This is a genomic window from Acinetobacter sp. M5A5_2a, assembly GCF_053345265.1.
In genome coordinates this window covers 230,686-288,356 of the sequence record NZ_JBKEZV010000003.1, presented here as the reverse complement: position 1 = coordinate 288,356, position 57,671 = coordinate 230,686, and the positions used below count along the sequence as shown (strand labels likewise).

The 57,671-nt window shown below is 38.6% G+C and carries 49 protein-coding genes and 1 tRNA gene (1 of these 50 running past the window's edge); 18 read left to right on the top strand and 32 right to left on the bottom strand.

Translation table 11 applies throughout. The annotated features are described in order from the left end of the window. The 5 genes from ACLBWE_RS05895 to efp all read right to left on the bottom strand — a co-directional run. Positions 1-243, bottom strand: the 5' portion of a protein-coding gene (locus ACLBWE_RS05895) for a tyrosine-type recombinase/integrase (RefSeq protein ID WP_447601692.1). 957 nt of this gene lie to the left of the window's left edge; the window shows 243 of its 1,200 coding nt (coding positions 1-243); its start codon is at positions 241-243; the stop codon falls past the left edge of the window. Between the two features lie 192 nt (positions 244-435). Then, positions 436-512: transfer RNA gene (locus ACLBWE_RS05890), tRNA-Val, on the bottom strand. 167 nt (positions 513-679) lie between these two features. Continuing rightward, a complete protein-coding gene (locus ACLBWE_RS05885; protein WP_004643555.1) occupies positions 680-985 on the bottom strand; it encodes a YbdD/YjiX family protein in 306 nt (101 codons plus the stop codon). After that, positions 985-3,081, bottom strand: coding sequence for a carbon starvation CstA family protein (locus tag ACLBWE_RS05880; RefSeq protein WP_447601689.1), 2,097 nt, complete (start codon positions 3,079-3,081; stop codon positions 985-987). The genes ACLBWE_RS05885 and ACLBWE_RS05880 overlap by 1 nt, the downstream gene beginning before the upstream one ends. Positions 3,082-3,245: 164 nt before the next feature. Next, positions 3,246-3,815: an elongation factor P gene (efp, locus tag ACLBWE_RS05875; RefSeq protein WP_004643557.1), complete on the bottom strand. Its 570-nt coding sequence runs from the start codon at positions 3,813-3,815 to the stop codon at positions 3,246-3,248. A gap of 73 nt (positions 3,816-3,888) precedes the next feature. Between efp and epmB the strand changes: the two genes are divergently transcribed. Genes epmB through ACLBWE_RS05860 form a run of 3 tightly spaced genes read left to right on the top strand, consistent with a single transcriptional unit; the run spans position 3,889 to position 8,774 of the window. Then, positions 3,889-4,905, top strand: a complete 1,017-nt coding sequence (gene epmB / locus ACLBWE_RS05870) for an EF-P beta-lysylation protein EpmB (RefSeq protein WP_080027549.1) — start codon at positions 3,889-3,891, stop codon at positions 4,903-4,905. Positions 4,906-4,920: 15 nt separating this feature from the next. Then, positions 4,921-6,666 carry a hypothetical protein gene (locus ACLBWE_RS05865; protein WP_004643559.1) on the top strand — a complete coding sequence of 582 codons (1,746 nt, stop codon included), beginning with the start codon at positions 4,921-4,923 and terminating at the stop codon, positions 6,664-6,666. Further along, positions 6,663-8,774: an EAL domain-containing protein gene (locus ACLBWE_RS05860; RefSeq protein ID WP_447601686.1), complete on the top strand. Its 2,112-nt coding sequence runs from the start codon at positions 6,663-6,665 to the stop codon at positions 8,772-8,774. Before ACLBWE_RS05865 ends, ACLBWE_RS05860 begins: the two co-directional genes overlap by 4 nt. Positions 8,775-8,837: 63 nt before the next feature. Here ACLBWE_RS05860 and rpmE read toward each other — a convergent pair whose 3' ends face one another. The 4 genes from rpmE to ACLBWE_RS05840 form a co-directional block, all read right to left on the bottom strand. After that, positions 8,838-9,062 (bottom strand): 50S ribosomal protein L31, encoded by a 225-nt coding sequence (gene rpmE / locus ACLBWE_RS05855; RefSeq protein WP_003650476.1) that lies wholly within the window; start codon positions 9,060-9,062, stop codon positions 8,838-8,840. A gap of 193 nt (positions 9,063-9,255) precedes the next feature. Further along, complete coding sequence (locus ACLBWE_RS05850) at positions 9,256-10,227, bottom strand: bile acid:sodium symporter family protein (protein WP_170834038.1); 972 nt, start codon at positions 10,225-10,227, stop codon at positions 9,256-9,258. 134 nt (positions 10,228-10,361) lie between these two features. Continuing rightward, positions 10,362-10,763 (bottom strand): lactoylglutathione lyase, encoded by a 402-nt coding sequence (gloA, locus tag ACLBWE_RS05845; RefSeq protein ID WP_003650472.1) that lies wholly within the window; start codon positions 10,761-10,763, stop codon positions 10,362-10,364. A 2-nt stretch (positions 10,764-10,765) separates the two neighbouring features. After that, positions 10,766-12,952: an AmpG family muropeptide MFS transporter gene (locus ACLBWE_RS05840; RefSeq protein ID WP_447601683.1), complete on the bottom strand. Its 2,187-nt coding sequence runs from the start codon at positions 12,950-12,952 to the stop codon at positions 10,766-10,768. Positions 12,953-13,117: 165 nt separating this feature from the next. On the opposite strand from ACLBWE_RS05840, the gene ACLBWE_RS05835 reads away from it, so the two are divergent. Next, positions 13,118-15,736: a Lon protease family protein gene (locus tag ACLBWE_RS05835; RefSeq protein WP_045429846.1), complete on the top strand. Its 2,619-nt coding sequence runs from the start codon at positions 13,118-13,120 to the stop codon at positions 15,734-15,736. A gap of 69 nt (positions 15,737-15,805) precedes the next feature. Here the strand turns inward: ACLBWE_RS05835 and ACLBWE_RS05830 are convergent, their stop codons facing one another. The 3 genes from ACLBWE_RS05830 to surE form a co-directional block, all read right to left on the bottom strand. Then, positions 15,806-16,735 (bottom strand): LysR family transcriptional regulator, encoded by a 930-nt coding sequence (locus ACLBWE_RS05830; protein ID WP_017387924.1) that lies wholly within the window; start codon positions 16,733-16,735, stop codon positions 15,806-15,808. Between the two features lie 101 nt (positions 16,736-16,836). Continuing rightward, positions 16,837-17,664, bottom strand: coding sequence for a peptidoglycan DD-metalloendopeptidase family protein (locus ACLBWE_RS05825; protein ID WP_447601680.1), 828 nt, complete (start codon positions 17,662-17,664; stop codon positions 16,837-16,839). A gap of 111 nt (positions 17,665-17,775) precedes the next feature. Continuing rightward, the gene (gene surE, locus ACLBWE_RS05820; protein ID WP_004643567.1) at positions 17,776-18,546 is read right to left on the bottom strand and encodes a 5'/3'-nucleotidase SurE; all 771 of its coding nucleotides are present in this window, start codon (positions 18,544-18,546) and stop codon (positions 17,776-17,778) included. A gap of 101 nt (positions 18,547-18,647) precedes the next feature. Between surE and ACLBWE_RS05815 the strand changes: the two genes are divergently transcribed. The 9 genes from ACLBWE_RS05815 (at position 18,648) to ACLBWE_RS05775 (ending at position 26,192) form a co-directional block, all read left to right on the top strand. Continuing rightward, positions 18,648-19,019: an MCR_0457 family protein gene (locus tag ACLBWE_RS05815; protein WP_447601677.1), complete on the top strand. Its 372-nt coding sequence runs from the start codon at positions 18,648-18,650 to the stop codon at positions 19,017-19,019. Between the two features lie 153 nt (positions 19,020-19,172). Next, positions 19,173-19,595, top strand: a complete 423-nt coding sequence (locus ACLBWE_RS05810; RefSeq protein WP_004643570.1) for an MCR_0457 family protein — start codon at positions 19,173-19,175, stop codon at positions 19,593-19,595. A 126-nt stretch (positions 19,596-19,721) separates the two neighbouring features. After that, positions 19,722-20,870 carry a D-alanyl-D-alanine carboxypeptidase PBP5/6 gene (gene dacC, locus ACLBWE_RS05805; RefSeq protein WP_080027553.1) on the top strand — a complete coding sequence of 383 codons (1,149 nt, stop codon included), beginning with the start codon at positions 19,722-19,724 and terminating at the stop codon, positions 20,868-20,870. Between the two features lie 90 nt (positions 20,871-20,960). Beyond that, positions 20,961-21,512: a gamma carbonic anhydrase family protein gene (locus ACLBWE_RS05800; protein ID WP_198495359.1), complete on the top strand. Its 552-nt coding sequence runs from the start codon at positions 20,961-20,963 to the stop codon at positions 21,510-21,512. 144 nt (positions 21,513-21,656) lie between these two features. Next, positions 21,657-22,145, top strand: a complete 489-nt coding sequence (locus ACLBWE_RS05795) for an NUDIX hydrolase (RefSeq protein WP_003650461.1) — start codon at positions 21,657-21,659, stop codon at positions 22,143-22,145. A 4-nt stretch (positions 22,146-22,149) separates the two neighbouring features. Further along, the gene (mnmA, locus tag ACLBWE_RS05790) at positions 22,150-23,283 is read left to right on the top strand and encodes a tRNA 2-thiouridine(34) synthase MnmA (protein WP_447601674.1); all 1,134 of its coding nucleotides are present in this window, start codon (positions 22,150-22,152) and stop codon (positions 23,281-23,283) included. A 13-nt stretch (positions 23,284-23,296) separates the two neighbouring features. Continuing rightward, complete coding sequence (hflD, locus tag ACLBWE_RS05785) at positions 23,297-24,028, top strand: high frequency lysogenization protein HflD (RefSeq protein WP_004643577.1); 732 nt, start codon at positions 23,297-23,299, stop codon at positions 24,026-24,028. Positions 24,029-24,083: 55 nt separating this feature from the next. Beyond that, positions 24,084-25,472: an adenylosuccinate lyase gene (gene purB / locus ACLBWE_RS05780; RefSeq protein ID WP_416658590.1), complete on the top strand. Its 1,389-nt coding sequence runs from the start codon at positions 24,084-24,086 to the stop codon at positions 25,470-25,472. An 81-nt stretch (positions 25,473-25,553) separates the two neighbouring features. Beyond that, positions 25,554-26,192: a DUF2238 domain-containing protein gene (locus ACLBWE_RS05775; RefSeq protein WP_447601671.1), complete on the top strand. Its 639-nt coding sequence runs from the start codon at positions 25,554-25,556 to the stop codon at positions 26,190-26,192. A gap of 40 nt (positions 26,193-26,232) precedes the next feature. Here the strand turns inward: ACLBWE_RS05775 and blp2 are convergent, their stop codons facing one another. The 9 genes from blp2 to ACLBWE_RS05730 all read right to left on the bottom strand — a co-directional run bounded on the left by blp2 (position 26,233) and on the right by ACLBWE_RS05730 (position 39,077). Beyond that, positions 26,233-28,422, bottom strand: coding sequence for an Ig-like repeat protein Blp2 (gene blp2, locus ACLBWE_RS05770; protein WP_447601669.1), 2,190 nt, complete (start codon positions 28,420-28,422; stop codon positions 26,233-26,235). A 246-nt stretch (positions 28,423-28,668) separates the two neighbouring features. Then, positions 28,669-29,286: a cytochrome b/b6 domain-containing protein gene (locus tag ACLBWE_RS05765; RefSeq protein ID WP_447601667.1), complete on the bottom strand. Its 618-nt coding sequence runs from the start codon at positions 29,284-29,286 to the stop codon at positions 28,669-28,671. A gap of 140 nt (positions 29,287-29,426) precedes the next feature. Further along, positions 29,427-30,389 carry a protease SohB gene (gene sohB / locus ACLBWE_RS05760; RefSeq protein WP_348949064.1) on the bottom strand — a complete coding sequence of 321 codons (963 nt, stop codon included), beginning with the start codon at positions 30,387-30,389 and terminating at the stop codon, positions 29,427-29,429. Positions 30,390-30,537: 148 nt separating this feature from the next. Beyond that, entirely contained in the window at positions 30,538-31,440 is a 903-nt protein-coding gene (gene pstB / locus ACLBWE_RS05755) for a phosphate ABC transporter ATP-binding protein PstB (protein WP_003650451.1), read from the bottom strand. Positions 31,441-31,453: 13 nt separating this feature from the next. Continuing rightward, entirely contained in the window at positions 31,454-32,851 is a 1,398-nt protein-coding gene (gene pstA, locus ACLBWE_RS05750; RefSeq protein WP_045429775.1) for a phosphate ABC transporter permease PstA, read from the bottom strand. Continuing rightward, a complete protein-coding gene (pstC, locus tag ACLBWE_RS05745; protein WP_003650448.1) occupies positions 32,848-34,227 on the bottom strand; it encodes a phosphate ABC transporter permease subunit PstC in 1,380 nt (459 codons plus the stop codon). The genes pstA and pstC overlap by 4 nt, the downstream gene beginning before the upstream one ends. 100 nt (positions 34,228-34,327) lie before the next feature. Next, positions 34,328-35,359 carry a substrate-binding domain-containing protein gene (locus ACLBWE_RS05740; protein WP_045125810.1) on the bottom strand — a complete coding sequence of 344 codons (1,032 nt, stop codon included), beginning with the start codon at positions 35,357-35,359 and terminating at the stop codon, positions 34,328-34,330. Between the two features lie 475 nt (positions 35,360-35,834). Then, entirely contained in the window at positions 35,835-37,214 is a 1,380-nt protein-coding gene (locus tag ACLBWE_RS05735) for an amino acid permease (protein WP_004643586.1), read from the bottom strand. A 141-nt stretch (positions 37,215-37,355) separates the two neighbouring features. Next, positions 37,356-39,077 (bottom strand): alpha-keto acid decarboxylase family protein, encoded by a 1,722-nt coding sequence (locus ACLBWE_RS05730; RefSeq protein ID WP_005045955.1) that lies wholly within the window; start codon positions 39,075-39,077, stop codon positions 37,356-37,358. 134 nt (positions 39,078-39,211) lie between these two features. Here ACLBWE_RS05730 and ACLBWE_RS05725 point away from each other — a divergent pair, with 134 nt between their 5' ends. Then, the gene (locus tag ACLBWE_RS05725; RefSeq protein ID WP_017387914.1) at positions 39,212-39,697 is read left to right on the top strand and encodes an Lrp/AsnC family transcriptional regulator; all 486 of its coding nucleotides are present in this window, start codon (positions 39,212-39,214) and stop codon (positions 39,695-39,697) included. A 70-nt stretch (positions 39,698-39,767) separates the two neighbouring features. On the opposite strand, the gene ACLBWE_RS05720 is transcribed toward ACLBWE_RS05725, so the two are convergent. The 3 genes from ACLBWE_RS05720 to ACLBWE_RS05710 form a co-directional block, all read right to left on the bottom strand. Next, positions 39,768-41,198, bottom strand: a complete 1,431-nt coding sequence (locus ACLBWE_RS05720; RefSeq protein ID WP_447601662.1) for an aldehyde dehydrogenase family protein — start codon at positions 41,196-41,198, stop codon at positions 39,768-39,770. A gap of 287 nt (positions 41,199-41,485) precedes the next feature. Continuing rightward, positions 41,486-43,018 carry a pyridoxal phosphate-dependent decarboxylase family protein gene (locus ACLBWE_RS05715; protein ID WP_447601660.1) on the bottom strand — a complete coding sequence of 511 codons (1,533 nt, stop codon included), beginning with the start codon at positions 43,016-43,018 and terminating at the stop codon, positions 41,486-41,488. Positions 43,019-43,020: 2 nt separating this feature from the next. Then, positions 43,021-44,394 (bottom strand): diaminobutyrate--2-oxoglutarate transaminase, encoded by a 1,374-nt coding sequence (locus ACLBWE_RS05710; RefSeq protein WP_017391890.1) that lies wholly within the window; start codon positions 44,392-44,394, stop codon positions 43,021-43,023. Between the two features lie 466 nt (positions 44,395-44,860). Here ACLBWE_RS05710 and ACLBWE_RS05705 point away from each other — a divergent pair, with 466 nt between their 5' ends. Next, positions 44,861-45,562, top strand: a complete 702-nt coding sequence (locus ACLBWE_RS05705) for an SIMPL domain-containing protein (RefSeq protein ID WP_017391889.1) — start codon at positions 44,861-44,863, stop codon at positions 45,560-45,562. A 60-nt stretch (positions 45,563-45,622) separates the two neighbouring features. On the opposite strand, the gene ACLBWE_RS05700 is transcribed toward ACLBWE_RS05705, so the two are convergent. After that, entirely contained in the window at positions 45,623-46,246 is a 624-nt protein-coding gene (locus ACLBWE_RS05700; protein ID WP_017391888.1) for a TetR/AcrR family transcriptional regulator, read from the bottom strand. 119 nt (positions 46,247-46,365) lie between these two features. On the opposite strand from ACLBWE_RS05700, the gene ACLBWE_RS05695 reads away from it, so the two are divergent. Continuing rightward, the gene (locus ACLBWE_RS05695; protein ID WP_017391887.1) at positions 46,366-46,830 is read left to right on the top strand and encodes a hotdog fold domain-containing protein; all 465 of its coding nucleotides are present in this window, start codon (positions 46,366-46,368) and stop codon (positions 46,828-46,830) included. Positions 46,831-46,865: 35 nt separating this feature from the next. Here ACLBWE_RS05695 and ACLBWE_RS05690 read toward each other — a convergent pair whose 3' ends face one another. Further along, positions 46,866-47,960 carry a fatty acid desaturase family protein gene (locus ACLBWE_RS05690; RefSeq protein ID WP_447601656.1) on the bottom strand — a complete coding sequence of 365 codons (1,095 nt, stop codon included), beginning with the start codon at positions 47,958-47,960 and terminating at the stop codon, positions 46,866-46,868. 12 nt (positions 47,961-47,972) lie between these two features. Next, on the bottom strand, positions 47,973-49,040 hold the full coding sequence (locus ACLBWE_RS05685; RefSeq protein WP_209734127.1) for a ferredoxin reductase: 1,068 nt from the start codon (positions 49,038-49,040) through the stop codon (positions 47,973-47,975). Positions 49,041-49,180: 140 nt separating this feature from the next. On the opposite strand from ACLBWE_RS05685, the gene fabR reads away from it, so the two are divergent. Further along, complete coding sequence (fabR, locus tag ACLBWE_RS05680; RefSeq protein WP_003650423.1) at positions 49,181-49,876, top strand: HTH-type transcriptional repressor FabR; 696 nt, start codon at positions 49,181-49,183, stop codon at positions 49,874-49,876. A 166-nt stretch (positions 49,877-50,042) separates the two neighbouring features. After that, the gene (locus ACLBWE_RS05675; RefSeq protein ID WP_447601653.1) at positions 50,043-51,059 is read left to right on the top strand and encodes an AI-2E family transporter; all 1,017 of its coding nucleotides are present in this window, start codon (positions 50,043-50,045) and stop codon (positions 51,057-51,059) included. 56 nt (positions 51,060-51,115) lie between these two features. Here the strand turns inward: ACLBWE_RS05675 and rapA are convergent, their stop codons facing one another. The 5 genes from rapA to thiE form a co-directional block, all read right to left on the bottom strand. Further along, on the bottom strand, positions 51,116-53,953 hold the full coding sequence (rapA, locus tag ACLBWE_RS05670) for an RNA polymerase-associated protein RapA (protein ID WP_005038988.1): 2,838 nt from the start codon (positions 53,951-53,953) through the stop codon (positions 51,116-51,118). A 144-nt stretch (positions 53,954-54,097) separates the two neighbouring features. Beyond that, positions 54,098-54,736: an RluA family pseudouridine synthase gene (locus ACLBWE_RS05665; RefSeq protein ID WP_003650418.1), complete on the bottom strand. Its 639-nt coding sequence runs from the start codon at positions 54,734-54,736 to the stop codon at positions 54,098-54,100. 132 nt (positions 54,737-54,868) lie between these two features. Next, positions 54,869-55,573 carry an acyl carrier protein gene (locus ACLBWE_RS05660; protein WP_447601650.1) on the bottom strand — a complete coding sequence of 235 codons (705 nt, stop codon included), beginning with the start codon at positions 55,571-55,573 and terminating at the stop codon, positions 54,869-54,871. Between the two features lie 61 nt (positions 55,574-55,634). After that, positions 55,635-56,933, bottom strand: coding sequence for a glutamate-1-semialdehyde 2,1-aminomutase (gene hemL, locus ACLBWE_RS05655; RefSeq protein ID WP_004643606.1), 1,299 nt, complete (start codon positions 56,931-56,933; stop codon positions 55,635-55,637). Positions 56,934-56,975: 42 nt separating this feature from the next. Next, on the bottom strand, positions 56,976-57,587 hold the full coding sequence (gene thiE / locus ACLBWE_RS05650; RefSeq protein WP_447601648.1) for a thiamine phosphate synthase: 612 nt from the start codon (positions 57,585-57,587) through the stop codon (positions 56,976-56,978). Positions 57,588-57,671: the final 84 nt, after the last annotated feature.

The window sequence follows — 57,671 nt, the reverse complement described above, 5'->3', positions numbered from 1 at the left end:
TAAGATTTCATTAGCCTTCTTTCTAGCTAATGAACCACTAATAGCTGGATAAGCTCCTAGCCCCATCCATGACCACTTACCATCAGGTTTTTTATATCTTAATTGCCATGATTTATTTCCTTTCTTTTGTACAAGGAAATACAGACCATTACTATCCAGTTCTCTATAGTCTTTATCTTCTGGCTCAAGACTGGCCAAAGTCGTATCAGATAAGGGTCTTTTCTTAATTGCGGTTCTTTTCATACAAATTATGGCAAACAAGCTTGTATCATGAGTTCAGTAATTGAATCATGATACACACGATGATACAAGGATCGATCTGCTATATGAGTTTATGTTAGTTTATATAAAGCAATAAAAAAGCCCTAAATCATTATAATTTAGGGCTTTTTCAAGTCATATAAAGCTATTCGAGTTTATATGATTTTAATATCTTGGTAGGTATATCCAGACTCGAACTGGAGACCTCTACGATGTCAACGTAGCGCTCTAACCAACTGAGCTATACACCTAGAATGGAAAGCATCATATTCATTTTTCAAAAGCAAAACAAGTGATTTTCAATTGAAAAAAATACAAATGAGCAGACTTTAAGCAAACTTTTTTCATTTCCCAAAAAAGAAAAACGGTACATGGTTTAACCACATACCGTTTTGTTTAGCTGAATTTAACTCTCAACTTAACAAGGACATTTCTTTAAAGTACCGCCAGCCGATGGATAACGCGCATCGACACAATAGCGATAGAAAGTTTTAGCATCCATTGGTGTTAAATCAGAATGATGAAGCTTCATGTGTTCCAGATAAGTTTGATAATCTGGCACTCCAACCATCAAGCGAAAGCTTTGCTGCAAACGCTGCCACAGTGTTGCAATGCGTGACCAGTTCTTTGGAGAGAGCAATAGCTCTTTTTGTGAGAGCACCGTCATTTTGATGATTTTCGCAATAATGACAGTTCCATTTTTTGCAAATTTAAAATTCATCATTACTCTCCTCGTGGAGTTACCACTTCCGAATCGGCATATACAGCTGGGGATTCATTTACAGTCGGTGTTGGGCTTGCTAAAGCACGACGCACAATACCAATTGAAGCAATAATCATGACAATCGATACAATCATAAAGAAGCCACAAAGCGCAGCATTAATCTGATTCGACATCACAATGTTTTGCATCTCAGCAATAGTTTTGGCTGGTTTAAGAATTTCACCACGAGCGATTGCATCTGAAAATCTATTTGCTTGCGCTAAGAAACCAATCTTTGGATTTTCGTGGAAAATCTTTTGCCAACCCGCAGTCATACAGGTCACGAATAAGAAAATTGTTGGGATGATCGTCACCCATACATATTTTTCTTTTTTCATTTTAAACAGAATAACTGTACCCAAAATGAGTGCCATTGAAGCCAGCATCTGGTTACCAACACCAAACAGAGGCCATAAGGAGTTAACACCACCCAGTGGATCAATCACACCTTGATAGACGAAGAATCCCCATCCACCTACTGCAACTGCTGTACCCACTAAGTTACCCACGAATGAACCAGAAGATTTAACCGCAGGAATTACAATACCCACTGTGTCTTGCACCATAAAACGACAAGCACGAGTTCCGGCATCTACAGCAGTTAAAATGAATAACGCTTCAAATAAAATCGCAAAGTGATACCAAAATGCCATCATTGAACGGCTATTGAAAATTTCCGAAATGATATGTGCCATACCAATTGCAAAGGTAGGCGCACCACCTGTACGTGAAAGAATCGAAGTTTCTCCGACTTCCTGTGCCAACAGCGTTAACATTTCAGGGGTAACAACAAATCCTAAATTACGAACCGCTTCTGCCGCAGTTTCTACAGTTGTACCCAGTACAGCCGCAGGTGCATTAATTGCAAAGTACACGCCTGGGTCTAAGACAGTTGCACAGATCATCGCCATAATACCGACGAAAGACTCCATGAGCATACCGCCATAACCAATCACGCGAATATCTGCTTCGTTATCAATGAGCTTTGGTGTTGTACCACTTGATACAAGTGCATGGAAACCAGAAATAGCACCACAAGCAATGGTAATAAATAGGAATGGGAATAAGCTACCTGAGAAAACAGGGCCAGTACCGTCAATAAAATGAGTCACTGCTGGCATTTTCAGTTCAGGTAATGCAATGATAATACCGACTGCTAAACCGAGAATGACACCAATTTTAAGGAATGTTGATAGATAATCACGTGGTGCTAACAATAACCAGACAGGTAAAACTGATGCGATAAATCCATAAATGATTAAGCACCATGTAAGCTGTGTTCCTGTTAAGGTGAAAAATTCACCCCAGTAAGGATCTGCTGCAACATGTCCACCGTAAACAATGGCAAGCATCATTAAGACGAAGCCAATAATAGAAACTTCAGCAATACGTCCTGGGCGAATAAATCGCATGTAAACGCCCATAAATAATGCAATGGGAATAGTTGCTGCAATAGTAAAAACACCCCATGGACTATGGGCAAGTGCTTTAACCACAACTAAGGCCAATACCGCAAGGATAATAATCATTACCCCTAGCGCGCCAAGCATTACAACGATACCAGCAAAAGAACCCAGTTCCTGTTTTGCCATTTCACCAAGCGAACGACCGTCTCGACGCGTTGAAATAAATAAAACTAAGAAGTCTTGTACTGCACCCGCGACAACCACACCGACCAGTAGCCAGATTGTCCCTGGTAAAAAACCCATTTGTGCAGCCAAAATTGGCCCGACTAATGGTCCCGCTCCGGCAATTGCCGCAAAGTGATGACCAAAAAGTACGTATTTATTGGTGGGAACATAATCCAGACCATCGGCTAAACGATGTGCTGGGGTTAAACGTCTTGGGTTTAATTCAAATACTTTAGTTGCAATAAATAGACTATAAAATCGATATGCGATGCTATATACACATGCTGCAGCAAGTACAAGCCAAACCGCATTGACATGTTCACCACGACTGAGTGCCAGCATCCCAAAAGAAATTGCACCTATAATTGCCACTAGGCTCCAGACCAGCTTGGAGGGAAGCGTAGATTTCGCTTGCATTGTGTCCATTCTTAACCTCTCAATAAATAACTACAGCATTTTTATATTGTTATGTACTGTTCTATCAAATCCTTGTGACTGTACTCCTCCTTTAATTTTTTTCCTCTTATACTTTCGCATAAAAAAAGGGATGATTTACATCATCCCTTCGATAATAGTTTATTTTTTAACTATTATGCACGCTCTAAATAATCGCCAGTACGAGTATCTACACGAACGCTATCTTCTTGCTGAACAAATAACGGAACACGAACAACCGCACCTGTTTCAAGCTTAGCTGGTTTACCGCCACCGCCAGATGTATCACCGCGTACACCTGGATCAGTTTCAACAATTTTTAATACTACGAAGTTCGGTGCACTTACAGTTAAAGGCACGCCGTTGAACAACATAATAGTACATTTTTCATTTGAATCGTCTTTTAACCATTTAGCTGCATCGCCCATTGCAGTTTTGTCTGCAGCGATTTGCTCAAAAGTTACAGGATCCATGAAGTTCCAAAGTTCGCCATCATTGTATAAGTAGTCCATTTCTACTTCTACGATGTCAGCCGCTTCTACAGTATCGCCAGACTTAAAAGTTTTTTCTAAAACTTTACCAGTTCTAAGGTTACGTAATTTTACGCGGTTGAACGCTTGACCTTTACCTGGTTTTACGTATTCATTTTCCATGATTGAACATGGGTTACTGTCAAGCATGACCTTAAGGCCCGGCTTGAAATCATTTGTAGAATAATTGGCCATGACTGGCACACTCCAAACTTAACAAGTCAACTATGCGATATAATGCGTTGTTGCATTATCTTAATCGTGTCAAATGATAAACTATTTATACCAAGAGCAAAACTGGCAATCGCAACTGAGTGACCTTATTACAGATCCTTTGGAGTTGCTAAACCTACTCGAGTTATCCACCGATCAGCTATTATCAGGTGCGATTCTGGCTTCTGAACAGTTTAAATTACGGGTTCCTCGTGCGTTCGTCGGAAAAATGAACGCTAAAAACCCTTTTGACCCGCTTTTGCTACAGGTTTTACCTCATCATTTAGAACTTGAGGAACATCCTGAATTTGTAACTGACCCTTTAGGCGAAGAAGCAGCAAATCAATTACCGGGTGTATTACATAAATATCAATCACGTTTTTTACTGACTTTGACGGGTGCATGTGCCGTACATTGCCGTTATTGTTTCCGTCGTCATTTTCCCTATCAAGAAAATTTACCGAAAAATGATGATTGGCCAAATATAAAAAACTATATTGAAGCGAATCCGCACATTAATGAAATCATTTTGAGTGGTGGAGACCCCCTTACGCTTTCTAATCGTAAAATAGCACTTTGGCTAGAACGTTTATCATCTCTCAAACAAATTAAGATTCTGAGAATTCATTCACGAGTTCCAATTGTTATTCCAAACCGTATCGACGAAGAGCTTATTTCTTTATTAAAAAACAGTAGGCTGCGTATTATTCTGGTGGTACACTCAAACCACGCTTCTGAACTCGATGACTTTACCTGTTCAAAATTGTTGCAGTTATCTGCCGAGCACATTACTGTACTTAATCAGGCAGTTTTGCTTAAAGGTGTTAATGATTCTGCGCAAACATTAATTGATTTAAGTTATCGTTTATTTGAAGCTCGCGTTATGCCTTATTACTTACATGTTTTAGATAAAGTAAAAGGTGCACAACATTTTGATTTAATACCATCTGAGATAGATGATATATATCGTGATGTGTTAGCGAACCTACCGGGGTATTTGGTTCCTAAACTCGTCAGGGAAATTGCGGGCGAAAAGAATAAAACACCGCTTTTTGGGGCTACAACATTTTGAGTTATATAATAAGTGATGATGAATAATGCACTATCGGACATTTTTCACAATCAAACCGCACTCACTCGTGAACGGTTAAGCTTTTGTGAAGCCAATATTAAAGATCTTAATGAATGGGTCACTACCCTTTCTATTATGCAACTCGGCGATACGTCAAAAGCATTATTCACAGCTATTTTAGAGCTAAATGAATTAAAATGTAGTGAAACCTTACGTTTTGATCTCATACAAACCCTTCATCCCACCATTAATAACGTTCTTGCGAGTCTAGAAAAAAACTTTTTTAACCAAGGCGTTATTAGCACAGACCGTAATGAACACATTATTGAGTTAGCGATGTTGCTCCGTTGCTATTTCGCCAGTATTTATTTAAATATTGCCAAAAATAGCCATGAGCAATTACAGCATCAAAAATTTTCACTGTTTGCCTATAAACAAAAAAAGAATTTGCAAACGGCACGTACTTTATCTACTTTCCATGCGTTGCAACAATTAACCAGTCTCTTATATCAGCAGCATATGCTCTATAGTGAGCCCGTCAAAGGACAATGGTTAATTGCACATCAACTCTATGAAACTGCTGTTCAGCATAAATATCATCTGGTAAATATTAACCATATTCAGGGTGTACATCACCCTCTAGCAAATATTACTCAAGCTTATGCTCAGCTTATTTTGCTCGATATTTTAAATACAAATCAGATTCGCCAATCAGAAATTCAGGCATTATTTCAATGTAGCTTTGACTGGGCAAGAATGATTCATATTTTGCCGAAAGACACAGCATTAACGAAATATGTGGTCGACCCAAATAAAGATCATCCGCCAGTTTATAACACCAAACGCAGCTCTAACTTTAGCCCAAACATTTTTATAGGCACACAAGCTTTACTTGAGCATGTCACTGCAACCATGCATAAAAATGCGCAATATATTTCCAAAAATGAAAAGTTTTATTTAAGCCCAGCTTTAAAGTTTCATGTTCAAACTATTTTAGGTACTACGGCTCAACGTCGTCATGAACGTTATGAATATAATGCCGAGCTACAAATTTGTTTCGGTTTAAGTACGGCTCATTTCTATCTCTCGAAAGCAAAAAACTTTGAAGAAACGCTACAACTTAACAATAACTACAACTTGCAAAGTGAATCTAAAGTTCTATCCAATTTAGAGAAAAAAGAACAACAAACGACATCCTATCAACGCTTAAGTCGTGAAAGCAAAACCATTTATCAAACCACTGTTCTCGATATTAGTGTCAATGGATATCGTATTAAATGGTCTGGGGAAGCACCGAAAAATCTAAGAACCGGTGAATATATTTTAGTTAAAGAAACCTTGCATGGACAATGGCGTGGTGGAGTAATCCGCTGGATTAAACAGTCGACAGAAAAAAGCCTAGAGTTAGGTTTAGAGATTTTGTCACAGGCCATGTTCCCTTGTGCAGTCCATATTCAAGCTGAGCGTCATACTCGCAATTATCATCCTGCACTATTACTACAAACACAAAACCTAGAAGAAATACAAAATACGCTGATTTTACCGGGGTCACAAATTTTTAGAGAGCAACAAACAATTCATTTACGATTGGGGACAGAAGAAATCAAAGTGTATCTACTCAAAGCACAACTCATTACTCAAAGTTTTATTCAATTTCATTTCGAACTTCTGAATGAGCAGCAACAAAATCTGCTTGATCAGTTCATGATGAAAAAGAATAGCAACTCTAGCAGTCAAGATTTATGGGAAGCACTAAAGTGAGAAACTCTTTATTATCTAAAAAGTTAAAACGTACTGAAACACGTTTACTCATTATTGATGACAACCAGCTACGTTATAACCAGATTTTAAATTTATTATTGGGGAATGATTATCAAGTTCAGGCATTATTGCTTGACGACCTAAAAAGCTTTGAAAAACAGTTAAATACGCCTTGGGATGCTATTATTTTCGGTCGTGCTTATGACCTAAAAATTGAACAAACCCTCTCCCTTATTCAAGCATCTGAGCAGCCACATTTACCTGTTTTGTTATTGCAACCTGAAGACTATCAACCTCAGCAATATCAGGCTTATATTCATAAAGGTATTTATGATGTAGTTCCATTAGAACCATTAGATTATTTTTATATCACGCTTATTCGAACCTTGTCGTATAGCCATTTATTGCAAACTGAGCAACGCCTGACGAGTGAACTAGAGACTATTCACTCTCATACACAAACATTGGTCAATAACAGCCATAAAGCAGTTGCCCTTTTTCAAGAAGGCATGCACGTTAAAGCAAATACAGAATACCTCAACCTTTTTGGCTTTAAGCAAGAAGAAGAGATTATTGGCCTGCCGATATTAGATGTTTTACAACCCAATGATTTAAATATTTTTAAACAAAGATTTAAGAAGATTTCATTAGGTCAATTTGATCAGGCGCGTTTTGAAATCCAGAGTCAACATGCCGCAATTTCAGGCAATAATGCTTTAAAACTTGAATTTATTCCCAGTCAGGAAGAAGACGCCGTACAGTTAACCATTGACTATCAACTGGATTTACAAACACCCGCAAATACAGTTTTTTCTGAAAAGAGTTATGGGTTAATTACGCCTTGGCAACAGATTAATCGACAGCTATCAACCCACCCTGCTCAAGCGAATGCATTGGTTTTATTTAGATTAAGTCAGTGCCCAGAACGTATATTTCAACTCGATTGGCAAACTCCTGGACAATATTTTAATCAGCTGCAAAGTTTTCTGAAAGAACAAGCACAAATGCCGATTTTCAATCTTGAACTTGGGGCATATCTTGGCGTTTTGCAAGCCGAAAACAGTACAGTCCTTAACTCCCAATTGGCTAGTCTGCAAAGTTTGCAAAAAGAGCATTTATTACCGATTAATGATCTTAATTACTCGATCCAGTTTAAGCTGAGTTATACGCAAATTACTGAACCTTTAGATGAAGCTAGTTTTGCAAAGCTGCTCGATCAAACAAGTCAGCAAGAGCTACCTAAGGCGAAGTCAGAAATTGAGTTAGCGCCAACTATCGATATTATCTCTCCTGAGACTACTAGTTCTTCTATCTCACTTGATCTAAGCCTTCAGAATGTTGATGCTCCTGTGCAATCCTCTCTATTGCAACAATTAAAGCAACAGCTAGCACGGGGTGAAATCCATTTAAAATATCAGCAGATTTATGATAAGCATGATCAAGAAACCCATAACTATGAAGTTACTAGCGGTTTTATTGCAGATGAACAGTGGCACGACTTAAACGATTTAGCCACATTAAGAGATGATAGCGAACTTTCTATTCAATTAGACCGTTGGATCTTGGTTGAGGCTAGCAAGCAGCTACATAATTTTATTACGCAGTATCCGAAAGCTAAACTGATTATTAACTTAAATATTGATATCTTACTCAAAGATAAATCATTCCCTGAGCTGATTTCAAAATTACTCACCATTATTGGTAGTAAGCAAGAAAGCCCATTGGTTTTACAATTTTCAGAACAAGCGATTCAGCCACATCTTGCAATTGTACAGCAACACATAGCTCGCCTACGTCAACACGGCGCAGAAATTTCAATTCGGGATTTCACATCTTCTATTTATAGTGAATCGATATTGCAACAACTTGATGTTCAATATTTAAAATTGCAATCGAAGAAGACAGAGTTATTAAACTCAGATGCTGGTTTAGCGCAATTACAAGAAAAGGTTCTGAACTATTTGACTGTAAAACCAGTAGGGATTTTACTTGCCGATCTTGATGATATGAACTTATTTGCAAACGCTTGGAATGTAGAAGCACGTTTCTTACAAGGTCGTTATTTCCAGAAAAAACTTGATCGATTAACAGACGTACAAGACCAATAATGGTCTTGTCGTCCATAAACAAAAAACGGGCATAAAGCCCGTTTTTTGTTTCGTTTTGCAGTATTAACGCTTGATAGAGCGAGACATACCAGAAAAACGTTGTTTGAATTTGTCGATACGACCACCAGTGTCTACATTCTTTTGCTTACCAGTATAGAATGGGTGGCAAGCTGAACATACGTCAAGGTAGATAGTGTCTTTACCTAAAGCAGAACGAGTTTCGATTACGTTACCGCAAGAACAAGTTGCTACTAATGTTGCATATTTTGGGTGAATATCGGCGCGCATCGTCGATTACTCCTAATTTAGAAAGGCTTAAGCTGCCATCGCAATTGATCACTCTCAACTAAGTTGAGGACAGGCTCAAATGAGCAGATCAACACCACAACAGACCATTCTTTTGGCCCACCGAAACCTCTAGGGTTAGAGCTAAGCACAACAAGTGGACAAGATTATACGTCAAATAATTTTTATTTGCGAATTAATCTTTAGATTTAGCCCAGTAATTTGCAATTACCCCACAAACCATTAATTGGATTTGGTGAAAGATCATAATAGGTAACACAATCATGCCTAAGGGTTGACCAATAAATAAGATTTGCGCCATCGGCACACCACTTGCCAGTGTCTTTTTTGAGCTACAAAAGAAAACCGTGACTTGATCTGCTCGGTTAAATCCAAAAGCACGTGGTAGATAAAGTGCTAATAGCATAATGATGGTTAAAAGAACTGAACAAGCAACCGTTAGAATAAGTAAGGTTTTCCAACTCACCTGATGCCAGAGCCCTGCGACCACTGCCCCACTAAATGCACCATACACCACCATCAAAATTGAGCCTTGATCGAAAGCTTTAACAATACTTGGAACTTTTGCCATATAGGGAAAAATATAAGGACGTAATATTTGTCCTAAAATAAATGGCACTAACAGTAACAATGTAATTTGTATAATTGAAGCAGTCGGATCGAACCCATGTTGGCTTTGGCCTAAAATAAAAAAGCTAACCAACACTGGTGTAATAAACATACCAATCAAATTTGAAAAAGATGCACTACAGACCGCTCCCGCCACATTCCCTTTTGCAACTGATGTAAATGCAATAGAAGATTGAACCGTAGAGGGTAAAAAGCACATAAACAGAAAACCCCAGTACAGCTGCTGACCTAATAGAGGTAACAGAATCGGCTTAGCCAACAAACCAATCACTGGGAAAACAAAAAAAGTAAATGCGAATACAAGTAAATGCATTTTCCAATGCAAAATGCCTTCAATTACAGCCTCACGAGACAGCTTCGCACCATGCAAAAAAAATAATATTGCAATCGCGACCGTGGTGAGTGTATTGAAATATTGCGCTGCTTGACCACTGACTGGAAAAAATGTTGCTAGTAGTACCATTCCAACCAACAAAATTGTAAATCGATCAAGTGCCAATAACTTCAACATAGCCACATCCTATGATTATTTTAGATAAATAAAAAACCCAGTTGATAAATTGACCATTCGGTCGGATATTCATCATACTGGGCTCTAAAAATAAAGCTAGACTTTTAAGACCTAAATCTTAAATCGCCTAAGTCATTTATTTAGTTGTTTCTGGCATCAGCATCTTGTTGAATCAACTCGATTTTATAACCATCTGGATCTTCAACAAATGCAATAACCGTTACGCCGCCTTTCATTGGGCCGGCTTCACGCACGACTTTACCACCACGTGCTTTAATTTCTTCACATGCTTTATAAGCATCATCGACACCAATAGCGATATGGCCGTATGCATTGCCTAAATCATAACTTGAAGTATCCCAGTTATGAGTGAGTTCAAGCACAGTATTGGTTTCTTCATCACCATAACCAACAAATGCCAGTGTAAAGCGCCCTTCTTCATAATCACGCTTACGAAGTAACTTCATTCCTAATACTTCGGTATAGAACTTTAAAGATTGTTCTAAATTGCCTACTCGCAACATTGTATGAAGCATTCGCATGTTTATTCACCTGCCTTTTCTGATTCATGTGTTTGATGATCTTTTAGCAGTTTTCCAACCCAAACCACTAAAATCAAGATTGGAATACCAATAAGAGTGGTCATCAAAAAGAATTTTGGATATCCAATATTACTGACAATGGTACCTGAATATCCACCCAAAAGTTTTGGTGTGAGTGTCATGAGTGAACTAAAGATCGCATATTGAACAGCTGTGAACGACACACTCGTTAAACTTGAAAGGAATGCAATAAAGGCTGCACCAGCCAAGCCAGAAGCCAAGTTGTCGACAATAATGGCAAAATAAAGCCATAAAGAACTATACGGTTTAATCACCTTACCGCTGATTTCAACTGATTGACCTGAAAGCGGGTCAACGTAAGCTAAAGGTTCAATATTTACATCTAATTCACTTGCTGCTTTTAGATTTGAGCTAACAGCATATAGATGAGATGCAGAAAGTATTTTCCGTTCACCGTCTACTACAGCTACATTGAGCTCTTTACTTGTCGATGAAGCTAATTTTTTCGCATCAATTGCTGCACTAAAAATACCTTTTTCATCTGACATTTTTGCATCAAAATTTTGTCCATCAAGACTAATTATGATTTTTTGTGTAGGGGTTAAAGCTTGCCCGAAGTATTGCCCTCGAATCACAATACTCCTTTCTCCCTCTTTCAAATAGATTTGATCATTACCCATGATCGGTAAAATTTGTAGAGGTGATTTGGCTAATTCAGTCGTGAGTAATGGCTGAGTACGAGTCACAGGTGCTACACCATTTTGTGTGGCATAAGCAGCTTTCACCTCAATTTGTTTCACTCCATTAAAGCTAGAACTTGGTACCGCTAGCTTCCACAAACCTACTTCATCGGGCTGAACTTTATAGTTTTGCTCACCAACTTTTACATCAACTACATCTAATGGCTGTCCAGATTTTACCAGTCCAATAAAAATTAGATTGGTAGAACTTGCCAAAACTGCACCGACAAACATAAGCTTCATAATGTTTATACGCTGTGCTAAAAGGCCACCTAAGAAGCCACCTATTAAACTAAATATCACCCCATAGATTTTGACTGCTTCGGCAATTTGTTCTTTGCTAAAGTTGAGATCCTGATAAAAAACATTGGAAATAACACCCGCAATAATGTCTGAAATACGGAAGAAACCAATGAGGAGTAATAAGACTAATGCAAGTTTGACACCATAACGTTTAAAGAAATCTAAGATTGGTGCAATCCATGTCTCTTTAGCCATTTGTTGGTTCACTACACCAAATTTAACCAGTAAATAGCCCACAAAAATGGCACAAGCTGTCGCCGTTAAAAATCTTAAAGCTTCTAAACCAAATAATGCTGCGTTGTCTTTTATACTTCCAGCTTGCGAGATTGCTTCTGTTATCTGTCCAGAATAAATATAGGTGACTACAAATGAAATAACGGCAACAAAAAACACGAACACCAAACGGTAATAATCACTACTCTTATAGTTTTTATAAACACGATTTACCTGAGGTTCACGAACGAGCAAAGTCGTTACAATGCCGACCAACATAACCGCTGCCATGGTTAAGTAAGTCATTTTCCAAGCTTCGTAAATGTAATTACCTTTAGCAGTTCCCAAATATGCAGCTAGAAATAATGCCCCCGCTCCAGCCACAATCATTCCGATTCGATAACCAGCATTATAAGTAGATGCCAACACTGTTTGCATTTCTGTTTCTGCTAATTCAATACGGTAGGCATCAATCACAATATCTTGTGTTGCTGCTGAAAAACCAAGCAACACCGCACCTACTGCCATTTGAACAAGATAACTCGGACCTAAAGCAGGATCAGAAAAAGCCATAATACAAATAGCAAGGACAATCAAACACTGTGCAATTAACAACCAAGCACGTCTTCGGCCTAACATTTTGGTTAAAACAGGTACAGGTAACTCATCAATGAGAGGAGCCCAAACAAACTTAAAAGAGTAACCTAGAGCCGCCCAACTAAAAAAAGTGACTGCACTTTTATCAATGCCTGCCTCTCCAAGCCACAAAGAGAGACTAGAGAAAATTAATAAAATTGGAATTCCGGCAGAAAAACCAAGGAACAGCATAATTAATGCACGGCGATCTAAAAATGCTTTAAAAGCCGAGACCCAACCCGAAGCTTGTGTGGTCATTCGTTTTTTATTTTCCATAAATTATAAATGTGCCTATTCAAACCCTTCTTACAATTGCTTTCAAGATTCTTTATGCAAACATTTTGGATTTGGCGATAAAAACCGCAAGTTTGCTTGATATTTTATGCTAAACCTGTATACCTTTAGCCTTCAACCTTCGTTTTCTTTTGCTGGATATCAACAGTGACACAAAAACTTGATCAAGTGACTATTTCAACTTTATCACTCGCTAAAACAACCACCACAAACGTCACAGTAAATGCATTTCCTTCAGCTTTTGAGCAACCTGATATAAAAATGACCTTAGACAAGACCGTTTTAAAACCTGAACAACTTACACATATCCCAGATTTTGAAAAAATTCCAGCTTCAACCAAACGCATCAAACCGCTTAATAACTTTTTGGGTCAAGATCGTGCCAAAGCATCTGTAGAGGCGGGAATTTCTTTACCCTACTCAGGCTATAATATTTTTGCCGTAGGAACTGCTGGTTTAGGCAAACGTACCATGATCAAACGTTTGTTACAGCAGCACGCCAAAACAATGCCAACGCCTGATGACTGGGTGTATGTCTATAATTTCAAACAAGCACGTCAACCTATTGCCCTACGTTTCCCAGCAGGTCAAGGCACTAAGTTTCAACAGGCACATGAACAAACTTGGCAAATAATTTTAAAACAACTTGAACGCCGTTTTAGTGCAGAGACTTATCATAACCGTATTGAACGCATCCGTCAGGAAACAGGCGATGTACAACAGCAAGCACTTGTTGAACTGACCAAAGAAGGTGAAGAACTCGACTTAAAACTCATTTCTCGTAATGAGAAACATGGTTTTGTACCAGTACAAGTTAAAGATGATCAAGTTCAAGAACTTACCCAAAACGATATTGATGCTTTAAATAGTAAACAACGCGCTGAAATTGCGGCCAATATTCGCTATATGGATAAAAAGCTGGATCGCCTTGGTTTACATTTAGGTGATTTAGAAGATGATGCACGTGACAAAGTGTCTGTGTTAAATCGAGATATTGCAACGCAAGTCGTTATGCCAAGAATGGACCTTATTTTAAATAAATATGGTCAGGTTAAAGGACTTGAAGATTACTTAAAACAATATGCGCAAGATATTATTGATAATGTAGAACTGATTTTAGAACAAGATGAAGATGATTATGCTCCATCAATGTTCAACCGTGTTCCCGCACGTTATCAAGCTAATGTTATTGTGGCTAACAAACCAAATAGCGGTGCTCCTGTTATTTTTGAAGACTTTCCAACACACTATAATTTACTTGGTCACGTTGAACAGCTCACCCATAACGGCACAATTATCACAGATTTCACCTTAATTCGTCCGGGTTCATTGCATCAAGCCAATGGCGGCTTTTTAATGCTTGAAGCTGAGCAGTTACTAGAACAACCATATGCTTGGCAAGGCTTAAAACGCGCGCTTAAATCTGGGCAGCTTAAATTGTCTTCACTTGAACACATGCTGACTTTAACTGGCAGCATTTCGATTGAACCTGCTGCAATTCCGCTCGATATTAAAGTGATCTTAATGGCTGAGCCTGAAATTTATTATGAAATTTTAGAGATTGAACCAGAACTTGGCAGCGTCTTTAAAATTCGTGCAGATTTTACCGATACTCTGCAACGTAATGAAACGAATGAACAGGCTTATATGCAGTTGATTGCTGACTATGTACAAGCCGATAAATTACTACCATTTGATCGTAGCGCTTTAGCAGCTTTATTAACTGATTCGAGCCGCCAAGCAGAAGATCAAAGCTCGTTATCATTACATGCGTCGACTTTAGGTGACCTCATTCGGGAAGCGCATCACCATGCGTTTAAAGCCGAAGATAAGATCGTCACTGAACAGCATATCAACCTAGCCCTACAACATCGACAATACCGTTTAGGCTATTTAAGAGAGCTTTACTGGCAAGATCTTTCACGTGGTACACAATTAATCGAAACATCGGGATACCGTTTAGGTCAGATCAATGCCCTTTCCGTTATTCATTATGCAGATGTTGAGTTTGGTTTGCCTTCACGTTTGACAGCATCTGTTTATCAAGGTGGCGGTGATATTCTTGATATTGAACGTAGTGTAGAACTTGGTGGTTCACTTCATGCTAAAGGCGTGTTGCTGATGTCTAGCTTCTTGAAAGCTCACTTTGGTCGCGAACAGATTTTACATTTCTCCGCTGCGCTTGCATTTGAACAGAGCTATGGTCAAGTCGATGGCGATAGTGCCACTGTTGCTGAGCTTTCAGCATTAATTTCTGCTATTAGCCAAATACCAATTGATCAATCATGGGCAATTACTGGCTCTATGAACCAATTAGGACAAGTCCAGCCAATTGGTGGCGTAAATGCAAAAATTGAAGGCTTTTATGATGCATGTAAATTACAAGGTTTCACAGGTAAGCAAGGTGTCATTATTCCTCGTCAAAACATGCAGCATTTAATGTTACGTCAAGATGTTATTGATGCTGTTCGCAGCGGTCAATTCCATATTCATGCGATTGATACGATTGATCAGGCACTTGAAATTTTAATGGCTCGTCCGGTCGGTGCACTCGATAAAAAGGGTAAATACAGCAAAAATTCAATTTATGCAGCAGTGATGGAACAACTTGAATATTGGCAAGCCATTGAAGATGGTGCTGAAATTGAAGAAGAGCCAAAAAAGAAAAAGAAAAATAAGAAAAAAATTAAGAAGCATGAAGAACTTACTGCTAACGATCTGCCACAAGAAAATGCAGAAGAAGTTGCCACATTAAAACAGAAGTAATAAAAAAAGGGCCTGTAAAATACAGGCCCTTTTCTATTGTTTAGACTAAAAGTGCTTAAACTTACAGGATTAGCGGACGATCTGAATCGCTCGTCCTCCTGCTAACTGGCTAAAATATTGTTTAAGTGCTTCAACACAACGTTGAATTTTCATTGGTTGTTGATCATGTTTGGCAACCTCTGCATACAATGTAAAAGTTGGTAATTTCCAATCTGGCATGAGTTCAATCAAAGAACCATTTTTTAATTCTTTTTGAGCGTCCAAATATAAAATTCGTGCAATACCATGTCCTTGCTGACATAACGCTTTTGCAACTTGTAAATTATTGCTCTGCAAACGGCTTTGCATTTCAATATTAAGCGTTTCACCTGTTTTTACATGTTGAAAATTGAAATGGCGCGAGTCATTCATGACATTAATCGACAACAATTCATGATCTCTTAAATCATTAGGATGCACAATTGGACTAGATTGGTTCAGATAACTGGGAGAAGCTACCAAAATTTGATCTACAAAAGCCATCGGAATGATAGAGCTACTCTCTTCTACCGGAGTGGAACTCATGCGTACTGCGATATCAATTCGCTCTTCAATTAAATCGATATAGCGATGCCCAACTTCGAAATGCACAGATAAACCGCGATGAGCTGACATCCAGTGAGATAATGCAGGAATGAGGTGTTGAACTGCTAAATCAGGAGTTGTTGCAATACGCAAATCCCCGATTAAATCATCCCTCAATTCATTAATTCTGATTTTTCCCCTTTCAGCAGCCGCCAACATCTCTTGACAGCTTGAAAAAAAAGCCTGTCCGGCTTCTGTTAAACTAAGTTTACGAGTGGAGCGATGTAATAAAATTACATCCATTTCATTCTCAAGGGAGCGAATCTGTTGGCTCACCGCACTTGTTGTAATCCCTAATTCACGTGCCGCACCACTAAATGAACTTTTTTCGACCACACAAGCAAAAACACCCATCGCACGAAGCTGATCTAACATAGGTTTCCTCAAATCTAATTTTAAATTTATAAAAAATGCTTATTGTTGTAATGAAAGCAACCAATTACATTATACGAGGAAACCTAAGTTTTTTGCATTAGCTATTTTGGTAAAAGATTTATAGGATTAATCGGTTTTCCATCCAAACGAATCTGGAACTCGAGCATGACCTGAGATGCTCCCGTAGATCCCATTTCGGCAATTTTTTGTCCAGCAGTTATATTATCACCGCTTTTCACCAACATCTTGCTATTGTGGGCATACGCACTGATGTAACCGTCAATATGCTTAACTAAAACCAGATTTCCGTATTCTTTTAAGCCATCGGCTGCATAGACAACTTGACCATCGGCTGCGGCATAAATAGGGTCACCCTGATTTCCACCATAACGGATTCCCTTGACATTATTTGCCAAATTAAACCCTTGAATTACTGGGCCATTGGTCGGTTTTATCCAACGTAAGCTCGAATTTGGTGCAACCGAAGCTACTGTCGTATTTGTTGATGGTACGCTAGTTGCTGGCTGAGTTACTGGTGTAACAGGCTGTGTTGTTGGTAAAGCAATGGTTTGACGTTTGATTTGCTCAGGTTGCGCCATGACTTGTGTAGATACCATTCTTGGTGAAGAACCTTTCTTCAAACGCAAAGACTGATTAACATAAATGCGATATGGTGCGGGAATATCATTCATTTCGGCAATACTGACATAGTCGAGACCATAACGCATTGCAATACCACTTAAAGTATCACCTGAACGAACTGTGTAATAGTTAGGAGCCATTGCATAGCGTGAACTATTATTAATTTGCGGTTTAGAAGCACATCCAGCCATAGCCACAGTAAAACCTACAGCTACAGACAACAGCATAATTTTCATTATTTTGTCTTTTTGGATATTCACTCTGCTTTGTTGCCCAATTAAATGCATTGATCTCCCTCACTAAATGCTACAAATCATTTCGGCTAAGAGTACCAAAAAAGTAAGAGGAAACACGTTCCTCTTTTTCTTTATTCACAAAGTTATAACATTCGAGGCAAATTATTGACTCAAACTTAGCTGTAGGTCTTCTAAAACAGCATAATTTGTTGCGTCCATCTGAATTGGGGTAACACTTACATATCCATTGGCTACTGCAAAAAAGTCAGACTGAATTTGGCTTAGATCACGCTGCGGATCTGTAACAGCCTCACCTGCTAGTCCAATCCAGTAAACTTGACGCCCTCGTGGGTCGACATGGCTGGTAATTGGCTTAGATTGAGCACGGCGTCCCTGATAAGTAATTTGTGCTCCTTTTAATTGTGGCACGTCTGGAATATTAATATTCAAGATATGTCTTGGAGGCAAAGATGGCAGTCCACTTGCAATAAAATCATGAACCCACTGAGCAGCCTGAGCATAATCTTCTTTATTGTTATAAGCGCGTACATCAGAGCCAGCTAAAGAAACAGCAATTGCGGGTTGCTTCATCAAACGGCCTTCAAATGCTGCGCCTACTGTTCCAGAATATAAAACATCATCACCTAAGTTTGCTCCGCTATTGATTCCACTCACGACCAAGTCAAATTCAAAATCGAACAAACCATTCATTGATAAATAAACACAATCTGCTGGCGTACCATTCACTGCCCAAACATCTTCGGCAATTTGAATTGGGCGTAATGGTCTATCTAATGTTAATGCACTTGAAAAACCACTTCTTTCGCTTTCTGGTGCAACCACAACCACGCGTCCAAGTGGTCTTAATGCTTCAGCTAAAGCCTGTATACCTGGTGCAAAAACACCGTCATCATTCGCTATCAAAATATTCACTAAAATCTTTCTCGACAAATAAACCTAAAGGTTTTCACAATTGAATTATTTGTTGAATTATATATATTTATGCCTCCATAGCATTATAAAATTGTGAAAAAATGAAAACTTTCGCTCCTTTTTTTCAAGTATTGGGGATCAGTATCACATTGTGTACGCAAGCAGTTTTTGCAGATGAGGATATCTCAACACAAGAGGCTGATAGCTTAATTAAAGATGACATTGCCGCAGCGCAAGTTTTGCAGGAAATCTGCCCAGCTTTTGTGGGAACAAATAAAAAACTTGAGTCAAATACTCAAAAAATTATTGTGATGTATCTAAACGGTTATTCAAATAAATCAATGTCCTTAGCAAATCTGCAAAATGACACAGAATTTAAAACTTTATTAAATGAAGCACGTCAGGCTGCAAAACAAATGGACCATCATGAACAACATGAGCTCTGTGAAGAGATGGTTAATTATAAGGAATAGGTCTTAATCTTTTTAGAATAGAGATTTATTAATTTTTGGTTTTCTGTTTGGCATTAAGCAGAAAACCAACATAACAATACATTTTTTCCATTTTCTTAATCTACAAATTGGTTAAGCTATCGAGATATTTAAAAATTTTATTTCGGGTTATCGATGTTTATGAAGAAAAGCTTAGTTCAATCGCTCTCTTTGGTTTTACTTATGAGCATGGCAACAGTTGGTTTTGCAGCTGATAAGAAGAAAACAACTGAAAAGAAAACCGAAAATGAAAATGTTGTTGAAGTCACTCCACAACAAGGTATAACCCCTGAAGAATTAGCTGCGATTCAAGTACTTTCTGAAATTTGCCCAGATCTTATTGGCAAAAAAGATGCTGATTTTGCTCAAGGTTACGAACGTTTAGTTAAAGACTATCTACCAAATGAAACTGATGCTGTCTCTGCGTTAGAAAAACGTAGCAAAGACAAAGGCTTCAAAAAATACTTAAAAGAAGCACGTAAAGATGCGAAAGCAGCAGGCGATGAGCAAAACACATTAGTTTGCCAAGACGTGAAAGCATATCAATCGCAAAACTAAATTAGCAAAAAACTCTTGAGTTACAATACTGTTTGAAAAAGCCGACTTCCCCCATAGAAGTCGGCTTTGCTTTATCCTAAAATGCTAGGTTCTTCTGCTTCATACAAGATATTGGAATTACCTAGAATGACTCGAAAAAGCGCTATTGCTGCACTACTCCTCTTGCCAAGCTTTTCTTATGCAGCAACTGTCTTATCAGCTCCGCCAGAATTAAATAATAAGTCTTATGTATTAATGGATTACGAGACAGGACAAATTCTTGCTTCTAAAAATGAAAACGAAAAGCTTGCACCTGCTTCTATGACTAAAATGATGACTAGTTACATCATTGAACAAAAATTATTAAAAGGTGATCTGACTGAAAATGAGCAGGTTCGTATGAACGAGTCTGCATGGTGTAAAGGAAGTAGCTCTGAATCATGTATGTATGTCCCTTTAAATGGTACAGCCACTGTTCTAGAAATGCTTCGCGGTATTATTATCCAGTCAGGTAATGATGCGTCAAAAGCAATGGCTGAACATATTGCCGGAAATGAAGGCACTTTTGCTCATATGATGAATCAGGAAGCAAAACGTATCGGCATGGTAAATACCCAGTTTGTTAACTCGACTGGTATGCCAGCTGAAGGCCACTATTCAACTGCAAAAGATATGGCAGTTTTAGCACAACATATTATTAAAGATAGCTCAAAATATTACCCAATCTACTCTGAAAAAGAATTTACCTTTAATGGTATTAAACAAGGCAACCGTAATGCCTTGCTTTACACAGACCCAAGTGTAGATGGTTTAAAAACAGGCCATACAGATGAAGCTGGTTACTGCTTAACAACTTCAAGTAAACGCGGTCCAATGCGTTTAGTTTCGGTGATTTTTGGTACTCCAAGCATGTCTGAACGTGCAGACCAAACTCGTACATTATTGGCTTGGGGCTTTGCAAACTTTGAAACAGCAAATGTTCAGCCAGCCAATCAAGTTCTTGCAAAAGCGAAAGTCTGGTTTGGTAAAGAAGATGAAGTTCAAGTGGGTTTAGCTGAAAACTTTAGTGTGACTATGCCTAAAGGTAAAGCTGACGGCATTAAAACTCAGTTAGTGGTTCAACCTAACTTAAATGCGCCACTTCAAAAGGGCCAAGTCGTAGGTAAACTCGTTGCAAGCTTAGACGGCAAAGTAATTGCTGAAAAGCCATTAGTTGCATTAAAGCCAGTTGAAGAAGCAGGATTCTTTGCACGCTTAATCGACCATGTTAAACAGTTCTTCAGCAACTTATTCTAATTTTTGAATAGTTGAATTAAGCACTCATGCTATTTAGCCTGAGTGCTTTTTTATTTTATAATTCGTCTAAATTCTATGTTGATACCTCTCATGGCAAAGAACATCCGTCCTTATCTTGAACACCGCCCTCAAGTTGATACAACATGCTATATCGATGACATGGCTGTTGTAGTCGGTGAAGTGAGCTTAGCTGAAAATGTTTCTGTCTGGCCTTTTGCAGTGATTCGCGGCGACGTAAATAGTATTCAAATTGGTAAAAATAGTAACGTACAAGACCATTGTATGTTGCACGTTAGCCACAAAAATGATGCAAAACCTAATGGCTCACCTCTTATTATTGGTGAAGATGTGACTGTTGGACATCATGTCACTTTGCATGGCTGCACCATCGGTAACCGTGTTTTAATCGGGATCAATACCGTTGTTCTAGATGACGTGATTATTGAGGATGATGTGATGATTGGCGCGGGAAGTCTGGTTCCACCGCGTAAAGTCTTAAAAAGTGGTTATCTATATGTAGGAAGCCCCGTACAGCAAGTACGACCACTGACCGAAAAGGAATTAGCATTTCTTCCCTATTCGGCAAGACATTATGTAAAAGTACAAAATAATCATAAAGCTGCACAAGCGAATCAAGATTAATTATCTATCTTGTTTGTGAGTAATAAAATTCTGATTTTTAAACGATATGGTTTTGTAGATATTGCTCATATCGTTTAGCAGATCACCGTAGCCAAAAACCCCTAAATTTCGTATTATACGTCTTTTAAATCATGGTGCTTTTTTATGGCCGCATGGACTCCTCATGTCACTGTTGCTACAGTCGTAGAAAAAGACGGACGCTATCTATTTGTTGAAGAGCATAGCGAAGGTTTTGTACACACCGTATTTAACCAACCTGCTGGTCATGTGGAATGTGGTGAGTCATTAACACAAGCAGCCATTCGTGAAACACTTGAAGAAACGGGTCATCATGTTGAAATTGATGCCTTGCTCGGTATTTATACTTATACCCCGCCCATGTTTCCGGATCGTACCTATTACCGCTTCTGTTTTCTAGCGCATGTGACTCAGGTTGAAAGCAATCCTCAACTCGATACAGATATTGTAGCTGCTGTGTGGATGACACCAGATGAGCTCAAAGAATCTGCTCGTGCTCGTAGTCCGCTCGTACTAAAAGCAGTTGAAGATGCTATGAAAGGCCACCATTATCCTTTATCGCTTATTTATGAGCACCCTTTCTCTCCCTCATTAACTTCTCATTTGGATGCCTAGTCCTATGCAACAACGTGTCATCGTCGGTATGTCTGGTGGTGTAGACTCTTCTGTTTCTGCAGCACTTTTACTTCAACAAGGATATCAAGTTGAAGGTCTTTTCATGAAGAACTGGGAGGAAGACGACGGCACGGAATACTGTACGGCAATGGAAGATTTAGCCGATGCTCAAGCAGTAGCCGATAAAATAGGCATTAAGCTACACACAGCAAACTTTGCTATGGAATATTGGGATCGGGTCTTTGAACTTTTCTTAGCTGAATATGCAGCTGGACGCACGCCAAACCCAGATATTTTATGTAATAAAGAAATTAAGTTCCGTGCATTTTTAGATCATGCCATGACTTTAGGTGCAGACTTTATCGCGACTGGTCATTATGCACGTCGTGGCGAAACTACATATAACTCAAAAGGCGAAGCATACGCACCGTTATTACGTGGTGTAGACAATAACAAAGACCAGACTTATTTCTTACATGCTGTTCATGGTAAGGAAATTAACAAAACCCTATTTCCCGTAGGTGAGATCGAAAAACCAGAAGTCCGCAGAATTGCTGAAGAACTTGATCTCGCTACAGCCAAGAAAAAAGACTCTACTGGGATCTGTTTTATTGGCGAACGTCGATTTAATGACTTCCTTAAACAATATTTGCCCGCTCAACCTGGAAAAATTGTACTTGATACAGGTAAAGAAGTTGGTGAACATCACGGTCTGATGTACTATACGCTCGGTCAACGTGGCGGAATTGGTCTAGGTGGTTTGAAAGGTGCAGCTGAAGGTGCATGGTTCGTACTACACAAAGATATTGCCAATAACCGCCTAGTTATTGGTCAGGGACATGAACACCCACTCATGCAAAGCACACAGCTTTGGAGTGAGTCAATCGACTGGGTGGCAGGCGAACAGAATATTCCAGCTGAAGGTTTACGCTGTACAGCTAAAACACGCTATCGCCAACCTGATCAGGCATGTACAGTTTTTAATGATGAAAATAGTGAACACGGTGTACGAGTTGAGTTTGATGAACCTCAGCGCGCTGTTACACCGGGTCAAAGCGTTGTATTTTATTCAGATGAAGTTTGCTTAGGCGGGGGTGTCATTCACCATACAAATGCCCCTACACCAAATTTTATTTAAGGGAATGAATGGCATGGTGGAGTTACCATTTCAACAATCACAAGCCTTGAATGTTCGCCAAAACCGTGCCCTTGCCTTGGCTGGGGTATTTCAGGCCACCCAGCTCACGCATATGACAGCCCTAACGGGTCAGCAGAGTATTGGTGAAAGTGGTAACTTCTATTTTGAGCTGTTAATCAAAGCGAGTTTAAATATTCGCCCTACAGTCAACAATGGTGTCCAAACATTAGATTTTTTTAATCAGTTGGCAGATATTTCTTTAGGGCTTAAAACACTCGAAAATTGTATTACCCAACCCTTTACAAATATGCCTAAATCTCGCCTTCCAAAAATGGGCACTGCCAAGCTTCCGATGTCATACGCTATGTCCCTTTTACAATTAGAAAAAAAGGTCTATAGCAACCCAGAATACGTCGCAATCATTGAAAAAGCTCAGCAAAAGATTTTAAAACAGCTTTCTTTTTTTGATAATAACTATTTACACCCAAGCATTTTAGCCAATTTGGCTCAAACTTATGTCGATACTGCTGGGCAGATTAATCCCCGCATTCTCGTTCGTGGTAATGCAGAAGCATTTAAAGATACCAACCACACTAACCGCATTCGTGCTTGTCTATTTACTGGCTTGCAAATGGCCCATTTATGGCGACAACTCGGTGGTAGTTCGTGGAACATGATTTTTAGCAAGCGTAAATTGCTACAAGATATTCAAGCACTTGCTCGTTTACAGTACCAAGTCATCTAAGACTGTAAAGAGATTATTTTTGGTTTTATGTTTATTCCAACATTAAGGAATCGTTATGAACGCTTTAACCGCACTATCACCATTAGATGGACGTTATGCCAGCAAATGTGATGCGCTACGCCCTTTTCTTTCTGAGTTTGGTTTAATTCATGCTCGTGTCACTGTAGAAGTGCGTTGGTTACAAGCGCTTTCTAACCGTCCAGAAATTGTTGAAGTTGCTCCTTTTTCAAATGAAACAAATGCAGCTTTAGATGCCATTGTTAGCAACTTTTCTGAAGAAGATGCAAACCGCATTAAAGAAATTGAACGCACAACGAACCATGATGTAAAAGCTGTTGAGTATTTCTTAAAAGAGAAAATTGCAGGTATTACTGAATTACAAAATGCGGGTGAGTTCATTCACTTTGCTTGTACATCAGAAGACATTAACAACTTGTCTCATGCACTGATGCTTAAAAACGGCCGCGAAGTTTTAGTATCAAGCATGAAGCAAATTTTAAATGCGATCTCTGCTTTAGCAACGACTCATGCTGAACAACCAATGTTGTCACGTACTCACGGTCAAACTGCAAGCCCAACAACTTTGGGTAAAGAAATGGCAAACGTTGCATACCGTTTAGCTCGCCAAATCAAACAATTTGAAAATGTTGAGCTACTAGGCAAAATCAACGGCGCTGTAGGTAACTACAATGCTCACCTTTCTGCTTATCCAGATGTTGACTGGGCTGCGCATGCTCAAGCTTTTGTTGAATCTTTAGGTTTAGCATTCAACCCGTACACGACACAAATCGAGCCACATGACTACATGGCAGAGTTGTTTGATGCGTTACGTCGCTTCAACACGATTTTAATCGACTTTAACCGTGACGTATGGGGTTACATCTCTTTAGGTTACTTCAAACAAAGATTAAAAGATGGTGAAGTTGGTTCTTCAACTATGCCACACAAAGTTAACCCAATTGACTTTGAAAACTCTGAAGGTAACTTAGGTATTGCGAATGCGGTATTAGCGCACTTAGGCGAAAAATTACCAATTTCTCGCTGGCAGCGTGACTTAACTGACTCGACTGTACTTCGTAATATGGGTGTTGGTTTTGCGCAAAGTTTAATTGCTTTTGATGCGTGTTTAAAAGGTGTTGGTAAACTTGAGCTTAATGCAGCTCGTTTACTTGAAGATCTTGACCAAGCTCAAGAAGTTTTAGCAGAGCCAATCCAAACTGTTATGCGCCGTTATAACGTTGAAAAACCATATGAAAAGTTAAAAGCATTAACTCGTGGTCAAGCAATGACTCGCGACATGATGGTTGATTTCGTAAATGGTGAGGAACTTCTTCAAGTGCCAAGCGAAGAGCGTGCACGTTTAGCAGAGCTTACTCCTGCAACTTACACAGGTAATGCTGCTGAACAAGCAAAACAGATCAATGACTTAATTAGCAAAATCTAATTGAAAAGTTAAAAAAAGCGAAGCTTCGGCTTCGCTTTTTTATTACACTGATACAAAGCACAATAAAGTCCTATTTATAAAATGATCGAAAAACAATTCAAACTTAAACACTATATTGCTCTTGGCCTTATTTTTATTTCTATCATATTGTCTGGCATCCAGCCCCTTGAATTTGAAGCTTATTTACTTCATCAGGTGGGTACAGTTTTTATGTTAGTCCTCTTATTTATTATTTTTAAAAAGATTGGTCTCGATTTTTTAAGTTTTACTCTCTACTTACTATTTTTACTGATTCACATTATCGGTGCACATTACCTATATTCATATGTTCCTTACAATGACTGGATTCAACAGGTGTTCCATTTTAATCTAGATCAATCCATGGGATGGTCTCGTAACATGTATGATCGTTTAGTTCATCTTGCTTATGGGGTTTTACTCTACCCTCTTATTTATCGAGTTTTTCAAGTTTGGTTGCCTACAGCACGGCCTTTTACTCTGTTTTTACTTGTGATCCAGTTCGTGATGGCATCTAGCATTTTTTATGAACTCATTGAATGGGCGATTGCAATTGGTTTATCTCCTGAAGAAGCTGAGAATTATAATGGTCAACAAGGCGACATGTGGGATGCCCATAAAGATATGCTATTAGCGACTATTGGGGCAATAATTTATGGACTTGCAGCTCTTATAAAAGCACCTAAAATAAATAATTCATAAATAAAAAAAGCGCTTAATAAGCGCTTTTTTTTAAGAATATTTAGACTACTGGATAAGTTTGATCTAAAAGATTTTGTAAAACTGAAGAAGCTGTATTTGGTAAAAGTTGATCAAGACTGGTTGTAACATCACTAGCTGTGTTATTTACATCACTCTGCTCATTCACTACTGGTTTAGACTCTGTTGCAGATAAAAGTTTTGCGATCGGGTCTGATTCATTAGTTGAAGAACTTTTTAACAACTCATCTAATTGCACAGATTTTTGCTGCTGACTATCTGTTTCATTCGTTGTGCTTTGTACTAACTTTAATGTATTTAACCCAACACTATCAGCAACAGATGCAGTTTCTATATGAGCAGTATCAACTGCTGTATCACTTATACTCGCCGTTTTTGGCGCGACGACATAAAAGGTAAATGATGTACTCTCTTCACTGATAAAACCTGCTGCATCTCTTTGAGTTAAAGTAATCGTATGTTTCCCAACAGCTAAATTTTTATCAAGTGTAAATGACCAATAGCTATTTGCATCTACTTGACCAACTTTAAGAGCCGAAATTGCGACTCCATTATCATAAATAGTCAAAGTCGCATTGTGTTCAACTTTAACAGTAAATTTTGGAGTTGAATCATCAGTTTCGGAGTTAGGAGTAATTTGTTTTACAGTAGTACCATTATCATTATCCACTCTATTAAATGTAGGTTTATCAGGAGGTGTTGTATCCTTGGTACCGGTTACCTCAAATGCTATAGAGCTATTACCTGCGCCATCTATTGCGGTAACTTTCGCAGTCTTATTATCAGTTAAAGCAGGAGAAATCGTAATTGTAAATTTTCCATTTGCATCTGCCGTTCCAGTACCAATGACCTTATCTGCTGAGTTTTTGATTTCTATTTTTGCATTGGCTTCAGCTGTACCAGTTACTGTTGTTCCATCAGCATTAATTTGAGCTGTAGGTTTATCCGGTGCAATAGTGTCATAGCCAAATTTAATTTCTAAAGGCTTAGAAGTATTACCCGCCGCATCTTCAACAGTGATTGTCGCCTTTTGTGAATCATTTAATGCCGAAGAAAGCGTAATTTGGAATTCACCTTGAGCATTGGCCGTACCAGTTCCAATGACTTTACCATCTGCATCTTTTATCTGAATTTTTGTATTAGCTTCTGCCGTTCCTTCAATTACTGTTCCTTCTTTATTTACTTCCAGTAAGGGGACTTTTGGAGGGATAGTATCTTTGCCAGCAAAGATAAGCGTTGCTTCTGATTCATTTCCAGCAGTATCTACTACAACAACTTTACCACCCGCTTCACTCGTCAAAGGCGGAGTAAATTTATAAGAAAACTTCCCTTCTAGACTTGCAGTTATAGTATCTATTAATTTACCACTGGCATCATAGATTTTGACAGTAGCATTCGCTTCAGTTTTACCATCTAAGATCGAACCATCTTCATTTAATTGAGCTTCTGGTGCATCTGGAGCAATTGTATCCTTATTACCAATAATCTCCCCTGATTTAGAAATATTACCAGCAGCATCCTCAGCCACAACTTTTAGTTTATTTCCATTTGCTAAAGGCTTATCAAGTTTAATGGTAAAATTTCCGCTTGCATCTGCAACACCCGTTGCGACTGTATTATCAGCAGCATCTTTAATATAAATTTTTGCATTCGCTTCGGATTTTCCTGTCACAGTAACAGTATCATCTCCCACAGTGGCAGTCGGGGCAACAGGAGCCACGTTATCTACAGGTGAATCATCTTTGTCATCTTTATCAAAAGCCCAAAGGTATAAACCTTCAGCAGCTAAAACTGCTAAGCCTGCTTTTAGCACATTACCCATCGAAAAAGTTGGAGAATCATCAACCGCCATTGTTGAGGCTGGCTGGCTAGAACTCGTATAGGCTAAATCTGTGACATGGTTTAGACCGGTATAATCTATAACCTTACCTTGTGCATCAAATTGTGCTTCAACAAATTTTCCATGTTCAGTTGGAAAAACAAGTGAATGGTCTGTTGTATTCGTTGCTTCATTAAAGAAATTTTCTAAGACAATGGTCTCTCCATTTTTTAAATGGATGACGAGACTTTCCCCCTGCTTTTCCATCGATGCTATATCTTTTTGACTTACACCAATTTGAATAATAGTAGGTTTGCTTAAAACTACCTTATTGAACTGACCATCTTGCAGAACGTCCAAACCCTCTTTGGATGCCACAATTATTCTTGTCATTATTTCCTACCCTGAGTTTCAGTTATATTTTTTAAATGTTTAACTTTTTAAATGATTCATCTAAAAGCTATTTTATTGCTGTTTAAAATATCAAAACCATGTGTTTATCACAATTCAAAAAGTATATTTATCAATAATTATTTTTGACTTTTAATTAAAATATATATTTCTCATAAAATTCATATAAACCTTAAATACTACCTGTTCTCGTATTTACTAAATTTCATATATATTAAGGCCGTTATCTTACATTTTTAAGTAAAAAAAGCTAAAAGTGCCTATCAGAATCAAAATACACAAAGCGGCAAATTTAGTTATTTTCGCATCTGACAGGGTCATTTTTAGCATACTCCAGCCCTGAAAACGTTTTGCAAAAATACTATTTAGAATAAGAGTTGAAACATGCAACAAAACTAAAGCTAAAAACAAATTTGCAAAAAATTCGTGTAGGTCTTTCAAAGAAAAATTAACATGCTCAGTTGCATACCCTAGTCCTACCACAATGGGAATCACGAGAAAAATAAGTACAATTGAAATTTGAAAAAGTGCAACACTGATTGAATGAATTGAATTTTTAGAAAAAATACTCTTTAAATTTGCATGACTCAAAGATTTTTTGATTGCATTCGTTGCCACATTACTCCGCTTTTTAATACCAAACGGTGTGGTACTTGAAATACGTGGGCTTACAAAATGCCAGATCACTCGCGCGGTAATACTAATCAGAAGTATGTAACCAAACATCATGTGAACTTGGTGTAGATCTTCATTGTCTCCTGTAAAATAAGCACCAATAAAGCCAAGCATAATAATTATATGTAAAATGCGTATTAGAATATCAATGTGTGACCATGTTTTTAACATCACAAAAGCTCAAAAGTGAAAAGTTAACTATAACTTTTACAATTGAAACTTAAACAAATATTAATCAAATTTCTTTCATCACTCACATAAAAAAAAGAGCACCCATGCAGGTACTCTCTATTTCAAAAAATTTAGCTTAATTAAAATCTACTATCGCGTAGTTGAACTAAAGTTGAATTAGCTTTCGCCAAGCTATCTACCACTTTATTCATTACAGCTGGAATCAAACTATCTGCCATTTGTGCCGCTTGCAAACCCAACTTTTCACCTAAGGTCGCTTTTCTACGAGTGTTAATCACATAGACATCATGCTGTGCTAATAAAGCTAATAGATACTCATCAGATGTTTGTAATTTATCAACAAGGTTAAGATTAAGCGCATCTTCACCATACCAATGTTCACCTGTAGCAACTTTATCAACATTAAGCTGTGGTCGATACTTTTCTACAAAGTGCTTAAATAACACATGAGTCTGTTGAAGCTCTTCTTCAAACTTTGCTTTACCTTCTGGGGTGTTTTCGCCAAACATAGTCACAGTACGCTTATATTGCCCTGCTGTATAAAGCTCAAAATCAACATTATGTTCTTTTAAAAGGCGATTAAAATTTGGAACTTGAGCAACTACGCCAATTGAACCGACAATAGCAAAAGGTGCAGTAATAATTTCATTTGCGATACATGCCATCATATAGCCGCCACTCGCTGCCACTTTGTCTACACAGATGGTCAGATGGAACCCTGCATCGCGTAAGCGCACCAATTGAGCTGCTGCTAGACCATAACCATGTACCATGCCTCCTGGACTTTCAAGGCGAACTACAACGCGGTCACGCCCTGCTTTAGCAGTTGCTAAAATGAGAGTAATTTCTTCTCGTATGTTTTCAACTGCTGAAGCTTGAATATCACCTTTAAAATCCAATACAAAGATTTTCTGATTATTCTTACGGCGAATTTTAGCTTCTTTAGCAAGTTGTTGAGCCAATTGTAAAAGTTCTAAACGGCTTGCAGTAGTTTGTGCAATTTTTTTTCTCTGTTCATTTACACGTGCATTTAAATGACTAACACGTATTTCTGCAGGGAGTTTAGGCAAATGGAATAACATAAAATTCTAAGCTCATAAGTTATCTTTTATAGCCTTAAGATGTGGTCCTTTTGATTAAAATTCAATAGCGATTTTGCAAAATAGAGTCATTTTCATTTATAAAATAAAAAAAAGAGCGCATGGCTCTTTTTTTTATATCAATTACTAATTAACCGAAGCGTCCAGTAATATAGGCTTCCGTCAACTGATGGTCAGGTTGAGTAAAGACTTTTTCAGTTGAGTTGACTTCAATCAAATCACCTAAATGGAAATAGGCAGTACGATCTGAAACACGTGCTGCTTGTTGCATAGAGTGAGTCACAATTACAATTGTATATTGATTCGACAATTCAGAAATCAATTCTTCAATTTTTGCTGTGGCAATTGGATCAAGCGCAGAACATGGCTCATCCATTAAAATGACTTCTGGACTTACTGCAATCGTACGTGCAATACATAAACGTTGCTGCTGACCACCTGACAAACCAGTACCCGGTTGATTCAAACGATCTTTTACTTCGTCCCATAAACCCGCTTTACGCAAGCTATTTTCAACAATTTCTTCAAGATCATATTTATCACGTGCTAGACCATGAAGTTTAGGACCATAAGCCACGTTATCAAAAATAGTTTTAGGGAATGGATTTGGCTTCTGGAACACCATACCAACCTGAGCACGCAATAATACGACATCAAGGTTCGGGTCATAAATATTGTGGTTATCAAGTGTAATCTTACCGGTTACACGACAACCATCAATGGTGTCATTCATGCGGTTTATCGTACGAAGAAAGGTAGATTTACCACAACCTGACGGTCCAATAAAGGCAATAACTTCGTTTTGGTAAATATCAAGGTCAATACCCTTAATCGCTTCAAAATCACCATAATAAACATGGGCATCTTGTGCACTAATTTTGATTTCGGTTGAGTTCTGCTTTTTTGAAGTATGTGGTTCAAAATGCGAAACATACGAAGTGCCATGATTTTGCGATTTATCTGTAAATTGAGATTGTTCAGTGTTCACTAACTTATCCTTTTCTAAGGAATTCGTAATATCAATAGTATTCATGATTTATCCTCTATTACCAACGCACTTCGAACTTTTTACGTAACCAAATTGCAAGACTGTTTAAACCAATCATTAATGCAAGGAGTACGATAATCGCAGCGGCAGTACGGCCTTCGAAGAAGTTACGCAACTCATTACCTTGCCATAAGTAAACTTGGACAGGTAACGCTGTTGCTTGATCAAATGGGGTTGTTGGAATACTTGCAACGAATGCACTCATTCCGATTAAAAGTAAAGGTGCTGTTTCACCAAGTGCGTGAGCAACGCCAATAATTGCGCCGGTCATAATGCCTGGCAAAGCTAATGGTAAAACGTGGTGGAAAATGGTCTGAAATTTAGAAGCTCCCAAACCAAGTGCAGCTTGTCTAATAGAAGGTGGTACTGCTTTTAATGAAGCACGAGTAGTAATAATGACTGTTGGTAATGTCATTAAACTGAGAACTAAACCACCCACTAACGGAGCAGATAAAGGCAAATGCATCCAGCCAATAAAAATTGCTGCACCGAGTAAACCAAACACAATCGAAGGAACAGCAGCAAGGTTATTGATGTTGACTTCAATAATGTCTGTAATAAAATTCTTTGGAGCAAATTCTTCAAGATAGATTGCGCTGGCAACGCCAATTGGAATTGCAATAATGATCACAATCAGCATCATGAATAATGAACCCATGAATGCACCTGCAAGACCACTAATTGCTGGTGAACTACGCGAGTCTGGATTCTTAAACAAGTTCAAATTGAACGTATTTTCAAGAACACCTTTTGCTTTTAGCTCATCTGCAAGTTTACGCACTTCCGGATCAAGCTGTTGCTGATCATCTGGTAATGAACGATCAATATTACCTTTTAACCAGACATCGACATTGGCATCGCCCAAGAAATTAAGATTTTCTTTTTTACCAATGAGTGATGGGTCCGCAAAAACCATATCACGTAAACGATAAGCCTCTGAACTTGCATAAAGACTACTTAAGTAATCACGCTGGCTAGCTAGTGCAGGGTCTTTGGCAATCATTCCATTTACAATAATGCCATCCCAATCGACCATACCCATTTTGGTTTGCCAGTCGATATAACGCTCTTGATAATGTGCAGGTGTTTCCCCCTGTCCACGAACAGGTACCGGACCTGCATCAATCACTTTCGGATCAAAGTAAATTGGAACAGTCATACTCGTTTGCCAAAAAGCAGGTAAACCTTTTGCCAAAATACTGCTAAACAATAGTGCAACGAATGCAAGTCCAATTACGACTGCCGAGAACCCAGCATAACGAAAAGCTTTTTCTTTACGATGACGTTTAGCCAAAGATTTTTCGATGACTTGTTTACGTCGTTCACTTAATTCAGCAGCAACTTTTGGATCAAATACGTTCTGATCCATAGGAGACGATGTATTTGATGTACTCATTCGTATTGCTCACGGTATTTACGCACAATGTACAGTGCAACAATGTTTAAACATAAGGTAATCACAAAGAGTGTTAGACCTAACGCGAATGCAACCAAAGCTTGTGGGCTGGCAAAGTCAGTATCACCTGTTAACTGTTTTACGATCGTAACGGTCACTGTCGAAACAGCTTCAAATGGATTTGCATGTAAAAGTGGACTATTCCCTGCGGCCAAAACCACGATCATGGTTTCCCCTACGGCACGAGAGACAGCTAATAAAAAGGCGCCCGTAATACCTGGTAACGCAGCGGGTAAAACGACTTGACGAATTGTTTCAGACTTAGTTGCTCCAAGTCCTAAAGAACCGTCACGTAATGCACGAGGTACTTGGGTAATAATGTCGTCTGATAAAGAAGAAACAAACGGGATAATCATAATCCCCATCACGAAACCAGCAGTTAAAGCACTGGTCGCGTTAATTTCAAGACCTACATAAGCACCAGCTGTCTTGAAAAATGGTCCAATAACCATCATGGCAAAAACACCATAAACAATTGTTGGAATACCGGCTAAAACTTCAATCGTTGGTTTTGCCCATGAACGTAACCATGGCGAAGCATATTCAGCTAAATAAATAGCAATCATGAGTCCTACAGGTACAGCAACCAATAAGGCGATGCCGCTGACCATGAGTGTGCCCCAAAGTAATGGCAGTAAACCATAACTACCTTCAACATTACCTGAAGTACTAAAGCCTGGGTTCCACTCTGTCCCAAAGAAGAAATCAAGTGGGCTTACAAAACGGAAGAAGTGCATTGCTTCGCCAAACATCGACATCACAATACCGATGGTTGTTAAAATCGCAACGCCAGAACATAAAATCAAAGCAACATTAATGGCGCGTTCAACTTGGTTACGTGCACGATATTGTTGATTAATTTTTTTCTTTGCCCAAACTAAGCCCAATAAAGCTGCACAAACGACAACAGCAAATTTGGCAAAAGAGCCAATGGTTTGAAATTTTGCGAACTGTTGAGCAGCCGCTAATTCATAGGCTGCCGGTTTATCACTTACCCCAAAACCTGAAGCAATCGCTTGAACACGGTCAACTAATACACTTCTGCCAGCTTCATCAAGTGAAGCACTTATAGACGCAGGAATATTATTAAAAATAATATGATTTAAAATACTTGGTTCAACCAAGCTCCAAATGATCAGAATTAAAAAAGCAGGGATACCGCACCAAAGTCCAACCAGTGCACCATAATAACCAGGACGAGAATGTAACGTCGCCGAGTTGCTTCCCTTACCTGCTAGGCTACGGCTCTTTCTTAGCCCAAGTTGATATGCGATTGCCACAAGGGCTAACAACACACCGATAAGTAGCAGATTCATGTACTCTCCACTGTTTTCTCAATTGTCATAATTTGGAAAAAACAAGTTAGACAAAAAGGCTGATGAACTCTCAAGATCACCAGCCCTCATTCAAACTAACTTATTTAACAGTTTTACCTGCTTTAAAGTCAGCCAAAACTTTTGCACGTTCAGCATCAGACATTGCGATTAAGCCATCACGCTCAGCTTTAGAACCTTTACCTGTTGCTTTTTTGCTTACGAAATATTCTACATATTGCGGTAAGCCTTTAACTGATTTTAAATGTTCGCCTTTCACGTAGAAGAACAATGGGCGAGATACAGGGTATGTACCATTCAAAACTGTTTTCTCAGATGGAAGAACATTGTTTACTGTTGCTACGCGTAACTTGTCACGGTTCATATCATAGAAACTTAAACCAAACACGCCTACTGCACTTGGAGAAGTCTTTAAGCGAGCCAATGTTTCTGTGTAGTCACCAGCAATTTCAATTACACGACCATCTTTACGGAAAGTAGAACATGCTTTCTTCTGAGCATCTTTATCTAGATTCTTGAAGTATTCATAAGATTCACAGCCAGCTTCAACCATTTTCTCTTGGAAAACTTCACGAGTACCGTGGTTAGATGCAGGAATTACAAGTGTAATTGGTTCATTTGGAAGAGATTTATCAATCTGGTTCCAGTTTGTATATGGGTTTGGAACCAATTTACCTTTTGAAGGTAACTGTGCAGCTAAAGCAGCAAACACATGGTAAGGTTTTAATTTATAAGCTGCTTTGTTTGAGTTAGACGCGAATACAATACCGTCATAACCAATTTTGATTTCTTGAATTTGTTTTACACCAGCTTTGTTACAAGCTTCGATTTCAGTGCTTTTAATTTTACGAGAAGCATTTGCAACGTCGATTGTGTTATCGCCAACACCTTGACAGAATTGTTTCAAACCAGCAGAAGAACCGCCAGAACCAACTACAGGAGTTTTAAATTGAGGGAAAGTATTACCAAACTCTTCAGCTACAACGCTGGCAAATGGTAATACAGTTGAAGAACCAGCAATTTGAATCGTATCACGAGCTGCATTTGCAGTCGTTGTTACAGCTGCCCCAGTTACTGCTAACGCAATTGCGATTTGACGTGGATTTAAGCGCATTCTGTTCTCTCTCATTAATGCAATAGGTTGTACGTCACTTTTTGTTGAGTGCTTGTACGCTCTTCGATAGCTGCATTGTGAATAGAAAATATGACAATTAAGTTACAGTATGATGACGCTTTAATGATTTCGATATTGTTAATTGTCACATTATTATTTTTTATCTATTATCAAATATTTAATTCAATCCTAGTAGGTATTTTACCTTGTATATTAGTCTGTATTATTACACTCGTTAAAAATATAAGATTTTTGTATTTATAAAATATAAAAAACAAAGATGTTATAAATGTATTAAAAAACGATAATTTAGTTATCTCTAGTTTAATGATTAAAATATTTTTGATTAAGGAAGTTTTTATTAAAATATTTCTAAAAATAATAATTTCTTTGTAACATTAAAATAATATGACAAAAGATAAAGGGTTACCTACTCTAAGTCAGGTAACCGCAATATCATTGTCAATTTAAACGATCAACTCGATTGTACTTCTGGCATCGCAACCATTTTTTTACGATATTTTAAGAAATACGTAAGTGCTAAAACAGCCAACCAGATTGGGCCTAAAATAACGGCTAGTCTCATATCTGGTGTCATTGCCATAATAATAAGAATAAAGCATACAAAGCTAATGGTTAAATAATTACTCCATGGGCTAAGAATGCTTTGGAATTTGGTTTGACGTTTTTGTAATTTCATTGCTTTAGTGAATTTCAAATGAGTCACTGAAATCATAAGCCAGTTAATGACAAGTGCAGCCACAACCAGCATCATAAAGAGCTGAAAAGCTTGACCTGGAATTAGGTAATTTACGACCACACATATTGCTGTAATCGATGCAGATACTACTGCTGCTGGAACTGGAATGCCTCGACTGTTTACTTTCTTCAAGATAGCTGGGGCATTACCCTGCTCTGCTAAACCATGCAACATACGGCTATTACAATAAATACAGCTGTTATAAACCGAAATGGCAGCAATCAAGACCACAAAGTTTAAAACGTTCGCAACGCCATTACTATTTAATGATTGGAAAATCATTACAAATGGGCTACCGCCTTCTGCAACCATATTCCAAGGGTAAAGGCACAGTAAGATTCCAATCGCACCAATATAGAAAATTAAAATACGGTAAACAATCTGGTTCACTGCTTTTGGAATAGTCGTTTCAGGTTTTTTAGTTTCAGCCGCAGCAATACCAATTAATTCTAAGCCACCAAATGCAAACATAATGACGGCCAAAGCCATGACAAAACCGTGAATTCCGTGCGGGAAGAAACCACCGTGTTGCCATAAATTTGCAATACCTGCTTGCGGACCAGCAGAACCTGTAAATAAGAGATAGGTACCAAAACCAATCATGCTTAAAATTGCAACAATCTTAATGCAGGAAAATAAGAATTCGGATTCCCCAAAAAAGCGGACATTTACCAAGTTAATGCCATTAATTAAAATAAAGAAAAATAAAGCAGTCAGCCAAGTGGGAATTTCAGGCCACCAAAACTGAATGAAGGTGCCAATTGCACTGAGTTCAGCCATGCTTACCAGTACATACAACACCCAATAGTTCCAGCCAGACATAAAACCAGCCATTTTGCCCCAGTACTTGTTTGCAAAATAACTGAATGAACCGCTTACTGGCTCTTCAACAACCATTTCACCTAAATGACGCATAATTAAGAAAGCGATAATTCCGGCAATTGCATATCCCAATAAAATTGAAGGACCTGCCAGTTTAATTGTTTGAGAAAGACCTAAGAATAACCCTGTTCCGATCGCCCCTCCGAGTGCGATGAGTTGAATATGCCGATTGGATAAGCCTTGTTTTAACTCGTGCTTATTGTTTGCATCCATAACATTATCTCCAATGTTGGTGTCACTTCCTGTACACCTTTATTCAGCACCATATCCGAAGGTCAGAAACCGACCTTCGGACATAAGTTTGCTTTAATATGAGTCCATTTAATTTTTGAGAAGACTTGTCCTGTCTTCTATTTAAAACGAGCTTGCATCCTTACATTTAATAGGCTGGGAACGCTCCTTTAAAATTTCGTAACCGCGATCACCGTAGTCAAAACGAGCAATCACAGAAGCAAATTTTTTCAAACTCACCGGCGCATCCATTGCTGGTAGTTTTAATTCAATAAACGTTAATTGATCATTCTGATGAACATTGTCTAAAACACTCTTAAGCTGTCCGGCAGTTTCAACCACATAGGTGGTATGGCCTTTTTTACCGTTAAATACAGCTGGAATTTCAGTATATTTCCAATTTTGTACATCGTTATAGGCAGCGTTTTCGCCCATGATTAATCGCTCAATGGTGTAACCGCCATTGTTCAGCAAGAAAATGATTGGTTTTAAACCATGGCGAATAATTGTAGAGAGCTCTTGTACCGTAAGCTGGAATGAGCCATCACCAATAAATAGAATTTGACGGCGTTCAGGAGCAGCCAGCAAACTACCAAGTAAAGCCGGTAAGGTATAACCGATTGAACCCCAAAGTGGCTGAGCAATATATTTAGCTGTAGCAGGAAGTTTTAAACCAGACAAAGCTGAGTTTGAAGTTCCCACCTCTCCAATAATCACATCATCTTCTTTTAAGAAACCTGCAATATAGTTCCAAAGTACATCTTGGCTTAGCTTTTGTTGTGCTGGGGCTTCAAAGGCTTTTTGAGGTTGTTTTTCAAGAACAGGTTTAGTTGCTTTACGTGGTGCAACTTTTTTATTTAACTCAACAAGTAATTGTCCAATCTCAATGCCTGGAAAATCTTGGCCAAAAATATTCAGACCATAAGATTTAATTTCGATATAGTTCTTAGTCGCAATTTGATGAGTAAATACAGCCGAACCTACGTCGGTAAAACGTGCGCCAATACCAATTAGGCAGTCAGATTGTTCAATGATATTTTTAACATGTGGCTGGCTTGCCCCACCCACATAAGTACCGATGTAACGCGGTGAACCCTCATCCATAATATTTTTTGCAGTATTCATACCGGCAAATGGAATTGAGCATTTTTGAGATAAATCATTTAAAAGTGAAGTTACACCAAAAACTGAAGCTTCATTATCAATAAGAAGCGCTGGGCTTTGAGCATTCGCAATAATGTCACAGAGTTTGCTCACCACAGTTTGCAATAATTCAGGTTCAACAGCTGGATAACTTAGGTCGAGCGGACGCTCAGACACTTCAATTTTAACGTGAGTAATATCTCCAGGTAATTGAATGTGTACAGGGCGGCGATCAAGAAAACACTGACGTAATACACGATCAATTTCAAAGGCTGCATTTGCTGGAGTTAAACGAGTTTGGGCAACTGTGAACTCTTTCATGCAGTTCATAATATTGTCGTAGTTACCATCAACCAACGTATGGTGAATCAAAGTACCTTTTTGCACTGCATGTAAAGGCGGAATACCAGAAATATGGATAAGAGGTACATTTTCTGCATATGCACCTGCAATGCCATTAATGGCACTTAAGTCACCTACACCATATGTGGTTGCCAGGGCAGAAAAACCGTTAATTCGTGCATAACCATCTGCTGCATAGGCAGCATTTAATTCATTACAATTTCCAATAAATTCGAGTTCTGGATCTGCTTCAACTTGTTCGAGATATGAGAGGTTAAAATCACCAGGTACACCAAAGAGATGCTGGATACCCATTTGTTTTAGACGAAGATTTAAAAAGTCACCGATTTCTATGAACATTGCTCTATATCCTTTGAGACCAATTTTTATTCCATAGAAAAATAATATTTCATCTACCTTTTAGATTTCGTGCATAATGAAAACGCATTTTAATAAAAATACATGATTTGTGTATCATAAAAGGATTTTATGCAATGGATAAGTTCGACTGGCAAATCATTCAGGCATTACAAAAGAATGGACGGCTCACCAATCAGGAAGTTGGAGATTTAATCGGTTTATCTGCGTCCCAATGTTCTAGAAGAAGACAGCTACTTGAGCAAAAAGGCATAATTTTAGGCTACACTGCCCGCATCCAGCAACAAGCGCTAGGACTGGAAGTCACAGCGATGATTCATATTAATTTAAGAACACACGAGGCAAAATCGCAGCAGGCTTTTCAAGAGTTAATTGAAGCTGAAGACAACATTCAGGATGCATTTTCAATTAGTGGCGATGCTGATTTTATTTTAAAAGTAGTTGCAGAGAATTTAGAACAGCTTTCTCAATTTGTGACGGAAAGATTGCTTTCTTATAATTTTATTGGCCACATAAAGTCTTACATTGTTCTCAAAAAAATCAAAGAACAGAATCATTTTTTGATCAAACCTAAAAGTCACGGCTACCATCACACGACTTAAGCAAGTTAGGCTTTTAATAAAATAATTTACAATAAAAAGGCGGATCTATCATCCGCCTTAAAATTAATATTTAAACTTTACTAATATGTAGTGTTTGACCAATCGTGTTTTCAAGCAAGCCTTCCAAACCGAACTCAGCACCTAAGCCTGACATTTTCCAGCCACCAAAAGGTGCATGAGGAAGAACCTCTGCATGTGTATTGACCCAAACCGTACCACATTGAAGCTGAGTAGCGTAAAACTGAGCAGCTTTAATGTCAGAAGACCAAATTGATCCACCTAAACCAAATTCACTATCATTGGCACGGGCAATCGCATCGTTGATATCTGTATATTTTAAGATAGGTAACACTGGACCAAATTGCTCTTCTTGGACCACACGGCAAGATTCAGAAACTTCAGTCAAAATAGTAGGCGCAATAAAGTAGCCCTGCTCTGGTAATTGCTGTTGACCAGAAAGTGCTTTTGCACCTTGTTCAATTGCTTCTGCAATAAGAGCTTTCACCTTGTTATATTGCATTTGGTTTTGTACTGGACCAAACGTTGTAGAAGACTCCATTCCATCGCCCACAACTTGGGCATTGGCAATGTCAGCTAACTTTTGCGACAAAGCATCGTATTGACTTTCATGCACATATAAACGTTTTAACGCGGCGCACGTTTGACCCGCATTTAAAAATGCAGTATTGAAAATCTTAGCTGCAATTTCATCTATATTTGCATCAGGTAATACAATACCCGCATCATTACCACCCAGCTCTAAAGTTAAATGTTTTAGTTGTTGAGCTGCCCCCGTCATGATGTGTTGTCCAGTTCGAGTTGAACCCGTAAACACAACTTTTTGTACATCTGGATGGGAAGATAATGCTTCGCCAATCTCGCCAGCACCCACCACAATTGAAATAACACCAGCCGGAACTTCTTGCTGAATGATTTCACATAAACGCAAAGTTGATAGTGGTGTGTATTCAGAAGGTTTGCTAATGACAACGTTACCGGCACGTAATGCAGGCATGATATGCCAGACCGCAATCATGAGTGGCCAGTTCCAAGGGGTAATTGAAGCCACTACACCTAATGGTTGACGATGACGTTCAATACGCTTGGCTTCACTGTCTTCGATAATTTCAACAGGTAAATCCATAGCAGCTGCATAACGAGTCCAACCAATTGCGCCCTGCACTTCCATTTGCGCGAGTGCCAATGGCTTACCCTGTTCAAGCACAACCAGCTCTGCGAGCATTTCAGCGTGCTTCTCAATACTGTCAGCTATCTTGTTTAAAATTGATTTACGTTCATCGTGCGACACCATTTGCCATGCTTTAGATGCCTGTTTAGCCGCACTCACTGCTTGATTCACTTGCTCAACCGATGCTTTTGCACAATGTGCAGCCGTTAAGCCAGTAGCAGGGTTAATAATTTCTAGTTCACCTTGCTCACCTGAACAAAGTTGACCGCCAATAATGAGCTTAAATTCATTGAGCATATTTGCTTGTTGCATTTCTTCTTCCTTGTCTTAATTGTAATTACAGCCACTTACTTTATTTTCAGTTAAAGCAGGATTATTTAAAGTAAGTACGATATAGATATATCAATGCGACCAAAATATCGGGAACATACCAATACAATAAGAAATTTGCTCCCCATAAATCATGCATAATTATTTTTGTTTTTTGAAAATATGCATGGTTTGTGCATATATAACTCTTCTGATACACAATTTTAATAAAAATAATATGTAATAAAAAAGCCCGGCAATAAACCGGGCTTTTTTTGTTATCAACTCAATTAGTCGATTGGTGGTACATAGTTACCAGAAGCAATCGCATCTTTAATGCGGTCAGCTTCAGCCAATACTTGACCTAAAAGGTTTTTAACGTTTTCGAATGTTACAACCGGGCTTAATGTTGTCATTTTCAATGACTGTACATTACCAACTTTTGTTACACCGATATTTGCTTCACCACGAGCAAACAATTCATCTGCTACGTTTTGGTTTAAGCTATCGATCAACTCAGCTGGATAGCCTTGTGGTACAACACGGAACAATACCGAAGCAAATTGTGGTTCAACTAAAAGCTGTAAGCCTTCAGTTGCCTTGATGTAATCTGCAACTTCACGAGTAAGTTTTACACCATGGTCAATCATTGAACCATATAGATCTTCACCAAGTGATTCGATTGTCATCCACAATTTCAATGCATCAAAACGACGAGTCGTTTGTAATGACTTAGAAACAAGGTTTGGTACACCATGTTCTTCGTCATAAGCAGAGTTCAAATATTCAGCTTCGTAGTGCATAAAGCGATAGTTCGCTTCGTCTTTTAACAAGAACGCGCCACAGCTAATGCTTTGGAAGTAATGCTTATGAAAGTCGAGGGTAATCGAGTCAGATAACTCAATACCATCAAGCATTGCACGATAGTCATTTGACAGAATTAGTGCACCGCCCCATGCCGCATCGATATGCATCCATGAACCATATTTATTGGTAATTTCACGGATTTTCTTCAATGGATCAATTGCACCAGCATCAGTTGTACCTGCTGTCGCAACGACACAAGCAACTACTTTGCCTCCTGATTGCAAATGCGCCATCGTTTTTTCAAGCGCATCTACATCCATCTGTGCATTTTCATTCACAGGAACAGTAACAACTGACTGGAAGCCCATGCCCATCATTGCCATGTTCTTTTGCACAGAGAAATGCGCATTTTCAGAACAAATGACTTTGACGTTTTTCATTGCATCAGCTGGAATACCATCGCGCTGTACAGACCACGGATTACCGTTTTCGTCTTTCCAGTTTTTCGAAATGCACCAGTCACGAGCAAGCAATACACCCATTAAGTTAGATTGAGTACCGCCAGAGGTGAAAACACCCGCCTGACCAGAACCATAACCTACTTTTTGGCGTAACCAATCAATGAGCTGAACTTCCATTAATGAACCGGCTGGGCTTTGATCCCATGAGTCCATAGACTGGTTAGTTGCATTGATAAGTACTTCCGCAATCTGGCTCATTACCATCGTTGGACAGTGTAAATGTGCTAATGAATGCGGATGATGTACTTTTAAGCTTTTATTTAAGAAAAGCTCAATCATACGTTGAAGTGATTCTTGTACACCCATACCTTCTTTTGAAGGTTGGAAAGAAATTGCTGAACGCAATTCTTTAATGCTACCGCCTGTGTACATTTTTTCGTTTTGCAACCATGCTGAAACGGCTTTTACCGCTTCGCCCATTGCTGACTCATAGTCAGCAATGGATTGTGCATCATTGCAGAGTAACGCTTTACGATGTTCTGCAAAATCCACCATACTTATGCGCCTCGTACTGCAACCAATGCTTCTGCAATTGCTTTCTTAAAGCGAGCAATTACCTCAACACACTCTTCTTGAGTGATGATAAGCGGGCAAAGTAAACGAATTACTGTACCGTTACGACCACCTTTTTCAAGCAATAGTTTATTGTTGAAACAAGCAGTTTGAATTGCAGCAGCTAATTGTGAATCCGCAGGAAGCGAACCAATACGGTCAGCTTGTTTACGCTCGTCAACAATCTCAACACCGATCATTAAACCGCGACCACGTACGTTACCGATACATGGGAATTCTTGAGCTAATTTTTTAAATTCAGCTTGTAGATAGTCACCACGTTCTTGCGCATTTTGAGCAAGATTTTGTTCAGTAATCGTTTTTAATACGACAAGGCCTGTACCCATAGCAAGTTGGTTACCACGGAAAGTACCCGTGTGACCTGCAGGCTGCCAAGCATCAAATTTACGTTTAATACCTAATACTGCAAGTGGTAAACCACCACCTACTGCTTTAGACATTACAACAACATCAGGTTCAATACCTGCATGTTCAAATGCAAACATTTTGCCTGAACGTGCAAAGCCAGCTTGAACTTCGTCTAAAATCAAAACGATGTTGTGCTTTTCAGTCACTTCACGGATTTTTTGCAACCATTTTACTGGAGCTGTAACTACGCCGCCTTCACCTTGAATCGCTTCAAGAATAACAGCAGCCGGTTTTGTTACACCGCTTTCAACATCTTCAATAAAGTTTTCGAAGTAGTAAGTTAAAGCGTCAACACCAGCTTCACCACCTAAACCAAGTGGGCAGCGGTATTCATGCGGATATGGCATGAATTGTACGCCTGGCATTAAACCGTTAACTGCATTTTTTGCACTTAAATTACCAGTCATAGCGAGTGCACCATGGGTCATACCATGATAACCGCCAGAGAAACTGATCACTGAACTACGGCCAGTGTAAGTCTTAGCAAGTTTAATTGCTGCTTCAGTTGCGTCTGCACCAGCAGGACCACAGAACTGCAAGCAATATTCTTCTTTACCACCAGGTAAATATGCTAACAATGCTTCAGTGAATGCATCTTTTAAAGGTGTGGTTAAGTCTAAAGTATGCAATGGCAAACCACTTGCCAATGTATCTTGAATACTTTGAATCACCGCAGGATGATTATGACCTAAAGCCAATGTACCTGCCCCAGCTAAACAATCAAGGTACTGTGTACCTTCAACATCAGTAACCCAGCATCCTTGTGCTTTCGCTATCGCTAACGGTAATTTACGTGGATAGCTACGAACATTTGATTCCATTTGACTTTGGCGAGTCAAATAATATTCGTTAGTAGCATTAGTGGCAGGGTTAACGGAAGTAACGCTCATATCGGATTACCATCTCTGATAGGGGTAGAAAGAAATAAGTCTGGTGACGATGGGTCCTTTGACTCGGTGCTTTATAGAACTAGTAAAGACACTTATTTTATATCTTGTAACTAGGAGCGCGATGATACCTAATTTTACAAGAAAAAAAACGTCTTTTATGTACTTTACTCATCTAATCTTATTGAAAAAATGTATCATCCCAATAGTTAAGATGAATTATCATCATACTATGTGACAACCTAAAGAAAATATTCTTTTTTTATATTACTTTGATTTTTTAAGTTACATTGAAACACTTTAATTTTAAGTGGTTATTTTTAGAAGAATTTATATTTACCAAAATTTAAAAAACCTGATCTGAATATTACAAATACGCCACAAAATCTGCAAAAGTTATGCACAAGTTATGTTTAACATTTCTTAATGAAAAAAATTAAATTCATATTAATTTTTAAAGGAAAAATTTATGCGTACTTTAGCTGTCTCAACCCTTCTTTTAGGTTCCCTCCTTAGCCCTTTGGTTTTTGCTCAGGATGATAATGCTCTGAACTATAATATTGTAAATGTACAAGCTGAAGCTTCTCGTCAAGTTTCTAATGATGAAATGCATGCAACTTTATATATTGAAAAAAGTAACAAACAACCAGCCGAGCTTTCAAATCAAATTAATCAATTGATGAATCAGGCACTTGCCGTTTCTCGTAAATATCCGCAAGTAAAAGTGGAAACTGGTGCTCAAAGCACTTACCCAATTTACGATAACGATAGTAATAAGCTAAAAGAATGGCGTGGCCGCGCTGAAATTCGTCTTGAAAGTAAAGACTTTAAAGCAGCAAGCCAGTTAATCAATGAATTGCAGCAAAGCTTCCAAACTCAATCCATTAATTTTACGGTTTCAGATGAACAACGTAAAAAAGTTGAAAATGATTTGATGGTCGAAGCGTCTAAAAACTTTCAACAACGTGCTCAAATGTTGACTCAAGCATGGAATAAAAGCCAATACACGCTCGTTAACTTAAACTTAAATACTAACAACTATTTCCCGCAACCTGTAATGCGTGCAAGCATGGCTAAGTTTGCTATGGCCGAAGCTGCACCAGCTCAAGACATGGCAGCGGGTGAGTCTAAAATTACTGTAAATGCAAACGGTTCAATTCAATTTAAATAATTTCTTGATCTAAAAAAGCCGCATGAAATATGCGGCTTTTTTTATTACTGATCAAGATATTCAACTCAAATTTTGCAAAGAATCCCAAGCAGCTTTCGCCAAAATATCTTTATAAACTTTAGGGTTGGAAGGAACACGTTGTGATAACCATGCACGGCAGTAATTTTCTGTAGATCCAATCACTAATGAGAGTAATAGCTCATGAGGTATAGATTTTAAAAACTCAGAATCTGCATAATTTGAAATTTCATTAAAGATCTTTTGATTTCTTAATTTATTTTTCTGAACAAGACGTTCTTGGTCTTCACCTTGCATCACACTAAAACGAGCAGATATTAAAAATTTAGCAAACTCTGGCTGTTCACTTACCCAATCAATGTAACTATGAATAAAAGCATATAAAACCTCTTGAAGGGATTCTGTGCCTTCCAAATAGTCATCTCTTCTTGCCGCTTGGTCATCTAAAGCTGCAAAGAATAGAGTCGCAACAATCCCTTCTTTATTTTTAAAGTGGTGATAAATAGCCCCTACACTGCTGTCAGATTTCGAACGAATCATTTCAATGCTTGTGGTTTCAATTCCATTTTCCAAGAAACAAGACAAGGCATCTAATAAAATTTGTCTTTTTAAAGCAGCCCTTCTGCTTGGATATAACCGTTCTAATAACTCTTGTGCAGATTGCATCGTTTGTTCCCTAACCAGTTATCGGAGATATTCTGAATGACTTGACTCGCTTTTGTAAACAGAATTATATTCTTTAACAGAACAAAATTCTGTTTTTTATTAATATGGAGCTTTAAACCATGGCAACTACTTTAGAACTTTGGAACAAAGTGTCTGCTTTTCCTAAAGGAAAATGGACTTTCTCACGCATGCTATGTTTAAAAGCACCTTATTTCGGCAGTATTTCACCGCTCTTTATCGAGTTAAAACCTAATTATTGTGAAATAGCGATTAAGAAAAAGCGTTCTGTTCTCAACCATATTGGAACAGTTCATGCGATTGCGATGTGTAATATGGCTGAACTTGCAGGTGGCACAATGACAGAAGTTACGGTGCCTTCCACACATCGCTGGATTCCCAAAGGTATGACTGTCGAATATTTAAAAAAGGCAGAAACAGACTTAATTGCAGTTGCAACGCCTGTAGAAAAAAATTATGACTGGGATAAAGCTGGAGAATATTTAGTGAATGTAGAAGTCTTTGATTCTCAGAAAGAGAAAGTCTTCCAAGCTACGATTACCATGTGGATTTCTAAAAAGAAGTAATAAAAAAGCCCTGAACTGATCAGGGCTTTTTTTATTTATTTTTTAAATGGTAAGGCATATTTCAAGATACGGCCAACCACCTGACCAAACTGTTTGGTCAAACTTGCGCTGTTATAGTTCAGACCATATTTTTTACATACAGCTTCAACTTTTGGAGCCATTTGGCGATAACGGCGTGCCGGAACATCAGGATATAAATGATGCTCAATTTGATGGCTCAAATGTCCACTTAAGATATGTAGTGCTTCTGAACCTTTTAAGTTTGAAGAACCACGAATCTGGCGCATATACCAATGGCCGCGGCTTTCGTCCTGTAAAACGGACTTTGGAAATACTTCTGCATCTTTAGTAAAGTGACCACAGAAAATAATCGTAAATGTCCAAATATTACGAAGGCCATTCGCAACCAGATTTCCCGTAAATACAGGTAAAGCTGCTGGGCCTGCAATTAATGGGAAAAAAACGTAATCTTTGAAGAGCTGAGTACCAATCTTTTTATTAACAGGTTTTAACTCTTCTAAAAATTTTGCCATGCTCTTGCGTTTATAAAGGACACGTCCAATTTCAAGGTTCTGAATGGCTACGCCCCATTGGAACAATAAGCAAAATGGAATGCTATAAACCGGTTGAAGCAAGAAACCTGGTTTCCAACGTTGCTCTGGGAATAAGCGAAGCAAACCATAACCAATGTCATCATCTATACCTTTAATGTTGGTATAAGTGTGATGTTTATAGTTATGAGTTTGACGCCAGTTATCAGAAGTACCAACGGTATCCCATTCGTAAGTTTGACCATTAAATTTAGGATCGTTCATCCAGTCGTATTGGCCATGCATAACGTTATGACCAAGTTCCATGTTTTCCATAATTTTAGAAAAGCCTAACAGACCTGTTCCTAAAACCCATGCTGGTGGGAACCAACCTGCAAACAAACATGCTCGGCCTAAAAAGCTACTGTAACGAATTGCAGCATAGACACGGCGGATATATTTAGCATCTTTCTCACCTAAATCATCCAATACTTCTTGTTTGATCTGATCGAGCTCTTTTGCAAATGCGTCAAGTTCTGCAGGCGTCAAATCTCGATTTTTAGGATTTTTAAAATATTCGACTTTCACTGGCATATTCATAAAAGTTCTCTCTTAAAGATCAATAACTAGATCGGATTGTGCTGAGTTCACACAAATTTTGAGTAATTGGCTTGGCTCTGTATTTTCACTACCATTGAGTAAGTTACGAGTAAAACCTTGAGCTTTGCTACAAACACACTTATTACAAATTCCCATACGGCAGCCATGTGTTGGCTTAAGGCCTTCATGTTCAAGACTGACCAAAATTGATTGGCCTTTTGGAATTGCAATGACCTTATTAGACTGGGTTAATGTGACATTTACATAACCAACTTCAGCCGTACTATCTTGAGTTAAGCTAAAAGCTTCTGTTAATACAGCGGGCGCTTTTTCAAAAAGTTGTTCCACTGTCGAAACAAAACCTGAAGGCCCACAAGCATATACGGTGCTGTTTTCTAAATCGTCTACTAATGCCAAATGCTCTGCATTTAAACGCTCATCATTTGGTGTTTCTTGTGTATAAAAAATCTGATAACTAAAATTTGGAAATTGCTGTGCAACTTGTTCAAAATATTCAATAAAAGCTGCATCTGAGCGTTGCTTTACCCAATATAAAAGTTGTACTTGAACTTTCTCTAACTGCTGACTCTGTTTAATTGCAGTGATTAAGCTCAACATTGGGGTAATACCACTACCCGCAGCCAGCATAATTAATTTTGGCGTATTGATATTTTGTTGCATGTCGCCATAAGGTTGACCAAGCTCAAAAACATCGCCAATTTGGCTTTCAGTCATAAACCAGTTACTGACGATACCATCAGCCACTTTTTTAATCGTTAAACGTAAATGTTGTTCGTCAATTTGCGTCAAGCTATACGTACGTTCATAACGACGACCAGCAATTTCAACAATGACAGGATGATGCTGACCAGCAACACCTATTTTCACTAAACGGTTACATTTTAGTGTAAGACTCACCATGTCATGAGCGACAAATTCTTTTTTTACAATTTGAACAAGCCCATGTTTTACAGACCATAAAGGATTAACTTTTTGTAGCCAGAAGTTAGCCGTATCTCTATCAAAGATGGCTTGTGTCAATGAATTGAATAGAGAATTTCTCTTTTCGATTACTTGCATAGCTGGAGGCTCTGTCGCTCTTTTTTAATTATTATACACATGTATATATATTTGTATATACACCTGTACTTTTAATTACAATTTCACAAGTTCAGCTTCTAAGGCTATAATCCTGACAGTTTACAAATATATTGAACAGCATGACCCAATCTTCACTTTCTCAGAACCTGAATGACACGCCTCGACAACAAGATGTCATTGAAATTAAAACAGCTACGCGTTCTGTGGGAAGAAAAGCGACAATTACTAAAGAAGAACTTTTTCAGGCTGCTCTAAATCTGATTGGCCCACAAAAGAGTATTGCTTCATTAAGTTTACGTGAAGTAGCAAGAGAAGCTGGTATTGCGCCAAACAGTTTCTATCGACATTTTAAAGATATTGATGAGTTAGCGATTTCTTTAATTGACCGTGCTGGTATTGTCTTACGTAAAATTATTCGCCACGCTCGCCTACGCGCATCCTTACAAGAAAGTATTATTCGTAGTTCTGTCGATATTTTTCTTCAGCAGCTCGATGCTGATGAGGGTAACTTAAGTTTATTACTACGTGAAGGCTTTACAGGATCTGCCTCTTATAAAGCCGCAGTTGAACGTCAATTAAACTTCTTTCAACAAGAGCTACAAGAAGATTTAATTCGGCTGGAGCGCTTAAATAACAATCACCTCTACCACCCTGAACTTGTTGCAAAAGCAATTACTCAACTTGTGTTTCACATGGGGGCAAAAGCGATTGACCTTCCTATTGAGCAAAGGTCAGAACTTGCTGAGCAAACCATGATCATGATTCGAATGATTTTAGAGGGTGCACGTCATTTGGATGAAGCAAAAATTCGTTAAAATTATCTAAAGAATGGCTTGTTGATGAACAGGCCATTTTTACATCTAACTCCTCTATTTTCCAATAAAAATATAATTCATCGATTGAAGCGAATAGCTTGCGAGAGTATAAATAATTATTCCATTTGCTCTTTCTCCTATATTCCCAACGATCTCAGGGATCAACATGCAAAATTTGAATAATCGTCAAAGTCTGATTGCAAGCTACATTCTTATGGGCATCTTTTTGCTTTCGGTTATCCCATTACACCTATTAGCAAGTTTTTTTGCAGGCTTTCTTATTTATGAAATTATTATTAGCTTAAGCTCGGTTGTAGAACGTTATATTGATGGTCAAAGAGCCCGTATTTTTATTAGTATTTTATTAAGTATTGTCACTATTTCACTTATTGGTTTTTTCATTACGAGTTTGATTAGCTTTGTAGTTCATGATTTAAAAGGTGTAGGCATCCATAATATCAACAGCAAAGTCGATCAAACCCTACTACATTTACAAGCTGAAATTAGCAAATATCTTCCGGGCTATATTCCCGATAGCGTGACAGAACTAAAAGACGAAATCTTTGCGTTTATGAAAGATAACGTGACCATATTAAAAAATACCAGTTCCGATATTTTGCATAACTTCGTGACTATGGTTATGGGCCTCATTATTGGTATTTTGGTCGCTATACATGGTTTTCACCACCGTAGGCCGCAGCCTGTTTTTAAATCTCTTCTGATTCAACGTATTCAAAAATTATCAATTTCATTTAAAAATGTTGTTTTTGCACAAATAAAAATTTCAGCAATTAATACCCTGCTCTTTATTTTATTTGCGTTTATTTTACTACCGCTTTGGGGAGTCCACCTTCCTTTTGCCAAAACTCTCACTATTTTGACCTTCATGTTTGGACTGATTCCAATTTTAGGTAATCTTATTTCCAACACATTAACGTTCATTGCCGCTCTTACTGTTTCACTCGGACTAGCAGGAGCAGCATTACTTTATCTCGTTCTGGTTCATAAACTTGAATATTTTGTTAACGCTAAAATTATTGGCCATAAAATCAATGCAAATGCATGGGAGATTTTATTAGCAATGCTAGTATTTGAGTCAATTTTTGGCTTAGGCGGTTTAATCGCGGCTCCAATTTTTTATGCATATTTAAAATTAGAACTAAAAGATGCTGGTCTCATCTAATTCAAAATCGATCTATAAAAAAAGCGCCCTCTAGGCGCTTTTTTATTTAGAATTAATTATGGCTTAACCACAACTAATACTTGAATTGCTTCTGGTGTAACAGTTAATCCATCAAGCAAGCTCAAGCCTTCTTTTTGCAACTTTTGTAAGCGTTCAATTTCATCTTGACGAATACTTGGGTTGAACTGTTTTAGATAAGTTAAACGGTCAATTTCATATTGCCATTTATTACCATAGTGTTCTTTTGCTTGCTGCTGAAGCTGTGGCAAATCAACTTTCGCGATATCTAACGCTTGTTTATAACGTTCCTCAATGATATCACGGCGAGCTTTAACCACCTGACGACAGCTATTGCCATCTAAATGGTGTAAATATGGTTTTAAGATAGTCGGATCAATTTTCTCAGACAAATCTTGACCATTTTCACTTAATAGCACACGAATTAATTGCTTAGGTAAGCTCGATGGTAGATTCAACGCCTTAGGTGCAACCACATCAACTTTAAACCACACTTCAATTAATACTGAACCCTGCTTTAACGCATTAGATTTGAGTACAGCAACATTGGTACTACCAAATGATTGTGTACGGATCATTTCCATTACACTTTCAATGAATGGATGCTCTAAAGTTAAATATTGGGCATCTTCACGAAGCTGGGCCTGATCGCGATAGAAAGTTGCCGTCATGCCCTCTTCGTCTAACGCCAAACCTTGCACTTGCATCTGGTCTGTTGGACGAATAATCACAGTACCGTTACTTTGCTCATCAAAGTCGATATTAGTTGATGACATGAAACGCTTCACAAACATTGGGAGTGTTGTGTTGTCATCATAATCTTCTAAGGCCTGAACAATCTCTTGCGCCACGATTGGACGACATGAGTTATATTCAAGTAAACGATCTCGGCCTGCTTGAAGTTCAGCTTCTAAAGCTTGACGTTGAACATTCACTTCTTCAAGCAAATCTTCAAATGTTTGACCTTGGTCTGCAAGCAAACAGTCTTTTAATTCAACAATAAAATTCTCTTGCAGCGTTTGTGCTGTTGGCGAAATATTGCTGAAAATATTAAGTGCTTCATTGTACCAACGGAACATACGTTCTTGAGCTGTTCCCACAAGATATGGCACATGAATCTGGATTCGGTTTTCTTGACCAATACGGTCTAGACGCCCGATACGTTGCTCTAAAACATCAGGGTTAGCTGGTAGATCAAATAAAATTAGATCACTGGCAAATTGAAAATTACGGCCTTCAGAGCCAATTTCCGAACACAGTAGAATTTGTGCACCATAGCTTTCTTCAGCAAAATAAGCTGCCGCTTGGTCACGTTCAAGTAAGCTCATGCCTTCATGGAACATGGCAGTACGGATGCCTGCATGCAAACGCAACACATTTTCTAAAGCTTCAACAACTGGCCCACTACGCGCAATTAAAAGCACTTTTTTATGCTTGAGATCTTTGCGCAGAACTTCCATTACCCATAACACACGTGGGTCATTTTGCATCCATGAACCATCAAGGTGTGCTTCTTCAGGCCACATCTGCTCACGCAGTTTTCCATCTTTTGACCAATCTTCTGGTGCTGGTAATGGTGCTGGCTGACAATCACGCCCTGGGAAACCTTGAATTGCTTCACGCGTATTACGGAATAAAATACGTCCAGTACCGTGACGGTCTAATAATTCGTGAATTGCTCTAAAACGTTGGTCCGGCTGGTCTTCAATACTATGCCCTAACAAGCCCTCTAAAGCAGATAAATGCTCAGGAGCTAAAGGTTGATCAGACATCAGCACTTCAGCAATTTTTGCAGTCTGCTGGTACTGAGTTTCTTCATCTAAGAAGCGCTCTAAACTGCTAAAACGCTGCGGATCAAGTAAACGTAAACGTGCGAAATGACTTTCCACACCAAGCTGTTCAGGTGTTGCAGTAAGCAACAATACCCCAGCCGTATTTTCAGCGAGCTCTTCAATTAAATCGTAGCGATCATTACCGCCTTCTTCTTCGCTCCACATCAAATGATGTGCTTCATCGACCACGAGCAAATCAAACCCAGCTTCGATGGCTTGCTCGCGCAAATCATCATGGTCAACCATTAAGTCAACGCTGGCAATAATGCATTGCTCAGTCAAGAACGGATTAAGTTCTGGGTCATGTTCTTTAATAGATGCGGTACGTGTTAAATCAAACAGAGAGAATTGCAAGTTAAAACGACGGCGCATTTCAATCATCCACTGATACTGTAGAGAATCAGGGACTAAAATAAGAATTCGTTCTGAGCGACCGGTTTTAAGCTGTTGGTGGATAATTAAGCCAGCTTCAATTGTTTTACCCAAGCCCACTTCATCGGCAAGTAAAACACGAGGTGCAAAACGTTTACCAACTTCGTGTGCGATATAAAGCTGATGTGGAATTAAACCAACACGCGCTCCAACCATGCCACGTAGAGGGCTATTTTGCATTTGTGCTTGCATAAGCATCGCTTCAATACGCAGGTCATACCACTCTTTATAATCAACCTGACTTGCAAGCAAACGATCTAGAGGTTTCGACAACTGAATTTGCGCACCGATACGTGTTTCATTCAGCGCTTTACGATCTTGTTCACCATTTTCTAATGTACGAACAACGTTGTAACGCAAAACGCCATGTCGGTCTTCAACAGATTCAACAATCCACTTCTTGCCTTCTTGATCTTGAACTTCATCATTTGTATTAAAGATGATACGAGATAGTGGAGCGTTATTACGTGCATATACACGTGTCTCATCACTTTTGGGGAATAAAATGCTGACAGATCTTTCATCTACATCAATAAGTACACCTAAACCGAGCTCAGTCTCTGTGTCTGATAGCCAACGTTGACCAATAGCATACTGCTGCAATTTTTCCACCTTTCTCTCAAGTTCGCACTACATATTGTACGATGCAAATTAGCTTATTTTTGCATCTTTTTATGTAGTCTTTAAAGCAAAATTTTGAAGCAAAAACCAATTAAATGACTTTGCTACAAAAAATCACGCATTAAAATTTTTACATTAAAACGGTACAGGACAGTCAAAAGTTAATGTTTCTGCTGTGACAGGATGATTAAAACTTAACTGTTTGGCATGCAAACACAAACGCGGAACAAGTTGCTGCTCCGGTGTTGCATACAGCGTGTCACCTACAATTGGATGCCCAAGATATTGCATGTGTACACGGAGTTGATGGGATCGACCCGTAATTGGTGTTAATTTCACACGCGTTACAGGTTGTCCCTGAATCTGAAAATTTTCTAGAACCTGCCAATGGGTTAAAGCAGGCTTATTGTGAGAAGCATCGACAATATGTAAAGGTGGTCGACTTGGATCATAGATAACGGGAATATCTACAGTCCCCTCACCCTCTAAATGACCAGCAACTAGTGCTTCATATATTTTTGAAGTTTGACGGTCTTGGAATTGGCGTGCAATCGCACTTTGACCACGTTTGGATAAACCAAATACCAAAATACCTGAAGTGTCTCGATCTAGACGGTGAATGAGCAAAGTTTTAGGCTCAATCGCAACCAACCTTGTCAGAACGCTATCATGTAAATCACCCTTACCCGGAACACTCAAGATGTCCGAAGGTTTATGAATCACCATAAAATCATCATCACGATAGATCAGATGTTCACTTAGAAAATCACTCAAAGTTGTATTCCCAAGGTAAGATGAAAAACAAGCGGGCAATAATAAAAAGCTTACGTCCGAATTACAATGCCGTTCGGGTAAATTAACAGCATAATTTGCAAATATTATGGCGCACGTTGGGTCTATGGTGAGTCAATGCTTCAATAACTGCATAATATGTTGCAAGGTAGGTGCTTGCATCACCTCTTCAGCGCTCAGGCTTGCACCGTTCGCACGCCATAGATCGACTAGATAATTCACAGCAGATTGATTTAATCCGTAGTTTCTTAGATCAATTTCAGGGTGAACTTCCATAGGATGTCGCCCAACCTGTTCAGCAATGGCCAATAAAATTCCTTTATCCGACAGAATATATTCAGACGGTGTACTTAAAGACCATAAGCGCATTAAGCTCTGTGTATTTAAATGTTTTATATGGTCAAAACTGATCTTTTCAACCCATTGGATATGCTGCTCTAGATTAGCCGCCAAGATTGCATCATTTACAATAGCTACATAATCTGTAATGGACAAAACGAGCTGCATGACTTGTTTAAATAAAGGTGACAAATGCCCAGCCATCACAACTTGGGCTTTAGTATTTGATGACAGCCGCTGACCAAGCTGCAACATGGTTTGCTGCAGCTGAGATGTCTCAATAAAAATAACTGGAATTTCGAGCGCCTGTGCTCTTTTACTTAGAAATTCTAAATGATCAGCTAATGGCTGCCCTGCCCAATCCGGTAAAACTTTAAGCTCATTTAGCCCAACTAATAGCAATATACTTTGCGCAGACTCAATTGACCAATTTGAAGTATTTGCTGCTAATTGGATTTTTCGAGGTAATGGATAAAACATCGTTCTCTACAAATATAAAAATGGTCCAAATTAAAAAGCCCGTTTTAAACGGGCTTTTTGCTTACTTCATTTCGGCGAATGTTTCTTTTGCAGCCTGAATCGTATATTCGATATCTTCATCAGAATGAGCAGATGAAATAAAGCCTGCTTCAAATGCTGACGGTGCCAAGTTTACCCCACGCTTTAGCATGCCATGGAAGAACTTTTTGAAAGCTTCAATATCACATGCCAGCATAGAGTCGAAACTTGTAATGTCTTCTTGATCGGTAAAGTAAAGACCGAACATTGCACCAGCTTGCTGAGTTTTAAATGGAATACCCGCTTCATCAGCTGCTGCTTGTAAACCTGCAAGTAACTTTTCAAGTTGAGCTGATAAGTTGCTGTAAAAGTCTGGTTGACGTAAATGTTTGAACATCTCAATACCAGCACGCATAGCGAGTGGATTCCCAGATAAAGTACCTGCTTGGTATACGCCACCTAAAGGTGCGATACATTCCATGATTTCGCGTTTACCGCCAAATGCACCTACCGGTAAGCCAGCACCAATAATTTTACCTAAGGTCGTTAAGTCTGGCTTAACGTTATAAACTGATTGAGCGCCACCTAATGCAACACGGAAACCTGTCATGACTTCATCAATAATAAAGACAGATTTATATTCATCACACACATCACGAATGGCTTGTAAGAAACCGTCAATTGGTTTCACCATATTCATGTTACCTGCGACAGGTTCAATGATTACACCCGCAATCTCATGACCGAACTTGGCAAAGCACTCTTTTAATGCGGCAATATCGTTGTAAGGCAGCGTTAAAGTGTGTTTAGCAAAGTCAACTGGAACACCTTTTGAAGTCGGTTCACCTTCACCTAAAGTGAGTAAGCCCGAACCTGCTTTTACTAACAGCGAGTCAGAGTGTCCATGGTAGCAACCTTCAAACTTCACAATTTTGTCACGGCCAGTATAACCACGCGCTAAACGAATAGCGGTCATGGTCGCTTCTGTACCAGAGTTCGTCATACGTACCAATTCAATTGATGGCATGATTTCACAGATAATATCTGCCAACGTTGTTTCGTGTACGGTCGGCGCACCAAAACTTAAACCATCTTCTGCGGCTGTTTGAACTGCCTTAATAATTTCTGGATGAGCATGGCCCAAAATCATTGGTCCCCAAGAACCAACATAGTCAACATAACGCTTACCATCCACATCCCATAAATAAGCACCTTTGGCTTTCTCGATGAAAACAGGTGTTCCTCCAACGCCATTAAAGGCACGTACCGGAGAGTTCACACCACCTGGAATGTGTTTGCTGGCTTGTTTAAATAACTGTTCTTGCTTTGGAGATAAACTCATGGAAATGCTCGTCTTAAATATCTAAAAAATAATTTTGAAAGCTTAAGAAAATAATTGTGCCCACGCCTGTACACGGGCAGGAATTTCAGCAGTTGATCGGCCTAATATATCACTAATGACTGCACACAGGTCAGCCCCAGCCTCAATCACAGGTTTTGAGTTTTCAACAGTTAAGCCGCCAATAGCACAAATCGGTAGATCATATTGAGCTGCTGCATGCTTAATCACTTCAATACCCACATTACCTGCTTCAGGTTTTGTAGAGGTCGCATAGACAGCACCAAATGCAATATAAGTTGCACCATCTGCAATCGCCTTTTGGGCAAGCTCTAGAGAGTTCAAGCAAGTACGACCAATGATGACATTTTGTGGTAACTGAGATTTGGCATCGGTAATTTCACCGTCACTTTGCCCTAAATGCACACCTAAACCAAACTGAGCAGCCAGTTCTAGGTCATCATTAATCACAAAAGGAACTTGGTATTTTTCACACAATAGTTTGATTTGCTCAACTTCAGCAGGTTGGTTGGCTTTTTCTATTTTTTTACGGCGGTACTGTAAAATTGCGACCTGTTTAGTTGCGAGCGCGACATCTAGTTTTTCTAATAATAATTGGATTGGGTCATCATTGGTAATCAGATATAAACCGCGCATACTCTACTCTTGCTTTAAAAAACTTCGCTAGTATAACGGATTTATACGTCACCATAAGTACCGATTGATGTAGGCTTACCAGTA

Bases quoted from the DNA above. Each gene is read 5' to 3' on its own strand.
- ACLBWE_RS05705 (WP_017391889.1), top strand. From the start codon at position 44,861: ATGCGTACTTTAGCTGTCTCAACCCTTCTTTTAGGTTCCCTCCTTAGC.
- pstA (WP_045429775.1), bottom strand. From the start codon at position 32,851: ATGAGTACATCAAATACATCGTCTCCTATGGATCAGAACGTATTTGAT.
- ACLBWE_RS05885 (WP_004643555.1), bottom strand. From the start codon at position 985: ATGATGAATTTTAAATTTGCAAAAAATGGAACTGTCATTATTGCGAAA.
- ACLBWE_RS05735 (WP_004643586.1), bottom strand. From the start codon at position 37,214: ATGGATGCAAACAATAAGCACGAGTTAAAACAAGGCTTATCCAATCGG.
- hemL (WP_004643606.1), bottom strand. From the start codon at position 56,933: ATGAGTTTATCTCCAAAGCAAGAACAGTTATTTAAACAAGCCAGCAAA.
- ACLBWE_RS05690 (WP_447601656.1), bottom strand. From the start codon at position 47,960: ATGAATATGCCAGTGAAAGTCGAATATTTTAAAAATCCTAAAAATCGA.
- ACLBWE_RS05840 (WP_447601683.1), bottom strand. From the start codon at position 12,952: ATGGAAAATAAAAAACGAATGACCACACAAGCTTCGGGTTGGGTCTCG.
- dacC (WP_080027553.1), top strand. From the start codon at position 19,722: ATGACTCGAAAAAGCGCTATTGCTGCACTACTCCTCTTGCCAAGCTTT.
- fabR (WP_003650423.1), top strand. From the start codon at position 49,181: ATGACCCAATCTTCACTTTCTCAGAACCTGAATGACACGCCTCGACAA.
- ACLBWE_RS05880 (WP_447601689.1), bottom strand. From the start codon at position 3,081: ATGGACACAATGCAAGCGAAATCTACGCTTCCCTCCAAGCTGGTCTGG.
- ACLBWE_RS05715 (WP_447601660.1), bottom strand. From the start codon at position 43,018: ATGGTGGATTTTGCAGAACATCGTAAAGCGTTACTCTGCAATGATGCA.
- purB (WP_416658590.1), top strand. From the start codon at position 24,084: ATGAACGCTTTAACCGCACTATCACCATTAGATGGACGTTATGCCAGC.
- ACLBWE_RS05660 (WP_447601650.1), bottom strand. From the start codon at position 55,573: ATGTTTTATCCATTACCTCGAAAAATCCAATTAGCAGCAAATACTTCA.
- ACLBWE_RS05825 (WP_447601680.1), bottom strand. From the start codon at position 17,664: ATGCATTTAATTGGGCAACAAAGCAGAGTGAATATCCAAAAAGACAAA.
- blp2 (WP_447601669.1), bottom strand. From the start codon at position 28,422: ATGACAAGAATAATTGTGGCATCCAAAGAGGGTTTGGACGTTCTGCAA.
- hflD (WP_004643577.1), top strand. From the start codon at position 23,297: ATGGTGGAGTTACCATTTCAACAATCACAAGCCTTGAATGTTCGCCAA.
- ACLBWE_RS05815 (WP_447601677.1), top strand. From the start codon at position 18,648: ATGAAAACTTTCGCTCCTTTTTTTCAAGTATTGGGGATCAGTATCACA.
- ACLBWE_RS05830 (WP_017387924.1), bottom strand. From the start codon at position 16,735: ATGTTAGATCAGCTTCGTGCGATGGGTGTTTTTGCTTGTGTGGTCGAA.
- ACLBWE_RS05695 (WP_017391887.1), top strand. From the start codon at position 46,366: ATGGCAACTACTTTAGAACTTTGGAACAAAGTGTCTGCTTTTCCTAAA.
- ACLBWE_RS05675 (WP_447601653.1), top strand. From the start codon at position 50,043: ATGCAAAATTTGAATAATCGTCAAAGTCTGATTGCAAGCTACATTCTT.
- ACLBWE_RS05775 (WP_447601671.1), top strand. From the start codon at position 25,554: ATGATCGAAAAACAATTCAAACTTAAACACTATATTGCTCTTGGCCTT.
- epmB (WP_080027549.1), top strand. From the start codon at position 3,889: ATGATAAACTATTTATACCAAGAGCAAAACTGGCAATCGCAACTGAGT.
- ACLBWE_RS05765 (WP_447601667.1), bottom strand. From the start codon at position 29,286: ATGTTAAAAACATGGTCACACATTGATATTCTAATACGCATTTTACAT.
- ACLBWE_RS05795 (WP_003650461.1), top strand. From the start codon at position 21,657: ATGGCCGCATGGACTCCTCATGTCACTGTTGCTACAGTCGTAGAAAAA.
- rpmE (WP_003650476.1), bottom strand. From the start codon at position 9,062: ATGCGCGCCGATATTCACCCAAAATATGCAACATTAGTAGCAACTTGT.
- thiE (WP_447601648.1), bottom strand. From the start codon at position 57,587: ATGCGCGGTTTATATCTGATTACCAATGATGACCCAATCCAATTATTA.
- ACLBWE_RS05810 (WP_004643570.1), top strand. From the start codon at position 19,173: ATGTTTATGAAGAAAAGCTTAGTTCAATCGCTCTCTTTGGTTTTACTT.
- ACLBWE_RS05865 (WP_004643559.1), top strand. From the start codon at position 4,921: ATGATGAATAATGCACTATCGGACATTTTTCACAATCAAACCGCACTC.
- pstB (WP_003650451.1), bottom strand. From the start codon at position 31,440: ATGAATACTATTGATATTACGAATTCCTTAGAAAAGGATAAGTTAGTG.
- sohB (WP_348949064.1), bottom strand. From the start codon at position 30,389: ATGTTATTCCATTTGCCTAAACTCCCTGCAGAAATACGTGTTAGTCAT.
- ACLBWE_RS05685 (WP_209734127.1), bottom strand. From the start codon at position 49,040: ATGCAAGTAATCGAAAAGAGAAATTCTCTATTCAATTCATTGACACAA.
- ACLBWE_RS05710 (WP_017391890.1), bottom strand. From the start codon at position 44,394: ATGAGCGTTACTTCCGTTAACCCTGCCACTAATGCTACTAACGAATAT.
- ACLBWE_RS05800 (WP_198495359.1), top strand. From the start codon at position 20,961: ATGGCAAAGAACATCCGTCCTTATCTTGAACACCGCCCTCAAGTTGAT.
- efp (WP_004643557.1), bottom strand. From the start codon at position 3,815: ATGGCCAATTATTCTACAAATGATTTCAAGCCGGGCCTTAAGGTCATG.
- pstC (WP_003650448.1), bottom strand. From the start codon at position 34,227: ATGAATCTGCTACTTATCGGTGTGTTGTTAGCCCTTGTGGCAATCGCA.
- gloA (WP_003650472.1), bottom strand. From the start codon at position 10,763: ATGCGAATGCTTCATACAATGTTGCGAGTAGGCAATTTAGAACAATCT.
- mnmA (WP_447601674.1), top strand. From the start codon at position 22,150: ATGCAACAACGTGTCATCGTCGGTATGTCTGGTGGTGTAGACTCTTCT.
- ACLBWE_RS05740 (WP_045125810.1), bottom strand. From the start codon at position 35,359: ATGCGCTTAAATCCACGTCAAATCGCAATTGCGTTAGCAGTAACTGGG.
- ACLBWE_RS05700 (WP_017391888.1), bottom strand. From the start codon at position 46,246: ATGCAATCTGCACAAGAGTTATTAGAACGGTTATATCCAAGCAGAAGG.
- ACLBWE_RS05730 (WP_005045955.1), bottom strand. From the start codon at position 39,077: ATGTTCATAGAAATCGGTGACTTTTTAAATCTTCGTCTAAAACAAATG.
- ACLBWE_RS05725 (WP_017387914.1), top strand. From the start codon at position 39,212: ATGGATAAGTTCGACTGGCAAATCATTCAGGCATTACAAAAGAATGGA.
- ACLBWE_RS05720 (WP_447601662.1), bottom strand. From the start codon at position 41,198: ATGCAACAAGCAAATATGCTCAATGAATTTAAGCTCATTATTGGCGGT.